The 55,312-nt window shown below is 68.5% G+C and carries 55 protein-coding genes and 1 pseudogene (1 of these 56 cut by a window edge); 19 read left to right on the top strand and 37 right to left on the bottom strand.

Annotation, left to right across the window (positions count from 1 at the left end; translation table 11 throughout):
• The first annotated feature begins 576 nt into the window (after positions 1-576).
• Positions 577-807 (top strand): hypothetical protein, encoded by a 231-nt coding sequence (locus JN22_RS11945; protein ID WP_143268269.1) that lies wholly within the window; start codon positions 577-579, stop codon positions 805-807.
• Positions 808-833: 26 nt separating this feature from the next.
• Complete coding sequence (locus tag JN22_RS11940; protein WP_085554127.1) at positions 834-1,169, top strand: hypothetical protein; 336 nt, start codon at positions 834-836, stop codon at positions 1,167-1,169.
• A 50-nt stretch (positions 1,170-1,219) separates the two neighbouring features.
• On the opposite strand, the gene JN22_RS11935 is transcribed toward JN22_RS11940, so the two are convergent.
• From JN22_RS11935 to JN22_RS11820, 24 genes and pseudogenes are all read right to left on the bottom strand, one after another.
• Positions 1,220-1,594 (bottom strand): response regulator, encoded by a 375-nt coding sequence (locus tag JN22_RS11935; protein WP_085554126.1) that lies wholly within the window; start codon positions 1,592-1,594, stop codon positions 1,220-1,222.
• 11 nt (positions 1,595-1,605) lie between these two features.
• Positions 1,606-2,994 carry an RAD55 family ATPase gene (locus tag JN22_RS11930; RefSeq protein ID WP_179166135.1) on the bottom strand — a complete coding sequence of 463 codons (1,389 nt, stop codon included), beginning with the start codon at positions 2,992-2,994 and terminating at the stop codon, positions 1,606-1,608.
• 193 nt (positions 2,995-3,187) lie between these two features.
• A pseudogene (locus tag JN22_RS11925) lies at positions 3,188-3,410 on the bottom strand (transposase); the annotation flags it as partial.
• A gap of 384 nt (positions 3,411-3,794) precedes the next feature.
• Entirely contained in the window at positions 3,795-5,027 is a 1,233-nt protein-coding gene (locus JN22_RS11920) for an acyl-CoA dehydrogenase family protein (protein ID WP_085554124.1), read from the bottom strand.
• 33 nt (positions 5,028-5,060) lie between these two features.
• Positions 5,061-6,053, bottom strand: coding sequence for an ABC transporter substrate-binding protein (locus tag JN22_RS11915; protein WP_085554123.1), 993 nt, complete (start codon positions 6,051-6,053; stop codon positions 5,061-5,063).
• Between the two features lie 33 nt (positions 6,054-6,086).
• On the bottom strand, positions 6,087-6,872 hold the full coding sequence (locus tag JN22_RS11910) for a class II aldolase/adducin family protein (protein WP_085554122.1): 786 nt from the start codon (positions 6,870-6,872) through the stop codon (positions 6,087-6,089).
• A 27-nt stretch (positions 6,873-6,899) separates the two neighbouring features.
• Entirely contained in the window at positions 6,900-7,859 is a 960-nt protein-coding gene (locus tag JN22_RS11905) for a D-isomer specific 2-hydroxyacid dehydrogenase family protein (RefSeq protein ID WP_143268267.1), read from the bottom strand.
• Between the two features lie 7 nt (positions 7,860-7,866).
• Positions 7,867-8,991: an LLM class flavin-dependent oxidoreductase gene (locus tag JN22_RS11900; protein WP_085554120.1), complete on the bottom strand. Its 1,125-nt coding sequence runs from the start codon at positions 8,989-8,991 to the stop codon at positions 7,867-7,869.
• A gap of 44 nt (positions 8,992-9,035) precedes the next feature.
• Positions 9,036-10,073: an ABC transporter substrate-binding protein gene (locus JN22_RS11895; protein ID WP_085554119.1), complete on the bottom strand. Its 1,038-nt coding sequence runs from the start codon at positions 10,071-10,073 to the stop codon at positions 9,036-9,038.
• 28 nt (positions 10,074-10,101) lie between these two features.
• A complete protein-coding gene (locus JN22_RS11890) occupies positions 10,102-10,953 on the bottom strand; it encodes an ABC transporter ATP-binding protein (protein ID WP_085554118.1) in 852 nt (283 codons plus the stop codon).
• A gap of 6 nt (positions 10,954-10,959) precedes the next feature.
• Positions 10,960-11,772 carry an ABC transporter permease subunit gene (locus JN22_RS11885; protein ID WP_085554117.1) on the bottom strand — a complete coding sequence of 271 codons (813 nt, stop codon included), beginning with the start codon at positions 11,770-11,772 and terminating at the stop codon, positions 10,960-10,962.
• 127 nt (positions 11,773-11,899) lie between these two features.
• The gene (locus JN22_RS11880; protein ID WP_211099634.1) at positions 11,900-12,808 is read right to left on the bottom strand and encodes a LysR substrate-binding domain-containing protein; all 909 of its coding nucleotides are present in this window, start codon (positions 12,806-12,808) and stop codon (positions 11,900-11,902) included.
• A gap of 18 nt (positions 12,809-12,826) precedes the next feature.
• Positions 12,827-13,810, bottom strand: coding sequence for an ABC transporter substrate-binding protein (locus tag JN22_RS11875; protein ID WP_085554116.1), 984 nt, complete (start codon positions 13,808-13,810; stop codon positions 12,827-12,829).
• Entirely contained in the window at positions 13,807-14,649 is an 843-nt protein-coding gene (locus JN22_RS11870) for an HAD family hydrolase (RefSeq protein WP_179166134.1), read from the bottom strand. Before JN22_RS11870 ends, JN22_RS11875 begins: the two co-directional genes overlap by 4 nt.
• A complete protein-coding gene (locus JN22_RS11865) occupies positions 14,646-15,524 on the bottom strand; it encodes a TauD/TfdA dioxygenase family protein (protein WP_085554115.1) in 879 nt (292 codons plus the stop codon). Before JN22_RS11865 ends, JN22_RS11870 begins: the two co-directional genes overlap by 4 nt.
• A 9-nt stretch (positions 15,525-15,533) precedes the next feature.
• Complete coding sequence (locus JN22_RS11860) at positions 15,534-16,568, bottom strand: ABC transporter substrate-binding protein (RefSeq protein WP_223677687.1); 1,035 nt, start codon at positions 16,566-16,568, stop codon at positions 15,534-15,536.
• Positions 16,569-16,589: 21 nt separating this feature from the next.
• Positions 16,590-18,194, bottom strand: coding sequence for a rhodanese-like domain-containing protein (locus JN22_RS11855; RefSeq protein WP_085554113.1), 1,605 nt, complete (start codon positions 18,192-18,194; stop codon positions 16,590-16,592).
• Between the two features lie 14 nt (positions 18,195-18,208).
• Entirely contained in the window at positions 18,209-18,838 is a 630-nt protein-coding gene (locus tag JN22_RS11850; protein ID WP_085554112.1) for a cysteine dioxygenase family protein, read from the bottom strand.
• Between the two features lie 12 nt (positions 18,839-18,850).
• Positions 18,851-19,645, bottom strand: a complete 795-nt coding sequence (locus JN22_RS11845; RefSeq protein ID WP_085554111.1) for an ABC transporter ATP-binding protein — start codon at positions 19,643-19,645, stop codon at positions 18,851-18,853.
• The gene (locus JN22_RS11840; RefSeq protein ID WP_085554110.1) at positions 19,639-20,691 is read right to left on the bottom strand and encodes an ABC transporter permease; all 1,053 of its coding nucleotides are present in this window, start codon (positions 20,689-20,691) and stop codon (positions 19,639-19,641) included. The genes JN22_RS11845 and JN22_RS11840 overlap by 7 nt, the downstream gene beginning before the upstream one ends.
• A gap of 39 nt (positions 20,692-20,730) precedes the next feature.
• Positions 20,731-21,357 (bottom strand): malonic semialdehyde reductase, encoded by a 627-nt coding sequence (locus tag JN22_RS11835; RefSeq protein WP_223677686.1) that lies wholly within the window; start codon positions 21,355-21,357, stop codon positions 20,731-20,733.
• A gap of 28 nt (positions 21,358-21,385) precedes the next feature.
• Positions 21,386-22,720, bottom strand: coding sequence for a phenylacetate--CoA ligase family protein (locus tag JN22_RS11830; RefSeq protein ID WP_085554108.1), 1,335 nt, complete (start codon positions 22,718-22,720; stop codon positions 21,386-21,388).
• 38 nt (positions 22,721-22,758) lie between these two features.
• Positions 22,759-22,956 carry a hypothetical protein gene (locus JN22_RS11825; protein WP_085554107.1) on the bottom strand — a complete coding sequence of 66 codons (198 nt, stop codon included), beginning with the start codon at positions 22,954-22,956 and terminating at the stop codon, positions 22,759-22,761.
• Positions 22,957-23,246: 290 nt separating this feature from the next.
• Entirely contained in the window at positions 23,247-23,426 is a 180-nt protein-coding gene (locus JN22_RS11820; protein ID WP_179166133.1) for a hypothetical protein, read from the bottom strand.
• Positions 23,427-23,813: 387 nt separating this feature from the next.
• Here JN22_RS11820 and JN22_RS11815 point away from each other — a divergent pair, with 387 nt between their 5' ends.
• From JN22_RS11815 to JN22_RS11795, 5 genes are read left to right on the top strand one after another with little or no spacing between them, the layout of a single operon-like run.
• Positions 23,814-25,304, top strand: a complete 1,491-nt coding sequence (locus JN22_RS11815; RefSeq protein ID WP_085554106.1) for a thymidine phosphorylase family protein — start codon at positions 23,814-23,816, stop codon at positions 25,302-25,304.
• 45 nt (positions 25,305-25,349) lie between these two features.
• On the top strand, positions 25,350-26,963 hold the full coding sequence (locus tag JN22_RS11810; protein ID WP_085554105.1) for an MBL fold metallo-hydrolase RNA specificity domain-containing protein: 1,614 nt from the start codon (positions 25,350-25,352) through the stop codon (positions 26,961-26,963).
• Positions 26,960-27,967 carry an HlyD family secretion protein gene (locus JN22_RS11805; RefSeq protein ID WP_085554104.1) on the top strand — a complete coding sequence of 336 codons (1,008 nt, stop codon included), beginning with the start codon at positions 26,960-26,962 and terminating at the stop codon, positions 27,965-27,967. The genes JN22_RS11810 and JN22_RS11805 overlap by 4 nt, the downstream gene beginning before the upstream one ends.
• Positions 27,964-30,726: a ribosome-associated ATPase/putative transporter RbbA gene (gene rbbA / locus JN22_RS11800; protein ID WP_085554103.1), complete on the top strand. Its 2,763-nt coding sequence runs from the start codon at positions 27,964-27,966 to the stop codon at positions 30,724-30,726. Before JN22_RS11805 ends, rbbA begins: the two co-directional genes overlap by 4 nt.
• 3 nt (positions 30,727-30,729) lie before the next feature.
• Positions 30,730-31,857: an ABC transporter permease gene (locus JN22_RS11795; RefSeq protein ID WP_085554102.1), complete on the top strand. Its 1,128-nt coding sequence runs from the start codon at positions 30,730-30,732 to the stop codon at positions 31,855-31,857.
• On the opposite strand, the gene JN22_RS11790 is transcribed toward JN22_RS11795, so the two are convergent.
• Entirely contained in the window at positions 31,858-32,130 is a 273-nt protein-coding gene (locus JN22_RS11790) for a BON domain-containing protein (protein ID WP_085554101.1), read from the bottom strand.
• Between the two features lie 129 nt (positions 32,131-32,259).
• On the opposite strand from JN22_RS11790, the gene JN22_RS11785 reads away from it, so the two are divergent.
• Both JN22_RS11785 and JN22_RS11780 read left to right on the top strand, forming a co-directional pair.
• A complete protein-coding gene (locus tag JN22_RS11785; RefSeq protein ID WP_085554100.1) occupies positions 32,260-32,571 on the top strand; it encodes a hypothetical protein in 312 nt (103 codons plus the stop codon).
• 243 nt (positions 32,572-32,814) lie between these two features.
• Positions 32,815-35,106: a heavy metal translocating P-type ATPase gene (locus JN22_RS11780; RefSeq protein ID WP_085554099.1), complete on the top strand. Its 2,292-nt coding sequence runs from the start codon at positions 32,815-32,817 to the stop codon at positions 35,104-35,106.
• 52 nt (positions 35,107-35,158) lie between these two features.
• On the opposite strand, the gene JN22_RS11775 is transcribed toward JN22_RS11780, so the two are convergent.
• The 6 genes from JN22_RS11775 to JN22_RS11750 form a co-directional block, all read right to left on the bottom strand.
• Complete coding sequence (locus JN22_RS11775; RefSeq protein ID WP_085554098.1) at positions 35,159-35,719, bottom strand: cytochrome b; 561 nt, start codon at positions 35,717-35,719, stop codon at positions 35,159-35,161.
• 250 nt (positions 35,720-35,969) lie between these two features.
• Positions 35,970-36,203 carry a hypothetical protein gene (locus tag JN22_RS11770; RefSeq protein ID WP_143268266.1) on the bottom strand — a complete coding sequence of 78 codons (234 nt, stop codon included), beginning with the start codon at positions 36,201-36,203 and terminating at the stop codon, positions 35,970-35,972.
• Between the two features lie 250 nt (positions 36,204-36,453).
• Complete coding sequence (locus JN22_RS11765; protein WP_085554096.1) at positions 36,454-37,023, bottom strand: Hsp20/alpha crystallin family protein; 570 nt, start codon at positions 37,021-37,023, stop codon at positions 36,454-36,456.
• 284 nt (positions 37,024-37,307) lie between these two features.
• Positions 37,308-37,763, bottom strand: coding sequence for a baeRF12 domain-containing protein (locus tag JN22_RS11760; protein WP_085554095.1), 456 nt, complete (start codon positions 37,761-37,763; stop codon positions 37,308-37,310).
• A gap of 85 nt (positions 37,764-37,848) precedes the next feature.
• The gene (locus tag JN22_RS11755) at positions 37,849-38,163 is read right to left on the bottom strand and encodes a c-type cytochrome (protein ID WP_085554094.1); all 315 of its coding nucleotides are present in this window, start codon (positions 38,161-38,163) and stop codon (positions 37,849-37,851) included.
• Between the two features lie 23 nt (positions 38,164-38,186).
• On the bottom strand, positions 38,187-39,029 hold the full coding sequence (locus JN22_RS11750) for a Crp/Fnr family transcriptional regulator (RefSeq protein ID WP_179166132.1): 843 nt from the start codon (positions 39,027-39,029) through the stop codon (positions 38,187-38,189).
• Positions 39,030-39,677: 648 nt separating this feature from the next.
• On the opposite strand from JN22_RS11750, the gene JN22_RS11745 reads away from it, so the two are divergent.
• The gene (locus JN22_RS11745; protein ID WP_223677685.1) at positions 39,678-39,977 is read left to right on the top strand and encodes a zinc-binding dehydrogenase; all 300 of its coding nucleotides are present in this window, start codon (positions 39,678-39,680) and stop codon (positions 39,975-39,977) included.
• Here JN22_RS11745 and JN22_RS11740 read toward each other — a convergent pair.
• The 3 genes from JN22_RS11740 to JN22_RS11730 form a co-directional block, all read right to left on the bottom strand.
• Complete coding sequence (locus tag JN22_RS11740) at positions 39,958-40,179, bottom strand: hypothetical protein (protein WP_179166101.1); 222 nt, start codon at positions 40,177-40,179, stop codon at positions 39,958-39,960. The two genes, JN22_RS11745 and JN22_RS11740, sit on opposite strands and share 20 nt — an antisense overlap.
• 45 nt (positions 40,180-40,224) lie before the next feature.
• On the bottom strand, positions 40,225-40,557 hold the full coding sequence (locus JN22_RS11735) for a DUF5335 family protein (RefSeq protein WP_085554092.1): 333 nt from the start codon (positions 40,555-40,557) through the stop codon (positions 40,225-40,227).
• 107 nt (positions 40,558-40,664) lie between these two features.
• On the bottom strand, positions 40,665-41,495 hold the full coding sequence (locus tag JN22_RS11730; RefSeq protein WP_211099633.1) for a universal stress protein: 831 nt from the start codon (positions 41,493-41,495) through the stop codon (positions 40,665-40,667).
• A 538-nt stretch (positions 41,496-42,033) separates the two neighbouring features.
• On the opposite strand from JN22_RS11730, the gene JN22_RS35215 reads away from it, so the two are divergent.
• Together JN22_RS35215 and JN22_RS11720 are read left to right on the top strand one after the other, a co-directional pair.
• Positions 42,034-43,677 carry a sensor histidine kinase gene (locus JN22_RS35215; RefSeq protein ID WP_179166131.1) on the top strand — a complete coding sequence of 548 codons (1,644 nt, stop codon included), beginning with the start codon at positions 42,034-42,036 and terminating at the stop codon, positions 43,675-43,677.
• A gap of 165 nt (positions 43,678-43,842) precedes the next feature.
• Positions 43,843-43,980, top strand: a complete 138-nt coding sequence (locus JN22_RS11720; protein WP_179166130.1) for a hypothetical protein — start codon at positions 43,843-43,845, stop codon at positions 43,978-43,980.
• Here JN22_RS11720 and JN22_RS11715 read toward each other — a convergent pair.
• The 3 genes from JN22_RS11715 to JN22_RS11705 all read right to left on the bottom strand — a co-directional run bounded on the left by JN22_RS11715 (position 43,977) and on the right by JN22_RS11705 (position 49,492).
• Positions 43,977-44,816 (bottom strand): universal stress protein, encoded by an 840-nt coding sequence (locus JN22_RS11715; protein ID WP_085554089.1) that lies wholly within the window; start codon positions 44,814-44,816, stop codon positions 43,977-43,979. The two genes, JN22_RS11720 and JN22_RS11715, sit on opposite strands and share 4 nt — an antisense overlap.
• A 256-nt stretch (positions 44,817-45,072) precedes the next feature.
• Entirely contained in the window at positions 45,073-47,802 is a 2,730-nt protein-coding gene (locus JN22_RS11710; RefSeq protein WP_085554088.1) for an HAD-IC family P-type ATPase, read from the bottom strand.
• A 796-nt stretch (positions 47,803-48,598) separates the two neighbouring features.
• Positions 48,599-49,492, bottom strand: a complete 894-nt coding sequence (locus JN22_RS11705; RefSeq protein WP_085554087.1) for a GntR family transcriptional regulator — start codon at positions 49,490-49,492, stop codon at positions 48,599-48,601.
• Positions 49,493-49,693: 201 nt separating this feature from the next.
• Here JN22_RS11705 and JN22_RS11700 point away from each other — a divergent pair, with 201 nt between their 5' ends.
• The 7 genes from JN22_RS11700 to JN22_RS11670 all read left to right on the top strand — a co-directional run.
• Complete coding sequence (locus JN22_RS11700) at positions 49,694-50,836, top strand: mannitol dehydrogenase family protein (RefSeq protein ID WP_085554086.1); 1,143 nt, start codon at positions 49,694-49,696, stop codon at positions 50,834-50,836.
• Positions 50,833-51,516 carry an amino acid ABC transporter permease gene (locus JN22_RS11695; RefSeq protein ID WP_085554085.1) on the top strand — a complete coding sequence of 228 codons (684 nt, stop codon included), beginning with the start codon at positions 50,833-50,835 and terminating at the stop codon, positions 51,514-51,516. Before JN22_RS11700 ends, JN22_RS11695 begins: the two co-directional genes overlap by 4 nt.
• Positions 51,517-51,527: 11 nt before the next feature.
• Complete coding sequence (locus tag JN22_RS11690) at positions 51,528-52,181, top strand: amino acid ABC transporter permease (protein WP_085554084.1); 654 nt, start codon at positions 51,528-51,530, stop codon at positions 52,179-52,181.
• Between the two features lie 31 nt (positions 52,182-52,212).
• Positions 52,213-52,959: an amino acid ABC transporter ATP-binding protein gene (locus JN22_RS11685; protein WP_085554083.1), complete on the top strand. Its 747-nt coding sequence runs from the start codon at positions 52,213-52,215 to the stop codon at positions 52,957-52,959.
• 65 nt (positions 52,960-53,024) lie between these two features.
• Positions 53,025-53,810: a transporter substrate-binding domain-containing protein gene (locus tag JN22_RS11680; RefSeq protein ID WP_085554082.1), complete on the top strand. Its 786-nt coding sequence runs from the start codon at positions 53,025-53,027 to the stop codon at positions 53,808-53,810.
• A gap of 58 nt (positions 53,811-53,868) precedes the next feature.
• Entirely contained in the window at positions 53,869-54,879 is a 1,011-nt protein-coding gene (locus JN22_RS11675; protein ID WP_085554081.1) for a zinc-binding alcohol dehydrogenase family protein, read from the top strand.
• 7 nt (positions 54,880-54,886) lie between these two features.
• Positions 54,887-55,312: the start of a UxaA family hydrolase gene (locus tag JN22_RS11670; RefSeq protein ID WP_085554080.1), read on the top strand. It continues 1,098 nt past the right edge of the window; 426 of the gene's 1,524 nt are visible here — the first part of the coding sequence; the start codon lies at positions 54,887-54,889; its stop codon lies beyond the right edge, outside the window.

Raw genomic sequence — 55,312 nt, 5'->3', positions numbered from 1 at the left:
GCTTGCATTCTTCATCTTCAAAACCCGCGCCGGCTGGACGATTCGGGTGGACGGATTCCTAGACCCGCCCTGCATCAGCCAAGAGTCGAACGCCGCGTCCGGTCGCGCAGGGGCAACGCTTCTTTGCGTCGCGCCGTTCGAGGTTTCTTCTGCTGCAAGGGCCGCTGGTCCCCCTCACGGTCGGCTGGCCGCGCTCACGAACAGTGGAGGGCGCCATCGTGACCAGAACGTGTGTCCTTCTGCTCAGGAATTTTGAAAAAACAGCGCTCCTGCCTCGTTTGGGGATAATTTAGGTGGCTAGAGGGTTTATTTGGACGATGTGCATCTTTTTGTTTGATTTTATCGCGCAATGCCCAATTTAAGAAGAGGTATGCTTCATGAAGGATTGGGGGCGCAGGTTTCGGAAAAGGACGGAAAGCCGCGTTCGGCATCCAGCCCGGCCACTTCGGCGCGTGCCATATTTCCGACCGGCGCGCTGGCGGCGGCTGGAACCATGTGCCCCCCGAATTCCCATCCGACCGGCGATCCGCCCCGCATCGGGCGCCCGGTTCCACTCACCAACAGCATGAAGGCCCAATGACGATGAACCTGATTGAGAAGCTCCCCGCAATGACCGACGACGATCTCGGCAGTCTCATGTCCAACGCCGAACGTCTGGTGCGGATCGGCACGCCGAAGCAGCAGCACGCCGCTCAGGCGATGCTGCCCGACATTCGGGCCGAGTTCGTCCGGCGTCTCGCTCTGAAGCCGGTCAAGCGCGCTCCACGCGGCGGCCGGAAGGCGGCGGTTCCTCTGTCAGGCGCCTGATGCACCCGCAAGGATGGAGGCCATCCATGGACAGCCCGAAATACCATGTCGGCCAGATCGTCTATTTCGCCCCTCCGGCCGTGAAGCACGGTGCGCCGGATGGACCTCACCGCATCGAACGCCTTCTGCCGCCAGACGGTGGCAGACGCCAGTATGGGCTCCGGACGGCCGCCGCCGGGCGCGAGCGCGTTGCCCACGAGGACGAGTTGAGCGGGCGGACAGTGGTCGAGGCACTGGCGCAACGCCTTTACGAGGCGGGAAATCCGACGAATGTCCCATGGGCGCGGCGCGGCCGGACCGTTCGGGACTCCTGGATCAGGGAAGCTTTCATCCACCTCTCCAAGGACACCGTCGACCGCTGATCGCCCTGGAGGCGATCGAAGCCGCCTGCAATCCGACAGTCGGCTTGGGGTCACGCGCCGCCGGCTTCGTTGGCGTCACCGGCAAGGATCTGCCGTACCGCCGCGGCCAGCGAGACCGGTCGGAAAGGCTTCTGAAGAAAGGCCGTGGAGAGTGAGCGCGCCGAGGGCGATAGAGGCAAGGCGCTCATGAGGATGACCGGAACGGCCTCCATCCCGGGGCGGTTCCGCGCCGTTGTCACCCATTCCTCTCCCCCCATGCGCGGCATCATCATGTCGCTGACGATCATGGTGATATCGGGGACGAGAAGAGCCAGCGCCTCGGCGCCGTCCGACGCCTCGATCACCTGATGGCCGTCCTCGACCAGCAGCTCGGTCAACAGCATCCGGATGACCGCTTCGTCCTCAGCCAGCAGAATCTTGGCCACGCGCGTTTCCCTCAGCCAGCCAAGACGATGCCGGTCGGTCCGATGGTGTAGGTGGTCAGTCGGGTATCGAAATCGCGGTCCGGAACCTTGACGATGGACAACATCTTGTGAATGTTCTCGTTGCGCTCGACCAGCCGCATGGTCAACAGATTGTCGATCAAGGGTGACAGCTCCGCCACACCCAGGGGTGCCGGCGCCGGGTAGTACCCATCCCCCGTCATCGCCGAGGTGTAGAGGGTGGTGACCCCCAACGCCCGCAGCTCGTTGCCCAGCGCCGTCAGGAATCGGCCCATCCGCCCGCTCTCCACCAAGTTCTGCTGGAACCCGGCGATCCCGTCCACCACCAGCCGCCGCGCCCCGCTGCGTTCCAACTCGTCCAGCAGCCAGGCGGCGACCTCGTCCACCAGGATTTCCGTCGGCGAGCACCAGTGCAGGTGCAGCACACCGGAGGCTTCCAGCGCGGCGACGTCCACGCCGATTCCCCGGGCCTTGTGGCGAAGCCGGTCAGGACTTTCATAAAAGCCGAGGAACAGGCACGGGGCCTCGGACGTGGCGGCGCCGGCGAACTGCAGGGCGGCGACGGTCTTGCCGGTCCCCGAGGGCCCGGTGAGCAGGCTGGCGGAGCCGATGGCCAGCCCGCCCTTCAGCATGCGGTCCAGTTTGGTGATGCCGGTGCTGACGAAGGTTGGGGCGGAGGAGGGCTCCGGTTTGCGTCCGGCCAGCCCTTCCAGACGTGGGTAGACCTCGACGCCGTGTTCGGAGATGCGGTAGTGGTGACGGCCGCGCACGGCGTTGCCGCCGCGGAACTTGTGCACCTCCAGCTCTCGGACGACGCGGCCCTCGGCCCGGACATCGGTCATTTCGAGCCAGCCATCGACCATGGTGTATTCCGGACTGCCCGGTTCACGCTTGGCGTTGGTGAGCAGCAGCAGCGTCAACCCCGTGACATGGGCGTGGGCTTGCAGCTCGTGCACCAAACGGCGGAAGGCGTGGCTGGAGCCGGCGGCCTCCTCGGCGGCGAACAGGCCGTCGAGCACCACCAGCTCCGCCTTGTGCCGCTCGGCCTCCGTGCGCACCAGACGCGACAGGCCGGACAGGCCGTTCTTCTCCAACTCGGGGTAACCGCTGACGTAGGTGAGGCGCCCTGCCACGATCTCCGGATCGAAGAAGGTCATCTGGCCCAGATGGGCCATCATGCGGTCATGTCCCTCGGACAGCAGCGTGATGTAGACGACGCGGCCGTCCTCGCGGATGCGGTGGCTGGCGATCTGGTTGGCCAGGACCGTTTTACCGGCGCCGGGGAAGCCTTGAAGGATATAGGCGCCACCGCGCAGCAGCCCGCCATCGAGGATCAGATCGAGGCTGGCAATGCCGGTGGGCAGGCGATCGAGCTTGCGCATGGTTCCCTGAAGCGGTTCAAGCGGTGCGTGGCGCCGGGGAAACATACAGGAAAAGGCAATGGCTTGGCTCACCGCAATTGCGGCCCGACGTGCCATTCCGAAAGACCGGAGGCTGCCGCGCGGAACTCGTCGGACATTGGCCGGTTTTCCGGGCATGGCAAAGACCCAGGACGATGCGGACGCGACAGCGTCGCTTGATCCGCTCCTGCTCGTCGGTCGGCGGGCCAGGCCGCTTGCCCTGGTCACGCTCGGCCTGCCGGATCCAGCCGCGCAGTGTCTCCGGATTGCAGCCGATCTGCGCCGCGATCGAGCCCATCGCCCCCCTGCGAGGCGTGATCCCCTTCGTGCCCGAACACCATCCGCACCGCGCGCTCGCGGACTTCAGGGGCGTATTTGGGGGATGCCTGCTTCGTCATGATGACCCCAATCCTCTCAGGAAATGGGGTCTCCGGGAATCCCGGCGCGGTTCATTCCGTCGTGGGGTGCGGCGGCTCGAAGCGGAAGTCGGGCAGGCTCTTCAGGCCGTCGCGCGACCGAGCCGCCGTCTCCTTCCCAACTCGGCAGGCCCGCCGGCCGCCATGGGGGGCCGTCACAGTGGCCTGTTGACGACATTGACGAAGCAGAGGCCGATCAGCCCCGTCGCGATGCATTGCTCGCTGCTCATCGACCGTCTTACTGAAGAGGCGAACAGTCGATGGGCTTGGTGCGGCCAGGGAGCGGCGCACCGGCGGCAGTGGGTATTTCCGCTCGGTGGCGCAGATTATCTGAGAAATCCGAGAATATTCCAAATGCAAATATTGTTATAATCCGAGACTTCGGCCTGTAAGGGCAGCGCGGCCGGCGCCGGTCAGGATCATGTCGTTCTGCGGTGCATGGACGCGGGCGCACAGCACATCGCGGTGATGGCGTTCCAGCGGGTTGTCGCGCGACAGACCGGGATTGCCGGTGATCTCCAGCGCCCGCGCCACCGCGTCGATGGCGTTGTTGGTGACGGTGTATTTCACCAGCAGACTGTCACTGGACGTCGGCGGGGTACCGCTGTCCACCGCCACCGACAGGGAGCGCAACAGCACGCGGTTGGTGAGCAGCAGCGCCTCAATCCCGCCCAACGCCTCTTGAAGACGGGGAACCGTCGCCAGCGAAACTCCGGCCAAGCCGGTTGGCTTGCGCCCGTGCAGGAAGCCGACCAGCCAGTTGCGGGCGGAGCGGGCGACGCCGTCATAGACGCCGCTGAACAGGGTGGCCATCCAGGCGGTGGCTACCGCGTCGGGAGCCGCCCAGCCGGCTGGCGGGTGAAGCGCGCCGGCATGGTCGTCGGGAACGAAGACATCGGTGAATACCACCTCGTGGCTGCCGCTGGCCCGCATTCCGATGTGGTTCCAGGTCTCGCGCACCTCGATGCCCTGTTCGGCAAGGCCAGTACCGCGCGGAACCACCCAAGTGCCGACCCGCGGTTCGGCCTCGTCGGTGCGGGCCCAGACGCCGAGCCAGGACAGCGCCGGAATGCCGGTGGAATAGATCTTGGTGCCGGAGATAAGCCAGCCGCCCGGCACCTTGCGCGCTACGGTGGCCGGCAGGCCGCCACGGTGGGGCGTTCCCAGTTCCGGTTCCACCCGCAGGATGTTGATCAGACCGCCATCGGTCGCCGCAGAACGGGCGATGGGCTCGCGCAGCGCCTCCGCCCAGGCGGGGCCGCGCCAGAGCTGGCTGTGGATGACATAATGCAGCACCAGAACCAGCGCGGTGGACGGCTCGCCGCGCGCGATCCCGTTCACCACCGCCAGCGCGTCGCGCAGCCCGCCGCCCTTGCCCCCGAACGCGGTGGGGGACACCAGCGCCAGCAGCCCGGATTCCCGCAGCCGATCGAAATTCTCGAAGGGGAAGCTGGCGGCGGCGTCATGCTCGGCGGCGCGCAGGGCGAACTCAGCGGCCAGATCGGCGATGAGCGACGGATTGGCCAGAGGGGGGGTGCCGGCCTCGTCAAGGGCGGCGCCAAACGGGGCAGCCGGGAAGGGCAGATCATCGAAGGGCATGGCGGGCGGCTCCGCGGTGAGGGAAGAAGGAGATCAGGCGAGATCGACCGTGATCCGCCCGGCGAAGCGCTGGCTGTCGGTGGAGCGCTTGATGACCGACACGCTCTTCAGTTCGTCGGTGTAGAGTGCCAGCTGCTGGCGCAGTTCGTCGCCGATGGGGGTAACGTTGTGGGCGTGGCTGCGCAGCATCGCCTCCAGTTCCTCCACCGGGAATTTCGGGGCGTAGGGGGCGTAGGCCGCGGCGGCGGCGCGCGGATCGGCATAGGCGGCGTGCTGCGCCTCGATCAGCGCGGTGGTCAGCGCTTTGGCCGCCGGGCGGTTGTCGCGCAGCAGGCTGCCGCGCACGCCGACAAGGCAGCAGGTGCGGGTGGCGAATTCGCCGCAGACATTGTTGGTGATCTCCACCATCTGCGGATTCCTGGTCTGGCTCCAAACCAGCGGGTCGCCGTCGGCGATGGCGTGGATTTCGCCCTTCTCCACCGCCAGCCCCAGCAGGTCGGCGGGGAACTGGCGCCATTCGACATCCTTGTTGGGATCGAGGCCGAATTTGGTCAGCACGACCGAGAAGAAGTTCTTCGACGGGCTCGCCATGTCGCTGACGCCGATGATCTTGCCCGGCAGATCGAGCACGGTCTTCACCCCTGCCGCCTTGGCCCCGAACAGCCGCATGCAGCCGCCATGAAGGCCGGCGGAGATCTTCACGTCGAAGCCCTGTTCCAGCGGCTTCAGCCAGCGCAGCGCCATGCCGACGCCGGCATCGGCCTTGCCGGTGGCGATGGCCTCAAGCAGCTGGTCGGTGGAGCCGGTGAAGTTGACCAGTTCCACCTCCAACCCGTGCTTCTTGAACAGGTCGAGCTGGAAGGCCAGCGGCACGGCGGAGAAACAGACCGCCCCGGCATTCCAGGACAGGCGCAGCGGTTCCGCCGCCACCGCCCGGCGGCGCAGGACGAAGGGGGCGGCGAGGGTGGCGGCACCGGCGGCGATCAGGCCGCGGCGGGACAGGGAAAGGGCCGGTTTCGCAATCATCGGTCAGGGGCTTTCGCGAAGGATGGGGCGGGGTCAGTCGAGCAGATCGGGTTCGGCCGCGACGATCCACTCCCAAAGCGGGTGAAAATTGTAGGCGCCGCCCTGGTGGGTGCCGACCTGGGAACGGGTGAGCAGGGCCGTCTCATGATCGATGGGCTGGGGCCGGCCGGCGGCCTCCGCCAGCAATTGAGTGTGGGCGGCGTTATCGGCACTGAGGAACCACCAGGCCGCGGCCTCCACGCTCGGGCCAACGGTCAGCAGCCCGTGGTTCTTGAGGATCGCCAGCTTTTTGTCGCCCAGCGCCTCCACCAGCCGCTTGCCCTCGCCTTCGGTCAGGACGACGCCGGAATAGGGATCGAAGATCACCTGATCCTCGTAGAAGGCGGCGGCATCCTGGCTCAGCGGGGCGAGCGGCAGGCCAAGCGCCGACCACGCCTTGCCATAGGTCGAATGGGTATGGGCGGCGGCTATCACGTCGGGCCGCGCCCGGTGGATGGCGGAATGGATGGTGAAGCCGGCCTGATTGATGGCGCGGTCGCCCTGAAGGATGTCGCCGTCGCCATCGACCAGATGCAGGTCCGACACCCGGATGGTGCGGAAATGCTGGCCCAACGGGTTGATCCAGAAGCGGTCGGGATGTTCCGGATCGCGGGCGGTGACATGGCCGGCCAGCCCCTGGTCGAAACCATAGCGGCCGAACAGGCGGAAGGTGGCCGCCAGCCGCTGCTTGCGGTGCTGCCGCTCCTCCTCGACGCTGCTGTGGCTGACCGGATCGACCGGCGGCCAGAATTTGCGCGGTCTCGGCTGGATGTGGGTCATCGGAAAAAGGCTCCGTCGGGAAAGGGGTCAATAGCCGGCGCTGGCATTCACCACGTCGCGCAGCGGTCCGCCGCGCGTGTAGGCGTCGAGATTGGCGAGGATGCGGTCGCCGAGCCGCCGGTCGAAATCGGGGTCGGACCATGAGACATGCGGTGTCAGGCGGATGTCGGGGTGGCTGTAGAAGGGATGGCCGGCGGGCAGCGGCTCGGGATCGGTGACGTCCAGCGTGGCGCCGGCGATCCGCCCGCTATCGATGGCGGTGAGCAGCGCCTGCTGATCGATCAGCGCGCCACGCGCGACATTGACCAGATGCAGCCCCGGCTTGGCCTGGGCCAACAGCCCGGCGCCGACCAGCCCGCGGGTGACGGCGGTCAACGGCAGGGCCAGAACCAGATGGTCGCTGGCCGCCGCCAAATCCTCCAGCCGGCCGAACGGCTCGACGCCCGGCTCCGGCACCACCCACCCCGAACGGCGCACCGCCCCGACGGTCAGACCGAAAGCGCTCGCCCGCTCGGCGACGGCCCGGCCGATGGCGCCGAAACCGGCCAGCCCCAACCGCTTGCCGGACAGGCCGCCCAGCGTCTCGTGCCGCCAATCCTCCGGCCCGCGCAGGCGGATGGCGCCCCACCGCTTCTCGAAGGACAGGATGGCGGTCAGCACGTAATCGGCGATGGCGACCGCCGACACGCCTCGGGCGCAGGTGACGATGTGCCGTCCTTCCAGCAACCAGGGAGGATAGAAATCCATGCCGGTGGAGGCCGACTGGATCCAGCGCAGGCCTTCACCCCAGCCCGGGGGCAGCTTGGCGGGGGCCGCGTCCCACCCGATCAGCGGCCGGGTCAGCAGCACCTCGACTCCGGCCGGCAGATCCCAGGGGGCGCGTCCCACCCCATGCGCAAGCACCGTTGGCCGGCAGGGGTGCGCGGCGATGCGCGCCCCCACCACGGGGCCAAGCTGGTTGAGGATCACCGGGGAGCGGGTCGCCACCTTGCTCTCACTCCGCCGCGACGGCCTGGGCGCGCTGGCGCTCGGCCACCAGCTGGCGGACGCGCGGCAGCAGTTCCCGGCCATAGGCGATGGCGTCGGGCAACGGGTCGAAGCCGCGGATCAGGAAGGTGGTGACGCCGAGATCATGGTAATCCAGCAGGGCGTCCGCCACCTGATCCGGCGTCCCGACCAGCGAGGTGGAGTTGCCTTTCGCCCCGGTCAGGCCGGCGATGGCGGTCCACAGGCGCTTGTCGTGGCGGTGGCCTTTATCTGCAATGGCCAGAAGGCGGCGGGCACCCTCGTTGTTCGGCGGCTCGCCGCGGCTGAAGCCGGTCTTGTCGAGCAACGCCTTGGCCTTTTCATAGATGGCGTCGGCCTTGGCCCAGGCGGCCTCCTCGGTGTCGGCCAGAATCGGGCGCAGCGACAGGCTGAAGGCCGGCTGCGGACGGCCCGCCTTGGCGACGGCGGCGCGCACGCGGGCCAGCAGCTCGCGCACCTGATCGTGGGTCTCGCCCCACACCGCATAGGTGTCGGCGTGGCGCCCCGCCACCTCGACGGCGGCGGCCGACGCGCCGGCGATCCACACCGGGATGCCCGACGGGTTGTAGGGCTTCACATGGGAGAATGCCTTTTCGACGCGGTAATATTTGCCCTCGTAATCGAAGGGGATGTCGCTGGTCCATTCGGCGCGGACGATGTCGAGGAATTCCGACGTGCGGGCGTAGCGGTCGTCCTTGTCCTCCACGACATTTCCATCGCGGGCCAGCTCGCTGCGCTCGGCGCCGGTGATGACGTTGATGGCGACACGGCCGCGGCTCAGCTGATCGAGCGTGGCGAACTGGCGGGCCAGGATGGTCGGAGCCTGAAAGCCGGGGCGGTGGGCGATCAGCACGCCCAGCCGGTCGGTGACGTTGGTGATGTGCTGGCTGACCTGCAAGCTGTCGGGGGCGTCGGCGTGGAAGGCCTGAAGCACGGCGTCGAAGCCGCCCAGTTCATGCGCCTTGGCCGTCGTCTCGATATAGTCGCGGTCGACCACCGGCCCTTGGCGTGGGATGATCTCCGACGAATTGTGGTTGCCGACGAAACCGATGAAGCGGAGCGGGTGGGCGGCGGAGCTGTGGGCGGCGGTCATGGCGGCGGTTCCCTTTTTGCGTGACGAGGGCGTTGGGAGAGGATTCAGCTGAGCGGACGCGATAGGATGTCGGTGAAGCGGCGGTCGAAGGCCGGAGCGATATCGATGCGCTTCGGCAGCACGCCCAATTGGTGGAAGATGTCGGCGACATTCTGGGCGGAGGCGATGTCGGCGTCGGTGATCGGCGCCAGATCGCGCTGGCGCGAGTTCTTGCGCAGAATGTCCAGGTCGATTTCGGCCGGTACGCCGATGGCGGCGGAATGAACTTGCGCCCAGCGCTCCAGATTGGCGGCGCGCCAGGCAAAGGCGCGGCGCAGCCGCAGGAGATAATCGCCGATGGCGACGGATTTCCCCGGATCGGCTAGCGTGTCGGGCGAGGCGAGATACAGGTAATTGCCCGACAGATAGCCGTTGGAGGTGAGCAGAACCCTGGCGCCTTTTTTGATGGCGAAGGGCACCGAATAACCGTAGATCGCCCAGGCATCGAGGGCGCCCTGTTCGAAGGCGGCCTGTCCCTCCGACGGAGTCAGGCTGATCGCCTGGATGTCGGTGAAGCGCAGGCCCGCTTCGCCCAGCATTTTGGCGAGGTAATAGTGCGTGGTGGTGGCGCGGACATAGCCGACGCGCTTGCCCTTCAGGTCGGCGACCGATTGGATCGGGCTGCCCGCCGGCACCAGCACCACCTGCCAGTTCACATCGTCCTTGATGACGGCGACGATTGACAGGCGGACGCCGGCGGCGATGCCGAAGGCCGGCGGAATCTCGCTGCTCGACCCGACATCGATGGAGCCGGCATTGATCGCCTCGACGATCAGGTTGCCCGACGCGAATTCGGCGAACTGGGATTGGTAGCTGGACCGGGTGTTTCCGGATGCGTCCAGCACCAGCCCGTCCGCCGCCTTGTAGTCGGCGATGCGCAGAACGGTTGGGGAGGTCCGGCCGGATGCGGCCCGTGCAAGGGTGGGCAACGACAGGGTGGGCAGGCCACCGAGCGCCAGGGAACCGCAGGCCCCTGCGGCACCACGCAACAGGCGGCGGCGACCGATGGGGGGGGAGGGAAGGCGAAGGAGGTCGGTCGTCATGGCGGGCGGGATCCGTCGGCGGTGAGGGTCACAGGCTGGGTGCGGCGGCCGCACCGGCGGGCAGGGCGAAACCTCCCGGTGCCGGATTTGCGCTGGCCGCCCTGGTCTCGGCGGGTTGCGGTTCCCTTGCGGCCAGATGATCCTCATCGACGCCCAGTTCGGCCAGCAGGCGGGAGCGCAGCGCGATGAAGCCGGGATCGCCGTGGCGGCGCGGCCGAGTCAGCGGGATCGGGATGTCGGCGGCGATCCTGCCGTTTGCCATCATCACGGCGCGGTCGGCCAGCAGCAGCGCCTCGTCCACATCATGGGTGACCAGCAGGACGGCGGGGGCATGGGCGTGCCACAGCGTCTCGACCAGCCCTTGCATGCGCAACCGGGTCAGCGCGTCCAGCGCGGCAAAGGGCTCGTCGAGCAGAAGCAGGCGCGGTTCGCGGACCAAAGCGCGGGCCAGCGCCGCCCGCTGAGCCTCGCCACCCGACAGGGTCAGCGGCCAGGCGTGGGCGCGGTGGGACAGCCCGACCTCCGCCAACGCTGCGAGGCCGCGCGCCTCGGCGTCGGGGTGGCGCAGGCCGAGCGTGACGTTGCGCAGCACCCGCATCCAGGGCACCAGACGCGGCTCCTGGAACACCACCGCGCGCTCGTCCGGCAACTGCACGGCGCCTTCCGGTGCCGGGTCCAGCCGCGCCAGCGTGCGCAGCAGCGTGGACTTGCCACAGCCGGAGCGGCCGAGCAGGGCGGTGAAGGAGCCCGGCTGGAGGTCGAACGACAGGCCGTCCAGTACGTTGACGGTGCCGAAATTGCGGACGAGGTCGCGGACGCTGACGATAGGCTTGGTGTCGGACTGGGAAGGCGTGGAAATCCGGGGCAGGGCGTGGCTCATGGAGCATCACTCCTTGATGAAGGCCGGGCGCCAGACCAGCGCCGAGCGTTCGATGACGCGGACGATCAGGTCGGCGAGCAGGCCGAGGATGGCGTAGACGATCAGGGCGACGATGATCACGTCGGTGCGCAGGAATTCCCGCGCCGTCATCGCCAGATAGCCGATGCCGCTGGAGGCGTTGATCTGCTCCCCCACCACCAGGCTGAGCCACGCCACCCCGAGCGCATAGCGCAGCCCGGTCAGGAAGGCGGGCAGGGCACCGGGCAGGATGACCTGGGCGATCAGCTCCCACCGGGTCAAACCAAGGGTGGAGACGGCTTCCACAACCTTGGCATCGACGGTGCGGATGCCGGCGAACAGGTTGAGGTAGATCGGAAAGGCGGTGCCGAGCGCCACCAGGGTGATCTTCGGCGTCTCGCCGATGCCGAACCACAGGATGAACAGCGGCACCAGCGCCAGATGGGGCAGGGTGCGCAGCATTTGCAGCAGGGCGTCCAGCGCATCCTCTCCCCGCCGCGACAGGCCGGCGATCAGGGCGCAGACGGTGCCGGCCGACACGCCAATGGCAAGCCCGGCACTGACCCGACCGAGCGAGACCAGCAGATGCACCGTCAGCTCGCCACTGACCGTCAGCTCCCAGAAGGCGCTCAGGATTTGGCTGGGCGAGGGGACGGAGCGGGTGGAGATCCAGCCCAGTCCAACGCTGGCCTGCCACAGGACGAGAAGAGCCAGCGGCACGGCACAGCGGCGCAGGCCCGCCGTAAGGGGCAGGGAGCGGGACCGGCGCCCCGTTCCCCTGGTCGCGGTGACTGCCGTCATGGTTCCTCCCGAGGCCGTTCGATTGCGGTGGCTGCGGGAGAAAGAATATCTCTATTAATAAAATAGGAATAACAAAAAACACAAAATGAATTGTTGAGAAAAATTTAAACAACAAGTAATTTGTGTATTATTTGATTCCAGCGTCGCGCAGGACCGCGGCCAGCGAATCCGCCAGAATGCCGTGCAGGCGGTCAACGGCTGGGTTTGCGGCCGACGGGGCGCGATGCAGTTCCAGGGGAACCGATCCCAGTTCCGGTAGGCCATAACGCGGCTCAAGGATTGCCAGCGAGTCCGGCAGGCCAAGAGGCGTGCGGACGGTCACGCCCAGCCCGGCCTCCACCGCCGCCCACAGGCCCGACAGGCTGGGGCTGGTGAAGGTGATGCGCCAGGGGCGCCTGTCGTCGTCCAGCCGCTCGATGCCATGCTGGCGGAACATGCAGGGCGCGTCGAGCAGGGCCAGCGGCACGGGCGTTTCCGGGTCGGCGCGGAAACCGCCAAGCGCTACCCAGGCCACCGGCAGATGGGCCAGCGTCGCGGCGGCGCCGGTCGCCGAGCCGCCTGGAGTGCCGCCGATCTCGCCGAAGGCCAGGGCGAGGTCAAGGGCACCCTGCGCCACCCGCTCGCGCAGTTCGCGTCCGCGGCCGACCTGTGCCTCGACATGGATGCGCGGATGGGCGCGGTGGAAGGAGCCGAGCACGGCGGGCAGCCAGCGCTCCGCCAGATCCTGGGGAAAGCCGACCCGCACCGTGCCGTCCATTGCCCGGCCACGGGCGGCGGACAGCGCCTCGTCATTCAGCGCGACGATGCGGCGGGCATAGCCCAGCAGCAGGTCGCCGGCATCGGTCAGCGCCACCGTGCGCCCGGCCTTGCGGAACAGCGGCTGGCCGACCTGCTCCTCCAGCTTCTTCATTTGCAGGCTGATCGCCGACTGGGTCCGGCCGAGCCGTTCGGCGGCGCGGGCGAAGCCGCCATGCTCCATGGCGATCACCAGCGCCCGCAGCACATCCATGTCGAGGTTGGTGGGAAGCAGCGCCACCGGATCGCTCCTTTGCCGTCAGGCCGGCAGTGCGCCGTTGAAGCTGGGATCGAAGATCGCCGCCGCATCCAGTCGCTTCGGGATGATGCCGAACTCCCGCCAGAGATCGGACGTGGCCTGCTGCTCGGCGATGACGGCGCCGTCGAGGGCGACCGGCCGCGCCCGTTCGACGCCGAAGGTGTGACGGGCGATGGCGGGATCGACACCGACCGTCTTGGCCCAAATGTCGGCATAGGCGTTGCTGTTCTCCAGCGCCCAAAGCCGGGCGGCGGCGAAGCGGCGGATCAGATCGACCAAAGCCTCGCGCTTGGTGGCGATGGCGTCCAGCGTGGCGGATTGGTAGGACAGGCCGCTCATCAGCCCGGTGCCGGTGACGACCGCGCGGGCGCCGTCCACCAGCAGCGCCTGCGATACATAGATGCCCCAGCTCGACCAGGCGTCGACGGAGCCGGCGGCCAGGGCCGACTTGGCGTCCGACGGCAACAAGAAGGCGATCTTCACGTCATCCGGCTTCAGCCCGTTCGCCTTCAGCGACGCCAGCACGAGGTAATGGCCGATGGAGCCGCGCCCGGTGCCGATGGTCTTGCCCTTCAGGTCGGCGACGCTGCGGATGGGCGAGGCGCCCGGCACCAGGATGGTCGTGCTCTGCGGGTTGGATCGTACGGCACCAATGATCTTGGCTGCGGTGCCGGCGGCCAGCGCGAAGGTGGTCGGTGCGTCACCGGCATAGCCAACCTCGATGGCTCCGGCGTTCAGCGCCTCCAGCAATGGGGCGGCGGACGGAAACTGGCTCCATTCGATGCGGTAGGGCAAATCGGAGAGAAGTCCGGCGGCCTCGATCACCGACTGCACGCCGCCCTTCTGGTCGCCGACCTTCAGCACGGTGCCGGCCGGAATCGCCGCCCGCGCCTGTTCCGGGGGCAGGAGGCTGGCGGCTGCCGCGCCGAGACCGAGGCCGAGGGCATGGCGGCGCGACAGGGCGATGTGGTTGCCAAGGCTCACGTATGGTCTCCTGCGGAGCGGGGCTCCGAAAAAGGGAAGGGCTTTGTCCGCGCGGCGAGCAGCGCGTCGGCGAGTTCGACGAAGCCGTCGCCGCCAGGACCGCGCGTGATCCAGGTTGGCGGTCTGGGAAGATCGGCCAGGAAGTCGGTCACCGTGCTGACGCCCACTGAGGTCGGGAAATGGGCGAACATCGGTGCGTCGTTGATCGAATCGCCAGCATAGGCGATGGCGTCCGCTTCCGCGTCGATGTCGAGGCGGTGGATTTCGCGCATCACCCGGCGTGCCATGCCCAGCTTGTCGTAACCGCCGAACCAGCCGAGGACCCACAGCGAATTCACGGTCACCTCCGCTCCTGCCGAGCGGTAATGCTGGACCAGCGCCGCCCGCAATCCCGAATCGGCCGGGACGCGGAAGGCGAGGCTGCACAGGCGGAAGGGCTGGTCGCTGGCCAGCTCCACCGCCGGCAACTCGCCGAGGATGGCCTGCCGTAACCGCTCCAGCCGTTCGGTCGCAATCGTCCGTTCCGCGTTCCCATGCCAGAACCGGCGCTCGACGTCGCCGTCGGCGGTGCGGCGGAGGAACAGGCCGCCGTTCTCCGCGATCACGCCGTCCACCGGCCACATGCGCGCCATCTGGTCGGCCCAGCCTGCCGGCGCGGCGGTGACAGGCAGCACCGGGATGCCGGCGTCCCGCAGCCGCTCGATGGCGTCATAGGTACGGGCCGACAGGCGGCCTTGGTGGGTCAGCGTGTCGTCCATGTCGGTCAGGACGAAGCGCACGCGGGCCAGCGCCGCTGTCGGTGCCCTTGCCAGCGGGCGCAAGGTGGCAATGACGCTCATGCCGCCCCCGTCCGCCGCTGGTCCACCGGCATGGCGATCTGGGTGCGGTGCATGAGGCGGCGTTGGCCGTCGGGGAAGGGATCCCGGCGGTGCACGGTCCAACGGTTGTCCCACATCACCAGATCGCCGACCCGCCAGCGATGATGCCAGGCAAGCTCCGGCCGTACCGCCGCTTCCCAGATCTCATCGAGCAGGGCTTCGCTCTCCGCCACGGACAGGCCGGGGATGTGGGCATGGGGACGGCGGCCCAGCAGCAGCGCCCTGGCCCCGGTCGTGGGGTGGGCGATGACCAGCGGATGCACCGTGCCGGGCGAGGTGGCGACATCGGTTGGCGGGGCGAAGCCCTGGCGCAGACAGCCGCCGCTGTTGGTGGTGCTGTCATGCTTGATCGACAACCATTCCACCCGCCGCTTCAGCGCATCGGGCAGGGTGTCGTAAGCGGCGAACATGCTGAGGAAGCCGGTGTCGCCACCCTCGGCCGGTATCTCCAGCGCATAGAGGCCGCTGGCGTAGGGCGGCGTCTCCAGATAGGTCATGTCGGCGTGCCACACCGACTCCCCCGCTCCCAGCGCGCCGATTGGCCGGCCATTCTCCGTGATGTTGGAGATGACGTAGACCTCCTCATAGCCCGGCGCGTGCAGGCGGCCATTCTCCGTGATCGGCGCCTTGTCGAGCGGGCCGAAATGGCGGGAGACGCGGACGAGGTCGGCATCCGACAGCGCCTGGTCGCGGAAGACCAGCACCAGATGGCGGTCCAGCGCCTGGGCCAGTGCCGACACGGTGGCAGGGCCGAGCGGCCGGGACAGGGCGAGGCCGCGGATTTCAGCGCCGAGCGTCGGCGAGACCGGGTGGATGGTGAAGTCTGCATCGGGCATGGCGGGACCTCAGCTTCCGGCTCGGTCGTGGATGTCGGCGAAGAACAGGTCGCGCCAGTCGGCTGGCCGGTTGCGGATGGAGCCGATGCGCGCCATGAAGTCGGTGAAGGTGCCGATGCCGCGCGGGGCGAGATCGTAGGAGCTCTCCGGATGGGCGATCATCGCCGCGACCTCCTCCACACCCAGCTTGGAACCCTCGATGCGGATGTAGGCACGGGCGGCCTCCTGCGGGTCGGCCTTGATCAGCGCAACCGCTTCCTCAAGCGCCGCCAGCACCGCCTTGACCAGCTTCGGGTTGGCGTCATGGAAGGCGGTGGAGGTCCACAGCGCGCTGAAGGAGGCCGGACCGCCCAGCACGTCGTAGCTGCTCAGCACCTTGTGGATCTTCGGATCGCGCAACTGCTGGTCCTGGAAGGGCGGGCTGGTGAAATGGGCGGTGATCTCGGTCTTGCCGGAGAGCAGGGCGGCGGTGCCGTCGGGATGGGCCAGCGAGACGGTCTGAGGGTCGAGCGTCGCGTGCTGGCCGGGGCCGAAGGTCTGCTCCGCCGCGATCTGCAGCACGATGGCCTGATAGGAGGCGCGGACGGACGGGACGACGATGCGGTCTTTGTCGGTGAAGTCCTTCAGGCTCCTCACCTCGGGCCGGTTGGTGTTGAGGTAGGCCGGCTGGGCGTTCAGCGCCGCCAATCCACGCAGGTTGGCGTTCCCCTTGGTCTTGTCCCAGGCGATGATGAAGGCGGGCACCCCGGCCGCACCGAAATCGGCGTTGCCGGACAGAGTGGCCTCGGTGATCGTCGTCGGGTTGCCGAGCGGGGTGTAGCTGGCTTTCACCTCCCCAAGACCGGCGGCGCGCGCCTGCGTCTCCACCAGCCCCTTGTCCTGCATGACATAGAGCGGCAGGTAGCCGAGGCCGAGATTGCGGGCGAAGCGGACCTCCGTCGCCTCCGCCCGCACCGGTGCCGGCATCAGGCCGGCGGTTCCGGTGGCGAGAAGCAGCGCGCCGCCCAGGAGGATCCGGCGCGGGATGGGAAGAGGCTTGGTCATGACGGGTCTCACCGGGCGCATTCAGATGAGGCGGAAGTTGTGGGCACCGTCGCGCTTCAGCTGGTCGACCAGTTCAAGCTCCCAGTCGATGTAGCCCTGCATGGCGGCGGCGCTGTTGTCGGTGCCTTCGTAGGGACGCTTGTAGATGTCGTCGGGTTCCCCTCCCAGCCGGTCGAGGTCGGTGCTGAGCGGCAACCCTGCGGTGACCCAGCCCTTGGTGCCGCCCTCCAGCAGCAGCGGTCGTTGGCCGGCGGGAAAGTCGGCGACCGCATAGCGGGTCAGCGTGCCGTCGCCGCAGGTCAGCACCGGCTGGACCCCTTTGGGCAGACGGGCAGTGATCCCGGCCAGCCGGGCGCGGGTGGAGAAATACGCGCCTGGAACGTGGCCGGCGCGGTAGCGCGGGCTGCGGGTGATGTCGATGACCGACGCCTCGCCATTCTCAAGCAGGGACAGAAGGTCGCGCGGCGCGATGGTTTCGGCACCCACCTCCGGTTCCGGCGGCAGGCGGCGGCTGTCGGGGCCGCTTTCGCTGCCCAGCGCGGACACGTCGCCTTCCAGCACATGCACCTCCCAGCCGAGCTGCGACAGCCAGGACGCGGTCATGTCGGCACGCGGACCGCCGCCGCCCGCCGGATCGTCGGCCAGGACGATGCGGGCGCCGCGCACGGCCACATGCTCGTCGGTCGCCTGCACCAGCTGGCCGCCGGCCGCATGGCGAAAGCCCGGCAGATGGCCGGCCTCGAACTCCTCGGGCGTGCGCACGTCGAAGAGATGGAGCGTGCGGCGTTCCTCGCCGCGGAAGCGGTCGAGCGTCTTCGCATCGATCCTGCCGACACCGGCCCGGTCGGCCACCGCGCGCGCCGCCCGGCGGCCCTTGGCGTCACCCTCGGCCGAGGTTTCGGGAAAACGCCCCTCGCGCCCGTTGTCGAGAGCCAGCCCGGCCAGCGTCCAGCCGATGGTGCCGTTGCGCAGGGCGGCGACCCGGTTGGGGATGCCGGCATTCACCAGCGACTGCGTGCCGATGATCGACCGCGTGCGGCCGGCGCAGTTGACGACCACCAGGGTCTCGGGATTTGGAGCGATGTCATGGATGCGCTTGACCAGTTCCGCCCCCGGCACGCTGATGCCGCCGGGAATCGACATGGTGCGGTATTCTTCAAAGCGGCGGGCGTCGAGGATGACCAGATCGGCCTTGGCGTCGATCAGCGCCTTGACCTCCGTCGCCGGCAGCGACGGGGTGTGGCGGTGATGCTCCACCCATTCGCCGAAGGCCTTGCTGGGGACATTCACGTCCCGGTAGATCTCGAATCCGGCGGCGATCCAGCCGGCCAGCCCCCCCTCCAGCAAGGTCACGTCGCCATAGCCCAGCGCCAGGAGACGGCGGGCGGCGGGTTCGGCGTAACCTTCCCCGTCGTCATAGACGGTGATCGGCACATCGCGGCGCGGCAACAGGTCGTAGGCCAGCAGCTCCACCCGGCTGAGTGGGACGGAGACCGCGAACAGCGGGTGGGCCAGCGAATAGGGGCCTTCCTCCCGCGCGTCGAGCAGGGCAACCTCGTCGCGCTCGATCCAGGCGCGGCGGATGTCGGCGGGGCGGCGGGTGGCGAGCGGTGCTGCTGCGGTCATGGTGCGTGGAATCCTCAGGCGGCGTGGGGGACGGGCTGCGAGCGGTCCCACAGGTTGGGCAGGGCGCTGTTGGCGTAGCCGGAGATGAAGAGCTTGCGCTGGCCGGTCAACGGATCGAACACCGAACGGCGGACGGCGCCGATGTTGCCGCCATAGACATGGATGCTGATTGAAGGCCGGTCGGGCAGCGCGTTGGAAATGGCATGGACGTCGCCGATGCGGGGCGATACCGCCTCCACCGCCCCGGCCTCCAGGATCTCGGGCGGATGGGCGATGGGCGTGCCGCCGCCCGCTTGCAGGTGGTAGCGTTGCGAGCGTTCCGCCCCGCGCAGGATGCCGACGAGGCCCCAGACCGTATGGTCGTGGATCGGCGTCCGCTGCCCCGGCCCCCAGACGAAGCTGACGATGGAAAAGCGCTCATATGGATCGCAATGCAGCAGATACTGCCGGTAATGCACCGGATCAGGCTTGGCATAGGCGTCAGGCAGCCAGTCGTCGGTGGCGATCAGCCCGGCCAGCAGGGTGCGGCCGGCGTCCAGCACGGCGGCCTCGTCGTCGCCGTACCGCTCCACCAGCCGCGTGAAATCAGCGATGAAACCGCGCAGGCGGGGCAGGTTGGGGGTGGTTGTCTTGTCGTCGGGCATGGTCGCAGGGCCTCACCAGGTCTCGGCAAGGCCGAGCAGTTCGAGAATGCGGTGGCGCAGTTCGGTCAGAACCGGGTCGCCGCGGTGGCGGGGATAGGGGCGGTCGATGGGCAGGTCGGCCTTGATGCGGGCCGGTCGCTCGCTGAACACGATCACGCGGGTCGCCATGAACAAGGCCTCCTCGATGTCGTGCGTCACCAGGAGGCCGGTGAAGCCGGCGCGGCGCCACAGTTCGACCAGTTCGCTCTGCATCGCCAGCCGGGTCAGGCTGTCGAGCTTGCCCAGCGGTTCGTCCAGCACCAGCAGGCGCGGATCGTTGACCAGCGCACGGGCCAGGGCGGCGCGCTGGGCCATGCCGCCCGACAGCTGGTGCGGATAGGCCTTCTCGAAGCCGGTCAGCCCGACCAGCGCCAGTGCCTCGTCCACACGATGGCCTTGGCTGCGCAGCAGTCCGCGCGCCTCCAGCCCGAGGGCGACATTGTCGCGCACGGTGCGCCAGGGATAGAGCGTCGGGTCCTGGAACACCACGACGCGCGACGGGTCGGGACCGGCGATCGAGCGGCCGTCGGCCAGGAGGCGGCCATGGCTGGGCGGCTCCAGCCCGGCGATCAGGCGCAGCAAGGTGGATTTGCCGCAGCCGCTCGGCCCCAGCAGGGCGACCAGCTCGCCCGGCTCCACCCGCAGCTCGACCCCGTCCAGCACCGGCAGCGGCGCGCCATGCAGCTCGAAACTGTGGCTGACCGCCTGCACGTCGATGGTCATTCCGGCGGTCATTCCGGCGGTGTCGGTGTTCTCCAGCGCTACCATTTCAGCATTCCCTTCTGCCAGGCGAGCAGATGGTCGCGGACGCGGAACAGCAGCGTCACCAGACCGGAGCAGACCAGTGCCATCACCAGCAGGGCCGCATACATGTTGCCGTAGGCGGCCCAGCCCTGGGCCCATTGCAGGTACCAGCCGACTCCCGACTTCACGCCCAGCATCTCCGCCACCACCAGAACGGCGAAGGAGGCGCCCAGTCCCATGAACAGTCCGACGAAGACATGCGGCATCGCCGCCGGAACGGCGACCTTCAGCACCAGGAAACGCTGCGAGGCGCCCAGCGTGCGGGCGATGTCGTAATAGGCGCTGTTGACGCCGGCCACGCCGGACCAGGTGAGAATGGTCACCGGCACGCCGCTGGCCAGCGCGATCAGGAAGACGCTGGCGCTCCAGCTGGTGGGGAAGGCGAAGAAGGCGATGGGCAACCAGGCGGTGGCCGGCAGCGGGCCGATCAGCCGCAGCACCGGATGGACCCAATAGCCGACCGCGCGCGACCAGCCGATGGCGACCCCCGCCACCACCCCCAGAGCCGATCCGACGGCATAGCCGGTGACCAGCAGCCGCAACGATGCGGCGAAGCAGTCGAGCAGCCGTGGCCAATCGTCGAGATAGACCTCCAGCAGCGCCTGCGGCGGGACGAAGAAGGGGCGCGGGAGAAGGTTGAGCTTGGCGGTCAGGATCTCCCAGCCGATCACCCCCAGCGCCAGCGCGATCAGCCAGGGCACGGATGCCGACAGCCCGGCGGCGGTGGCGGCCAGCCAGCCACGCGGCGCGGGGCGGAGGATCGCGCTCAACGGCGCTGCCAGCGCCAGCAGCCCGGCGGCCACCAGCAGCAGGCTGGCAAACTCCCCCGTCCGTTCCCACTCCTGGGCGTCGGGCGCATCCGGCCACAGCGCGGTCATGCCCGATGCAGCGAACCACAGCAGGGCGGCGGCGGAAAAACGCAGCGGAAGGGCGGAGGGAAAGGAGGCGCCATTCGGCAAGGCTCCGCCGGTGGCCGCCGGCAGGGCGGCGGCCGTGTCGTTCACGCTCATGATGAGTCTCCGGTTCGGCCGGTGGTTACGGCGTTTGGATCAAAGGATCACCATTGTTGCCAACGCGTCCAGCCGCGGGGCGCGCGGGCGTGGGGGCGGACTGTCGGCATGGCCCAACGCCACCAGGATGTTGGAGCGCAGGCGGCCGTCGGGAAAGAATTCCGCATCCACCGCGGCGGCGTCGAAGCCGGACATCGGGCCGACATCCAGCCCCAGCAGGCGGGCGGCCAGGATCAGGTAGCCGGCCTGTAGGGTGCCGTTGCGCAATGCCGTGGATTCGGCCAGCGCCGGGTTGTTGACGAACAGCGGCGACGGGTCGTAATGCGGGCTCAGCAGCGGCAGATGGTCGAAGAAGCGGGTGTCGTAGGCGACGATGGCGATGGCGCCGGCCGTCAGCTTGGGCTGGTTGCCGCGGCTCAGCGCCGGACGCAGCCGCTCCTTGGCCCCCGGCGTGGTCAGAAAGACGAAGCGCGCCGGGCTGCCGTTGAAGGCGGTGGGTGCCAGACGGAGCAGATCGTGGAGCCGATGCAGCGTTTCCGCCGGGACCGGCCGGTCGGACCAGGCTTGAGGGGTTCGGGCGCTGAGGAACAGGCGGTCGGCTGCCAGGGTCAGATCGTCCGGCGACCGCTCTGTGGTGTCGGGGGTGGGAAGGGGTGTGTCCGGCATTGAAGCAGGCTCCTTCAGGGAAAAGAGATCAGGACCAGACATGCTGGCGGCGGTCGTCGATTCGTTTGGCCTTGTGGACGGCGCGGGGCAGGGTGTCGGGGGCCAGAAGCGCGACCTCCGCCCCGACGCCGGTCGCGGCCTTCAACTGGCGGCGCAACCGGGCGCGAAGCTCCTCAAGGTTGCCGTTGAAGCCCTGGCGGTGCTCGGCCTCGACCGTCAGGCGGTCCAACCGATCGACCCGCTCCAGCACCAGCCGGTATTCGCCGGTCAGGGCGGGATCCTGGCGCACCATCGCCTCCACGTCGCCGGGGAACAGGTTGACGCCCTTGATGATCAGCATGTCGTCGAGGCGGCCATGCACCCCCTTCAGCCGCAGCGATGTGCGGCCGCAGCGGCAGGGCTCCGTCGTCACCGACACCACGTCTCCAGTGCGGAAGCGGATGATCGGACGGGCGCGCTTGCGCAGCGTGGTCAGCACCAGTTCGCCGCGTCCGCCTTCCGGAACCGGTTCCTGCGTCCCCGGGGCCAGCACCTCGACCAGGATATGGTCCTCGGCCCAGTGCAGCCCATCCTTCTCCACGCACATGCCGGCGCAGGAGCCGAAGATGTCGGATAGGCCGTAATAGTCATAGACCTCCGCGCCCCACAGGGCCTCGATCCGCTCGCGTGTCTCGGGGATGGAACCGCCGGGCTCCCCGGCCACGAACAGGCGGCGGACGGCAAGATCGCGGGCAGGGGCGATGCCCTCGCGCTGGGCGGTTTCACCCAGATGCCAGGCATAGGACGGCGTGGTCCATAGGGCCGTCGCCCGGAACTGGCCCAGCACCGCCAGCAGTCGTTCCGACGGCAGCGTCCCCGCATGGATGCTGAGCGCGCCCAGCTTCTGCGCACCCAGAACGCAGGGACCACCGACGAACAGAGAGAAGTTCAGGGCATGGGCGTAGCGATCGGTCGGGCGCAGGCCGCTCGACCAGAACTGCCGCGCCTCATAGTCGATCCACTCCTCGAAATCCTTGGCGGTGAAGGGTGAGGCGGTCGGCACCCCGGTTGACCCGCTGGAGGCGGAGATATAGACGATCTCCCGTTCCGGCACGGCCACCAGATCGCCGAAGGGCGGCACCGCGATCTGGCGGTCGCGGATGGTCGCCTTGTCCAGGAAGGGAAAGCGCCGCAGATCGTCGAGCGTGCGCAGGTCCGATGGGAGCACGCCGCGCGCATCGAAGGCCGCGTGGTAATAGGGCGAGCCGTCATAGGCGTGCCGCAGATGGTCTTTCAGCAGATCGAGCTGCAATTGCCGCCAGTCGGCCCGGCTTTGCGTTTCCAGTCCGGGGTGCCAATAGGCGTCGTCGTCCTGAACCGCCACTTTCGTCTGTTCCTTCAAGAATGGGAGCGCGCGATCGATCAGGCCAAGGCCACCAGCGACGCCAGGAGGATCACCGAAACGATGCCGAGGCCGAGAGGCAGCAGGCCGCCAGCCTCGGCGGTATCGATCGGCGATTCCGCCAAGCTGTCCGGAGGCGGCAACAGTGGCAGGACCAACGCACCCGATGGGCAGAGCGACGCCATCGCCATCCGCTCGAAATCATCCAAACCCTTCATGGCAAAGCTCCTGATCAGATGGTGGGAAGCAGGCGGCGGTCGCATCTTCCGGCTGTCGGCCGTTCGCCTTCCAACGGCTTGCGCATATTTCAACAGATAGGCATCGTTTAATTATATTAATGCCTATAGAAAAATAGGAAAATGACGCGAGGTCAAGAGCCGGCTTCGGGGTGGCCAATGTTTTTCATGGATGCCTCTGCTTTCCAGCCGGTGCATGCTCTTCAGCCCGGCCTTCCATTGCGGTCCGGTATCGCGGCTTCGGCTTCAATGGGCAATTAGTCACAGATAAATCAAAACATATCACCAAATAAAAACGTGCTTTCCGTGGCGGCGGCGTGCTTCTCCCAGATCATCGACTGGAACACCGCAACGGCCTCGCGTGCCTTGACCAGCCGCGGCACGGCACCCTCGACCGCCGCGACCATCGCCGTCTCCGTTTTGGTCAGAGCATTCCGGCCGATGGTGAGCAAGCGCGCGATCGCCCGCTCCGTCGGCGTGCGGCCGAGCGTTCCGGTCGGCGCCTAGTTGGAGAGCCATCGGCGGGTCGCCCATTCACCGACGGCACGCAGGTTGTTCCGACACCCATTCTCTTCTTCAAATGTTGCCGGAGGTCCGTTGCGTTGTGTTGTCCGGCGGCCCATTGTGCATCCAGCCAGGGGAGCAGCCGAGCCCCCACAGTTTCCATTCCCATATCTTGACCCAGGTCAATGCCGCCGCAGGGGAAGAGGCCCATGCTGGAAGGGTCGGTGCACAGGGACGACGGGAGGTCCCATGGGTGGCGAGACTGTCCTGGATCAGCCGGAGGGCCGGCCTTTGCTCCGGCCGGCCGTGCGGCGACGCCGGGGCGGAAGCCGGCCATGCTGACGCTCCGGCATCTGGCGATCGACACCGTGCGGGAGAACATCGCCTTCCTGAACCGCAACTGCACCCGTTACCACGCCGAGGAATTCCTCGGGCTCGGACGGGTGGAGGTGCGCGGAGAGACGCGGTCGCTGTTGGCCGTGCTCAACATCGTCGACGATCCGGCAATCCTCGGCCCCGACGAGATCGGCCTTTCGGGGCCGGCCTTCCGCCACCTTGGCTTGCCCGAGGGCACGGAGGTCCATCTCGTCCCGCCGACTCCGCCGGAGAGCTTCGAGTTCGTGCGCGCCAAGGTTGAGGGCCGGCCGCTCGGCGAGGCGGAGGTCGCGGCGGTGATCCGCGACATCGCCGGCCATCGCTACGCCAAGATCGAGATCGCCGCCTTCCTGATCGCCTGCGCCAGCTTCATGACTTCGGCGGAGGTGCTTGGCCTGACCCGCGCCATGATCGCGGTTGGGGCACGGTTGGACTGGAAGGGCGTAACCCCCATCGCCGACAAGCATTGCATCGGCGGGGTGCCCGGCAACCGCACCTCGATGATCGTGGTGCCGATCGTCGCCGCGCATGGGCTGCCGATCCCGAAAACCTCGTCGCGCGCCATCACCTCGCCCGCCGGCACCGCCGACACCATGGAGGTGCTGGCCAACGTCGACCTGCCGATGGAGCGCATGCAGGATCTGGTGCGCGAGGCGAAGGGCTGCCTGGTCTGGGGCGGCCATGTCCGGCTGTCGCCGGCCGACGACATCCTGATCTCGGTCGAACGGCCGCTGGCCATCGACACCCGCGAACAGCTGGTCGCCTCCATCCTATCGAAGAAGGTGGCGGCGGGGGCGAGCCATCTGCTGATCGACATTCCGGTCGGCCCCACCGCGAAGATCCGGTCGGCCGGGGAGGCGGTGCGGCTGCGCAAGCTGTTCGAGCATGTCGGCGACCAGCTCGGTCTCGTTCTGGAGGTGGCGATCACCGACGGCTCCCAGCCGGTCGGCCGTGGCATCGGCCCGGTGCTGGAGGCGCGCGACGTGATGGCGGTGCTGCGCGGCGCTCCCGAAGCCCCGCCGGATCTGAGGGCGCGGGCGCTGCATCTCGCCGGCCGCATCCTCGAATTCGATCCGGCGGTGCGGGGTGGTGCGGGGGAGGGGCTGGCGCGCCGGCTGCTCGATTCCGGTGCGGCACTGGCGGCAATGGAGCGCATCATGGCGATGCAGGGCCCACCGCCCGCCGTGGCCCGCCTCGGATCGCTGGTGGCCGAAGTGCCGGCCGCCGCAGACGGAGTCGTCGGGGCCTTCGACTGCTACCGGATCGCCCGCATCGCCCGGCTGGCCGGCGCGCCGAACGACAAGGGGGCCGGTATCGACCTGCTGCGCAAGGTCGGCGACCCGGTGCGCAAGGGGGAGCCGCTGTACCGCATCCACGCCGGTACCAACGCCGATTTCACCTTCGCCCAGGCCCAGGCCGCCGAGGGGTGTGGGGTCGTCCTTGTGACCTGACGCGCCGGGCATTGGACGCCGGGCATTGGAGGAGGGAGAGGACGCATGCCGTTTGCTCTGACTTTTCACGGCGCGGCAGGAACCGTGACCGGCTCCTGCTTCCGTCTCGACACCCCCGGAGGCGCCATCCTGGTCGATTGCGGGATGTTCCAGGGAACCAAGACGATCAAGGAGCTGAACTACCGCCCCTTTCCCTTCGATCCCACGGCGATGCAGGCGGTCCTGCTGACACACGCCCACATCGACCATTCCGGGCTGCTGCCGAAGCTGACGCGTTCGGGATTCCGCGGACGGATCCACGCCACCGCCGGAACGGCGGACCTCCTGGAGTTCATGCTGCCCGACAGCGGCTACATCCAGGAGACCGAGGTCGAACGGCTGAACCACCGCAACCGCCAGCGCGGCCGCGCCGCCGTCCAGCCGATCTACACGCAGGACGACGCCATCCGGTCGCTGCGCCGGCTGCGGCGGGTCGATTACGACCATTGGGTCGCAATCCTGCCCGGCCTGCGCGCCCGCTTCTGGCGCGCCGGTCACATCCTGGGCTCCGCCTCGATCGAGGTCGAGGTGGCTGGGGAATCGGGGGAAAAGCCGGCCACCATCCTGTTCTCCGGCGATCTCGGCCCCGGCGGCAAGAGCTTCCACGCCGACGCCGAGGGGCCGGAGCGGCCCGACTGGCTGGTGCTGGAGACGACCTACGGCGACCGCGACCGCGCCGATCTGGACGAGACGGCCCGCCAGTCCCTGCTGCGCGACGAGGTGAAGGCCGCGCTGGCCGCCGGTGGGACGCTGGTCATCCCGGTCTTCGCCGTGGAGCGCACGCAGGAACTGCTCTACGACCTCGACCGGCTGTTCGACACTGGGCAATTGCCGCTGGTGGACGTGTTCCTCGATTCCCCGCTCGCCGATGCGGTGACGGGGGTGTTCCGCCGCCATCTGGGTGATCTGGAGACCGAAGGCGACCCCTTCGCCCGTACCAACTTCCACCATGCGCGCAGCGTCTCTGAGAGCCAGCGGCTGAACACCATCAATGGCGGCGCCATCATCATGGCGGCGAGCGGCATGTGCGACGCCGGCCGTGTCCGCCACCATCTGAAGAACCGGCTGTGGCGGCCGCAGGACAGCGTGCTGCTGGTCGGCTATCAGGCGCCCGGCACCCTGGGCTCCCTTCTTCAGCAGGGTGCGCCGCGTGTCCGCATCCATGGCGAGGAAATCCAGGTCCGCGCCCGCATCCGCTCGATCGATGTCTATTCCGGTCACGCCGACCGCTCGGCCCTGCTGGCCTGGGTCGCGGCGCGCCAGGGCGTCGGGCGCGGGCTCTTCCTGGTGCATGGCGAGGAGGAGGCGCGCGCCTCCATCCGGCAGGCTCTCCGGGAACGTGGCTGGGCGGATGACGCGGTCGTCCTGCCCGCCCTGGACGACACCGCCGACCTGACGGCGGCGCGGCCGCGGATCCGGAGCGCGGCGCCGGCCCGGCTCGCGCCCCCGGCCCTGGCCGGCAGCGACTGGCACAATCGCTACGCCCAGGCGTTGCTGTCGCTGAGGCGGGCACTCGACACGGCCCCCGACGACGTGGCGCGCGAGCGCATCCTCGCCAACGTCCAGGCGGCGCTTGGCGCCGGCCCGTCCAGAGGAACGCCAGGAGGGACACGGCCATGATCCTGAAACGCGCTGTCGTCGCTGCCGTGCTGCTGGTGCTGCTCGGCGTGGCGGGGCTCTACGGCTATCGGGCGACGCAGGGCAACCGGCTGCCAAGCGGCTTCGCCTCCGGAAACGGGCGGATCGAGGCGAACGAGATCGATGTCGCCACCAAATTCGCCGCCCGCGTCCTGACCATACCCGTCGAGGAGGGCGATCTGGTGGAGGCCGGGGCTGTCGTGGCCACCCTGGACACCCGCGATCTCGAAGCCCAGCTCCGCTCGGCCGAGGCGCTGCTGCGCCAGTCCCGGCAGGCCTGCGACGAGGCCGATGCGCTGGTCGCCCAGCGGGCCAGCGAGGCTGCCTTCGCCGCCAAGGAGATGGAGCGGGTGCTGGTGCTGTTCGGCAAGGGCCATGTCGCGCAGCAACGGGTCGATCAGGCGCGCAACCAGGTCGGCACCGCCGACGCGGCGCTCGCCGCCGCCCGAAGCCACGCCGCCAGCGCCGTGGAGGCCATCGCCGCCGCTGCCGCCGAGGCCGACCGACTGCGCGACCTCGTCGGCGAAGGGGTGCTGAGGGCGCCGCGCAAGGCGCGCGTGCTTTACCGCCTCGCCGAACCGGGCGAGGTGCTGGCAGCCGGCGGCAAGGCGGCGACGCTGCTCGATCTCGGCAACGTCTACATGACCTTCTTCCTTCCCACCGACATGGCGGGCAATCTGGCGCTGGGGGCGGAAGCGCGCCTCCTGCTCGACGCCCGGCCCGATCTGGCGATCCCGGCCTCGGTCACCTTCGTCGCGCCGCGCGCCCAGTTCACCCCCAAGCAGGTCGAAACCCGGACCGAGCGCGACCGCATGATGTTCCGCGTCAAGGCCCGCGTGCCCGAGGCGCTGGTCGCCCGCTACATCGACCGGGTCAAGACCGGGGTCACCGGTGTTGCCTATGTGAAGCTCGACGCCGCCGCCGCGTGGCCGGACTGGCTGGAATCGCGCCTGACCCGGCCGGAGGCGGACAGGGCCGGATCATGAGCGCCGCGGTCGAGTTGCTGGCGGTGAGCCACCGCTACGGCGGCACCCTGGCGCTGGACGGCGTCGGGCTGGAGATTGCGGCAGGGGAGACCGTCGCGGTGATCGGTCCGGACGGCGTCGGCAAATCGACGCTGCTCGGGCTGATCGCGACAGCGAAGAAGCCGCAAGCCGGCGAAATTCGCGTTCTCGGCACCGATGCGCGCGACCGGCGCGGGCGGGGGGTGCTGCAACCGCGCATCGCCTATATGCCGCAGGGATTGGGACGCAACCTCTACGCCGACCTCAGTGTCGCGGAGAATTTGCAGTTCTTCGGCCGGCTGTTCGGGCTGGACGCCGGCCGCCGCCGCACCCGCATCCGCGCGCTGCTGGCGGCGACCGGCCTCGCCCCCTTTCCCGACCGACCGGCCGGCAAGCTGTCGGGCGGGATGAAGCAGAAGCTCGGCCTGTGCTGCGCCCTGCTGCACGACCCCGACCTGCTGATCCTCGACGAGCCGACCACCGGCGTCGATCCGTTGTCGCGCCGCCAGTTCTGGGAGCTGATCGACCGCATCCGCGCCGGCCGGCCGGGCATGACGGTGCTGGTCGCCACCTCCTACATGGACGAGGCGGAGCGCTTCGACCGCGTGATGATGATGAACGCCGGGCAGCTGCTCGCCGCCGACACGCCGGCCATGCTGAAGGCGCAGCATAGCGCCGAGACGCTGGAGGACGTCTTCGTCGCCCTGCTGCCCGAGGCCGCGCGGCGCGGCCATGCCAAGCTGGTTGTGCCGCCGCGCCCGCCCGAGGCCGACGGCACCGGGCCGGCCATCGAGGCGCGTGGCCTGACTCGCCGCTTCGGCGGTTTCACCGCGGTGGAGGATGTCAGCTTTCGGATCGGCCGGGGCGAGATTTTCGGCTTCCTCGGATCCAACGGCTGCGGCAAGACGACGACCATGAAGATGCTGACCGGCCTGCTGCCGGCCAGCGCCGGAGAAGCCCGCCTGTTCGGCGCCCCGGTCGATGCCGGAGACCGCGAGGCGCGGCGGCGGGTCGGCTATATGGCGCAATCCTTCTCGCTCTACGGCGAGCTGACGGTGAACCAGAATCTCGCCCTGCACGCCCGGCTGTTCGGGTTGGACGCCGACAAGGCCCGTCTCGATCGGTTGACGGAACGGTTCGGGCTGGCGGCCTATGGCGACGCCGTGGCCGACCGGCTGCCGCTTGGCGTGCGGCAGCGGCTGTCGCTGGCGGTTGCCGTTTTGCACGGGCCGGAGCTGCTGATCCTCGACGAACCGACCTCGGGGGTCGATCCGGTGGCGCGCGACCAGTTCTGGCGCGATCTGGTCGCCCTGTCGCGCGACCAGGGGGTGACGATCTTCGTCTCCACCCATTTCATGAACGAGGCGGCGCGCTGCGACCGCGTCGCCTTCATGAACGCCGGCCGGGTCATCGCGTCGGGGCCGCCCGACACGCTGCGCCGGCAGCAGCAGGCCCAGACGCTTGACGACGCCTTCATCGGCTTCATGCGGCAGGCGGAAAGGGGGGAGGGTGCCGTCGATGCGGAGCCGCCCGCCAGGCTGGCGGTGGAGGTCGCGCCGGCGGACGTCCTTCCTTCCGGCGGGCCGGGCCTCGGCGGCGTCTCGTTCCGCCGCCTGCTGGCCTACGCGTGGCGGGAGTCTCTGGAGTTGCGGCGCGACCCGGTGCGGCTGACGGTGGCGCTGCTCGGCACGGTGCTGCTGATGCTGGTCTTCGGCTTCGGCATCACCATGGACGTCGAGAATCTGCGCTTCGCCGTCCTCGATCACGACCGTTCGCCGGAAAGCCGCGCCTATGTCGAGCAGTTCGAGGGCTCGCGCAGCTTCGTCGCCACCCCGCCCGCCGCCGATCCCGCAGCACTGGCGGCGCGGCTGCAACGCGGCGAGGCGGCGCTGACCATCGAGATCCCTGACGGCTTCGGCCGGGACCTGCGGCGCGGCGGCCTCGGCGGCGGTGACGGGCGGGCGCCGGAGCTGTCGGTTCGCATCGACGGCGCCATGCCCTTCCGGGCCGAGACCGTCCAGGGCTACGTCGCCGGCCTGCACCAGCGCTTTATCGAGGACCGGGCGCGGGAGGCCGGGGTGACGCTCCCGCCGGGGGCGGCGGTGCTGGAGACACGCTACCGTTACAACCAGGCCTTCCGCAGCGCCGACGCGATGGTTCCGGCCAACATCGGGCTGCTGCTGGTCTTCATCCCGGCGATCCTGGCGGCGCTCGGCGTGGTGCGCGAGAAGGAGCTGGGATCGATCACCAACCTCTACGTCACTCCGGTGACGCGGCTGGAGTTCCTGCTCGGCAAGCAGCTCCCCTACATTGCGCTGGCCGGCTTCAACCTGCTGCTGATGATCGCGATGGCGGTGGCGCTGTTCGGCGTTCCGGTGAAGGGCAGTCTGGCCGGGCTGCTCCTGGGCGGGCTGGTGTATGTGTGCGCGACGACGGCGCTGGGGCTGCTGATCTCGGCCTTCACGACGACGCAGACCGCGGCGGTGTTCGGCACCGCCATCGCCACGATGATGCCGGCCACCCAGTTTTCCGGCCTGATGCAGCCGGTTTCGACGCTGGAGGGGCCGGCCCACGCCATCGGCACGCTGTTCCCCACCACCTATTTCCTCAAGCTGTCGGTCGGCGCCTTCACCAAGGGGCTGGGCTTCACGGAACTGCTGCCCTTCATCGCCGCGACCGCCGCCTTCATCCCGGCGCTGCTGGCGCTGGGCGTCCTGTTCCTTCCCAAGCAGGAGCGCTGAGCCATGGAGCGATTCCTGCGCAACAGCCTGACCCTGGCCCGCAAGGAATGGATCAGCCTCCTGCGCGACGGCTTCATGTTGGGCTTCGTGATCTACTCCTTCACGCTGTCGGTCTACAGCCAGGCGACCGGCATCTCGCACGAGCTGCGCAACGCCGCCATCGCCGTCGTGGACGAGGACCGTTCAGCCCTGTCGCAGCGGCTGCTGTCCAGCTTCCACGGGCCGGAGTTCCAGACCCCCGTCCTTCTCCGCCACGGGGAGGTCGATCCCGCCATGGCGGCGGCGCGCTACACCTTCGTGCTCGACATCCCTCCGGACTTCCAGGCCGACGTTCTGGCCGGCCGCAGCCCGGCCCTGCAATTGCTGATCGACGCCACCGCCATGATGCAGGCCGGGATCGGCGCCGGCACCATCCAGGGCATCCTGGACGACGAGATCGGCCGCTTCGTCCGGCGCGAGGCCCCGGCGGCGGCGGCGCCGATCTCCCTCCAGGTCCGTGTCGCCTTCAATGAGGCGCTCGACACCCGCTGGTTCACCGGCACCATGTCGGTGGTGAGCAACGTGACGATGCTGGCCGTGCTTCTGGCTGGCGCCGCCCTGATCCGTGAGCGCGAGCACGGCACGCTGGAGCATCTTCTGGTCATGCCGGTCCGCCCGGCGGAGATCATGGCCGCCAAGGTGCTGGCGAACGGGACGGTGATCCTGGCGCTGACCGTGGTCGCGCTCCAGGGTGTGCTGCGCGGCGTGCTGGGGGTTCCGCTCGCCGGGTCGGTGCCGCTGTTCCTGGCGGGGACTGCGCTCTACCTGTTCTTCGCGACGGCGCTCGGCATCTTCCTCGGCACGGTGGCGCGCTCGATGCCACAATTGGGGCTGCTGTTCATCCTGATCGTGCTGCCCATGAACATGCTGTCCGGCGGCTTCACCCCGCTGGAAAGCGAGCCCGGATGGTTGCAGACGGCGATGCAGCTGTCGCCCTCCACCCATTACGTCGCCTTCGCCCAGGCCATCCTGTTCCGTGGCGCGGGCATCGCGACGGTCTGGCCGCGCTTTGCTGCCACGGCCGGCATCGGTGCCCTCTTCTTCGTCTGGAGCCTTGCCCGCTTCCGCCGCCACCTCGCCACGTTCCACTGATCAATGTCCGCTGATCGCAAGCCGGTCGTCGACGGCCTTCACACCTGGCGCCGACCAGGCGGCACGTTCGGCGATCTGCCGCTCGTGCCATGCGCGGCCCCTGCCGTTCAGGGTGACCTGACCGTCCCTCACCATCACCGTGATGGCGTCGGCGTCGATCTGCGCGCCTTCCTCCACCGCGTCCGGTCGCGGTTTGACGCAGGTCAAGAACGCATCCGCCGAACCCGGCCGAAGCACCTGGATGCCGCCGGTTGCGGTCTCGTCTTTTCCCATCCGCTGCGACCAGATATCCGCGCCGGCGGGGGTGAGGCCTGCCGGACCTTGATCGAGGTTAAGTCAGGGCTGCGCCGTGTGCGGCAGACTGCTGCCGGATCGGAAGGGCACTCGTTCGGGGACACCAGCATGAACATCACCATCGACGACTGCGTCGGCATGTGCGGCCTGACCAAGGACGAGGTGGACGCCATTGCCGAGCATGAGCGTCTTCCGGAGATCGTTGCCGCGGAACTCGGCTGTTATCTGGTCCGAGACAGCGCCGGCCGCACCCGGATCCGGCGCATGATCGAGGACGACATCGCTGCGGCCACGGCGAAGGGGCGCCATGGGCACGCGGCCGTGCTCAAACTCGCGCTGTGCCATTTCCTGAGCGAACACGAGGCCGACGAGCGTCCGGCCTTCGGGTCCGGGGAACCGGAATCGACCAGCGGCGGCTGAGGCCGGTTCGGGGCGGGTGGTCACCGGCCGAAATCACCGGCCGAAAGCTCGATCCGGCCCGAAAAGCGTTCCCGAACGCAGCCTGACTGAGGACATCAACCATGGCGACCCAGTGGCATCCGCCGACAGCCGTTGATCGTGGCCATCGTGGCGTTCTCATCAAGGGACCGGCGCTTTTTCGCTTGAGCGGGTGCTGGGCGGCATGATGCGAGCGCTGCCGGGTTCGACGCCAGGGAGTGTGCCATGGCTGGTGCCTTGACCAGAAGCCTCGCGCTCCTCGCGATGGCGGCGGGCGGACTTATTTTGGGAGCCCTCGGTTGGTGGAAGGGGGAAAATGCCCTGACCCTATGGGCATGGTCGGCGGGAACCATCCCGGTCCTCCTCGCCCTGACGATCCATATTCTCCAGTCGATGCTCCGGCGGGAAGCGGGGCTCGACATCCTTGCCGTTCTGGCCATGGCGGGCGCCTTGGTGCTGGGCGAACACCTCGCCAGCATCGTCATCGCCCTGATGGTGGCCAGTGGTCAGGCCCTGGAGGCGTATGCCGGCAACCGCGCCCAGAGGGAAATGACGGCGCTGCTCGGGCGAGCCCCCCGCACCGCCTGCCGGTATGTCGGCGAGCGGATCGAGACGGTGACGCTCGACGGGATCAAGCCAGGCGACCGCCTTCTGATCCGCACAGGGGATGTGCTTCCGGTGGATGGCACCGTGGCTGCCGGACCGGTCGTGCTCGATGAGTCGGCCCTCACCGGCGAGCCGCTTCCGATCCGGCATGCTGCGGGAGAAACGGTGCGGAGTGGCACGACCAACGCCGGAGACCCTTTCGATCTGATCGCGGTGACGACGGCGGACGAAAGCACCTATGCGGGAGTCGTGCGTCTTGTCGAAGCCGCCCGGGCCTCCAAGGCGCCTTCCGCGCGTCTGGCCGATCGCTACGCCCTTCTGTTTGTTTCGTTGACGCTCGCTGTCGCAGGGCTGGTCTGGCTGCTGACCGGCGAGGCGTATCGGGCGCTGGCCATGATCGTCGTGGCGACGCCATGCCCGCTGATTTTGGCTGTGCCCGTGGCGATCGCGTCCGGGATGTCGCGCTGCGCGCGACGTGGAGTGCTCGTCAAGGGAGCCGGCGCGCTGGAGGCTCTGGCCACCGTCCGGACTCTCCTGTTCGATAAGACCGGTACCCTGACCGGCGGTCGTGCGCGCGTCATAGCCGTCGAGACTGGCGACGGTTATGCCTCGTCCGACGTCCTGAGACTGGCGGCATCCCTGGACCAGGCGTCTCAGCACGTCCTGGCGGAGGCCATCATCGCCGCGGCGCGCGCCCGTGGCTTGCCGCTTGCCTCGCCGTCGGAGGTGGTCGAACATCCCGGTTTCGGAATTGCGGGCTTGGTGGATGGCCACCGTGTCGTGCTCGGCAGCTTCGATTATGTGTCGCGGCATGGGTCCCAGCCCCCATGGTCCACCCGACTTCTCCGCCGGATGGGGCACGAGGGGGTGGCCGGGGTGTTCGTCGGGTTGGGCGGTGCGATGGCGGGCGCGATCCTTCTCGCCGACGAGATCCGCCCGGAAGCCCCGCGGTCCCTGCGTCTGCTGCGCAAGGCCGGGGTACGGCGCACGGTCATGGTGACCGGTGACCGCCGCGACGTGGCCGAGGCCATCGGGGCAGCCTTGGGTCTGGATGGCGTGGTCGCCGAATGCACCCCATCCGACAAGGTGAAGGCGGTCGCGCGGGAGCACAGCCGGGGTCCGACCATGATGGTGGGCGATGGCGTGAACGATGCGCCCGCGCTTGCGGCGGCCGACATCGGCGTGTCCATGGGTGCGCGGGGAGCGGCCGCGTCGTCGGAAACGGCCGATGTCGTCCTTCTCGTCGACCGGCTCGACCGGCTGGCCGAAGCGATGCGGATCGCCCGCCGGTCGCGGCGCATCGCGCTTCAGAGCGTGCTCGCGGGGATGGGGATGTCGTTCGCCGCCATGGGCGCCGCGGCGTTCGGTTTCCTGCCTCCGCTGGCCGGCGCCATGCTTCAGGAGGCCATCGACGTCGTCGTGATCCTGAACGCCTTGCGCGCGCTCGGCCCTATCCGTCTGCATGGTGCAAGGGCCACGCTGTCCGAAACGGAGGCGCAGCGCCTGAAGGCCGAGCACGACAAGCTCGTGCCGCTTCTCGATCGGATACGCTTTGCCGGAGACCAGCTTGCGGGCGGCTCCCCGCCGCCTTCGGAGGAACTGGTCAGGTTGGGCGCTCTGCTGCGGGATCGGCTGCTGCGGCATGAGCAGGAGGACGACGCCACCTTGTACCCGCAGGTGGCCAAGCTGCTCGGAGGCGAGGACCCGATGGCGGCGATGAGCCGCGAACATCGGGAGATCGGACAGCTTGTCCGTGTGTACAGCCGAATGGTGGCGGATCTGGGAAGCGGCCCTCCCGACGATTTGGTTCTGCGCGATGTCCAGCGCGTTCTCTACAGCCTCGACGCCATCCTGCGCCTCCATTTTGCCCAGGAGGAGGAAATCTACCAGGCCCTGACGGACGCCGCCTGAACGGGCCGCAGCGCAAGGGAGATGGCCTGGGGGAGATGGTTGCCCGCCGCAATCACTTTCCTGGCAGCATCCGCCGCATCACGTCGTCACGCAGGAGGAAACGATGGTAGAGCGCGGCAACAACATGCAACCCCGCCGCGGCCAACAGGAGGTAACTGAGCGCCACATGGACATCCCCGGACGATCGCCCCAGCGGTGAGCCGTCCGCCACCAGCGAAGGCAGCGGGACCGCCGAGAACAAGGTTACCGTCCAACCCCGGGCGGAGGCGTTCATCCAACCCAGCACCGGGACGATCACCAGCAGCGCATACAGCAGCCAATGGACGAGCGCCGAGATCAGGTTCTGCCATCCCGGCAGGCCCGCGGGCGGTGGCGGAGCCGGATGGGTCAGTCGCCACAGCAACCGGCAGAGCAGCACGAACAGGATCAGCGCCCCCACCGAAAGGTGCAGGTTGATCAAGGTTTCCGGCTGGGTGCCCCGGTGTATTTCGGGCATCGTCCAGCCAAGAGCGTATTGGGCGATGAGCAACGCCACCATCAGCCAATGCAGGAACACCGCCACCGCCGTGTAGCCGAAGAATTCCTGGCCTGCGCCGGACCCGCCCTGTCGCATCGGTTCCTCCCTGTCGCGGCCTCGCCGGGCCGGCCTGCTGAACAGCCTGCGCTGCTGGCGCGTCGGTGCCGAAGTCAACACCGGCGATCCGCTTATGGCGACCGCGGAAGCCTGCGTCCGCCGACCTCCCAACCCGCGAACCGGCGTTGGAGTCTGCTCCGGATCGGCGCACCCCGCAAGCTTTGAAGGGCTCCGGCCGATCCCGACGGCCCCGTACCGCGAGTTCGCCCCTTGCTCGATTGCACACCAGCTATGGCCGGGCGGCGGAGCGGTCGGCGATCTGTCTCAGGCTGCCGTCCGCGCGTCTGGCGAAGACCTGCACATGATGGCCGAGATCGCACACGCGTTCGGCATCCTTGAGGGCGGCTTTCAGGGCGTCGCGCCGGGAGCCGAAGTTCCCGCCGCAATCTCCGCCCTGCATGCGCACGGTCCACGCCTCACGCTGCCGTTCGACGATATAGTTCAGGTGCAGATAGCAATCCATGATGTCACCCATACGCTGAAGAGGCCGGTTGATCAGCCGGCTTCGGCAAGTTGCGTCCCCGGCAACGCGGCCTCCCCCGCTGCCGGCTCCGTATGTCGGTTGGTTCGCGCACATCGCGGGGCGGCGTGTGCACCACCTTCTCAAGTTCGCCGTGCGGCAGACCGTGGGGTCGGACAGCGCGCTCCGCCGCGAAGCCTGCCGGTGAGGAAAGGCGAGCGCCGGGGGGCCGGCGTTCGCCTTTCCAGCTGTCTCATGCCTGCTTGATGTCGATCTGCCGCCTGGCCGGTTGGCTCGACGCGGTTTTGGGCAAAGTGAGCGTGAGGACGCCGTTCTTCATGCTGGCCGCGATGCGGTCGCGGTCCACGTCGGCCGGCAGGCGGAACGTCCGCGCGCACAGGCCGTAGCGCCGTTCCGAGAAGGTGCGGCTCGCGCCCTTCTCCTCCTTTTCCTCCCGCTTCTCCGCCTTGACGGAGAGGAAGTCGTTCTGGACCGTGAGGTCGATCGACTGCGCGTCCATTCCGGGGAGTTCCATGGTCACCCGGTACTCGCTCTCGCGGTCATCGACCTCGGCCGGCGGGGCGAAGGCCATGCCCTCCAGCCCGGTGCGCAGCAGCGGTTCCAGATCGAACGGCGCCCGCCGGCTCCAGGGCAGGTGGAGCATGGACGAGGCTTCGTCGAACAGCCGGTCGAACTCGTCGCGCAGGGCGAGGATCGGGTTCCGGTTGTGGACGGCGATCTGCTGCGCCGCTGTGCCCGTCGAGGCGACCTCCTGCCGGGGCTTCTCCTCTTGAGGCTTTGCCGTCACGTTTGCGTCTGCCATGTCGTCCTCCTGGGTTCGGGTGACTCGTGTGCCGCCTCCTGTATCGGCCCGATGCCGGGGGCGCCGGTTAACCTGGATCAAGCGGGTCGGCGGTTGGGGCTGGCAAGGAGGGGGTAGACCTCCCTCAAGTGTCCACGGGCCAGGCCGCTGCGCAGGTCATGCAGGGGCTGCGGCACCGGGAGAGACTGCGCCCTCATGAGCACGCTCCGCGAAACGGGAGCCGGGCCTCGGCTCTTCCGCGGTTCGGCGCTGGTGCCGGCCGGTTGGGGAGGGACGGACCGGCGTCATCCGCGCAACAGAGGCCTCAGGCGTGCGGGAAGCGTCTGGGCCGATGTGCCGAGCAGATCCTTGGCCTCCTGCCGGGTCAAGCGCAGACGGGCCTGAGGGCTCAATGCCCGCCTCAGGGTCCGCAAGGTCGCGGAGGGGGCGACGAGGATCAGGGAATCGAACATTCCCTGCATGGCGGCCTGATTGACGAGCGCGGCAACGCGCTGCTCGAAGGCCGTCGCGGCAATGTCCTGGGCGGAGGTTCCCCGCTCCGTCATGGGTTGTCCCGTTGCCGCGTACGCGGGCGTGCCGGGCGCGGGGTGGTCCGGCTTTTCGGACTCCGGCATCCGCAGGTCGATCGCGGCCTCGCGGGTGAGTTCCTCGTAGCCATGATCCGGCCCGGGCCGCCGGCGCAGGAGGACGGCGCCGGTTTGGTTGGCCAGAACGATCCAGGTGCTGTCGCCTCGGTGCATCGGCGGGTCTCCTCGACGGGGATTCGACCAGCCGCGACGGGGGCGTGCCTTAACCTGGGTTATCCGCCGCCTTGTGCCGCATCGCTCACCGCGCCAGGCTTTCCAGATAGGCGACGACCGCGTCGATCTCGCTGCGCGTGAGGCCCATGTTGGGCATCGGCGGGTGAGGATCGGCCAGCCAGCCGCGGATGCGGTCCGGGCCGCGGCTGCGGTCTTTGGCGATGCTGTCCAGGGTGGGCGCCGTGTCCGTTCCGCTGCCCTGCGGTCCGGACACATGGCAGGACGAACACCAGCGCTCGACGATCCGCCGCCCTGCGGCCGGGTCGGCCGTGGCGGCGGCCTCGACGCCAGGCGAAGCCAGCAGGAGCGCCACGGCGATGACGCCGATCCTTCCGTTCATCGCTATTCCCTCCCAATGCGGGTTCAGGCTGGCCGGGCGGCGAAACCGGCCGCCTTCGACAGACCGGCCAAGGGAAGGGTGGAATCCAGTTGGGCGACCTCGGCAAGCCGTTCGGTGTCGAGGAGAACCAACTGCCCCTTGTGGAAATCCAGAAGCCCGGCCTGGCGCAACCGCTTCAGGGTGCGGCACACATGCACGGAGGTCAACCCGGTGGCGCCGGCGATGTGGATCTGGTTGATGGGAAGGTGGATGGCCGCCGGGTCGCTGCCCCGCCGGGCGATGATGCGGTGGTGAAGGTCGAGAAGCAGGTTGGCGATCCGGCCCTGCGCCGGTTGCTGCCCCAGCGCGCTGACATGATTCCAGGCGGCGAGCGCCTCGCGGGTGACCGTGGCGGCGAAGTTCATGGCCAATTGTGGTGATCCGAGGCAGGTCCTGAAGAAGACCGAATGGGTAATGCTGCACAGCGCGAGATCGGTGACCGCCTCCGCCCCATAGGCCATGCCGTCCGCCTCGTTCCCCTCGAAGCCGAGGAGGTCGCCGGGCAGCACGAAGCGGATGATCTGCCGGCGGCCGTCCTCGAAATGCTTGTGGGTCAACGCCCAGCCGCTCCGGACGATCAGCACGGATCCGAACGGCTCCCCCTGATGGAACAGCGTGCTTCCGGCCCGGCGGGCCTGGATGTGCGGACCATGGGGAAACAGGCGGTCGAAATCCGTGTCGTCGATGCGGCGGCAGACGCTGTACTCGCGAGCGGGGCAGAGCGCGCATTGGCTTTGTTTTCCGGCGGCGCAGGGGGAGCGGCTCAGGAGATCGCAGGGCTGGAGTGTGTCGGCGTCGCCAACCGCGGGGCTTGTGTCGTGGCTCATGGCTGAGACCTCTCGGTCTGCCGTCCGCCGATCAACCGGTGGATGGCTTCGGCTGCTGGACGTCGGCGGGCCGCGGTTCCAGCGATCGCTTCCCATGATCGCCCCACGATCCGGCCGCGTCGCTGCTTCGCAACATCTAGACACGCCCGGCGGCCCCGTCCAGCTCTCTGACGTGGTAGGTTTTTTCGGGATCGGGGAAGATCATTGATGTTCTTCAAGTATTTTCCTTTGCCATCCGATGCTAGCCACAAATCGACCGAAGGGCGGCTGGGCATCGTTTCTGCGCTCGTGAAATTTTTCCACGAACCTTCCGCTGTTTCGTTTCCGGGTCTGTTTCAAGTCAGCGCCCGCGCAGCGGGGGCGGGACGACAAGGCCGGAGATCAGCCTTTCGTCGTGTCCCGTGGCCGAGGCCCCGCGCGCGGGGGCCGATGGTCCGACCGGGCTTAACCCAGGTCAATGCACAGCCGGTCGGAACGGCCACCTTCGTCCCATCGGCGTGTGTCGGGTTCTCGGCCGTGCGGAGCGGGCCGTGAGGAACGCGTCTCCGCCGATCCGGGCTCCCCGACCGCCGGATTCGGGACATCACGCGAGGTGTGCCATGGTCATGATGAAGGCGGCCGTGTTTCCGCATCGGCGACACGGTGGCGGTGTTCGCGCAAGGGCCGATCGGCCTCTGCGCCACCGCCGGGGCGAGGCTGAAGGGGGCGGCGACGATCATCGGGGTCGATACCGTGCCCGAGCGTTTGGCCATGGCCCGCCGCATGGGCGCCGACCACGCCGTCGCGGCGACCCTGTGCCCGGGCGGCAAGGAGCGGATGCGCCGCCTGCTCGCCGTCGTCGCCTCGGGCCGCGTCGATCTGAAGCCGCTGGTCACGCACCGCTTCACGCTCGACGCGATCGAGCAGGCCTGCGAGAGCTGTTCGCCCATCAGCGCGACGGCGTGCTGAAGGTCGCCATCACGCCTCGCTGACCGGGTGCCTTGCCACCGGGCCGGGGCGGTTGCCCGCGGTTGCCGAAGCCGCCGTCGGCGACGGCATTCCGGTGGAAGCGGACGGGCAGGCCATCGGTTGTTTCGATGAAGCCGGAACCCTTTGTCGGCGAAGGGTTGGGCGACGCGGCCGTGCGGCGGTGCCGGTTCGGACCGGCCATGCCCTTTCCCGCGCCTTCTACCAGGGGCATGGCAGGGCTTCGGGGCTACCGATGGGGAACCGCGTGGGTGCCGATCCGCAGGATGGTCTTGCGGCCGTCGCCATCGATCGTCTCGATGGTGACGACACCGTCCGGCGCACGGGCGACATGAAGCTCCTGCGGTTTCTCGATGCGATGATCCAGGACTTCGAGCAGGACATCCAACTGCCGCTCTCTCGGATCGTAGCTTATTCCCAGCAGGACGACGCCATCGGCCACGCGTTGGGCTCCGAGGTCCGGCGCGATCACCTCGATCGAGCTTGGCCGGCCGCGAAACAGGGGCGCGTTGGCATCGAAATAGCGGGGCCAGTTCTGTTCGGCGATGCGCGTGGTGACCATGGCTCACCCCTCGGGAGGTCGGTGCGTCTGCGGCTCGGGCAGAATGCGCGCGTGTCCGGTGGCGGCGATTGACGCAGGTTAAGCCGGAGCCGGGCGCGGGTGGCCGGTCAGTGGGTCAGCAGCAGCGCCTTGTTCGGATGACGGAGCATGAAACGGGTCACGCCACCGAACACGGTCTCGCGCAACCGGCTGTAGCCATAGGCCCCCATGACGATCAGGTCGGCGCCGAGTTCGTCGGCGCGGCGGATCAACCCATCCCCCAAATCGTCCAACCCGGTGCGCACGGCGGCGAACTCGGCGTCCACGCCGTGCCAGCGCAGATACCGCAGCAATCCCGCGCAGTCATGCGGGTCCACCGATCGTGGTTCGGTGGACAGCACGAAGACGCTGTCGGCACGATGGAGGAACGGCAGGCTGGCGGCGACGGCGCGAGTCGCTTCGACGCTGCCGTTCCAGGCAATGGACACCGACCGTCCGAGCGGCGCGGAGTGTTCGGGCGGAACCAGCAGCACGGGTCGGCCGGTGCCGAACAGCGCCGCCTCGACAGCCGCCTGCTGTCCGGGAAGGGTGCTGTGGGCGAAAACGATCAGGTCGGCCTTGCGCCCCTCGTGGGGAAGCAGGGCATCCGCCGTGCCGCGGATCGTCCGCCATGCCGCAGACGGTCCGTCCCGTTCGGGCTGTTCGGAAACGGCCAGTCCGCTCAAGGAGGTCGTGGCCCGCTCGAACAGGCCGTGGGCCCGCTCGCGGATCGCGGCGTTCTGGGCGCGCACGGTGCGCGTCATGTCCAGGATCACCGGCTCGGGCAGGCCCTGGGCGAGGAGCGGCAAGGTGTCCTCCGGACGCGGATCGATGTAGAGGGCGTCGACGTGCCCGTTGAATTCCCGCGCGACGGCGAGCGCTGCGTGCAGGGCGTGACCGTCCGTGTCGCTGCCGGTCATCGGTGCCAGTATCACATGGTACGACATTCTGCCTCCTTTCACCGCCCCATCGCGGTTCGCGACGGACGCTCGCGGACAGGAGAGCCGCCAGCGTTCCGTTGGAGTGAAGAAAGCAGACACGGGTCACGTCTGGATTGATCGAGATTAAGACATAAGCAAAATTGCCATACTCACAAAAATTCCTTAAATGTATGTTCGCAAGTCGCGGCCATGGAAAGAGTGTTTCGCAAAATCAGCAATATGCCATCGCAAGTGTTTAATAAAATGTGGGCGCGGATTCCTCGTGCTTTGACTCTCGCGGGAGTCTTGCGGCAAGAGTGGAATCAGCATATTCTGTTTGTCATATGATATTGAAGTAAATGCATTTTATATTCTACGATAATTTACTGCATGTGCGCTTGGTGCCCGTGGCGTAGCGTGACGATGGCGCAGCCTTGTCTTTGGATAATCGGTGTCACGGAGGAATCCGATGGATGTGGCGACAGTCCCGGGTGCTCGACCGGCGTCCCCCGTTGCGGCAAGGCGCAACATCGCCTCCGTGCTCCTCGGCATGATGGGGCCGCCGCTGGCGGCCATGGCCCTGGTCACCGTCGGCCTGATCGCCTGGAATTTTTCCCACCAGCGCGGGTTTGCCGAGGCGGAGATGGTGAGAACCGCCAGGGCTCTGTCGGTCGCGCTCGACCGCCAGTTGCTCGTCACCACCAGCGCCCTGGAGAGCCTCGCGGTCGCTCTGGCCGACGACCGGGACCCCGAGCATGCCTACCGCATGGTGCAGGACATCAAGGCCCGCCATCCCTATTGGTCGCATGTGACGCTCCGCACGGCTGCGGGCGATGTGCTGTTCACCACCGCCGTCCCGTTCGGAACGCCCATGCAGGGCGACAACTCCATGGATGTGCTGGTGGAGAAGGCCGTGGCCACCGGCCGGCCGCAGATCTCGAACCTCCTGTATGGGCCGATCGCCCAGCCCCCCGTTGTGGCGGTGCTCGTACCCGTTTCGCGGAAGGATGGTTCCGCCGATGTGCTGGTTGCGGTGGTGGCCACAGCCAAATGGCAGGAGCTTTTGCGCGAGGAGGGGGTCGCCGAGGGCTGGGTGGCCGGGATCATCGACCGCAACGGTATCGTCGTCGCGCGGACGCGCGGTGCCGAGCGCTTTGTCGGCAAGCCGGCGCCGGGCTGGGTTCTCGACGCGATCGGCAAATCGCCGGACGGCTGGGCCGAAGGCCCGGCTCTGGAGGGCGAAGCCCTGTCGCTCGCCTTCTCCCGGTCGGCGGTGTCGGGATGGAGCCTCGCCTTCGCCGCTCCGGCCAGCCTGTTCGAGCAGCCGATGCGCCGGTCGCTGTGGCTGGCGGCGGCCGTCAGCGGCGCCACGATCCTGGCGGCCCTGGTCTTCGTGCTCGCCTACGCCCGCCGGCTGTCGCGGTCGATGGCCGGGCTGGTGCGGACGGTGGACGTCCTGCGACGGCCGGGGGGCGCTCTGCCGCCGACTCCGGTCTCCGCCTCGGCGGAGTTGGCGTCGGTGTACGAGTCCATGCGGGACGCCAGCCTGTACCTGCTCCGGGTGGAACAGGAACGCACGACGGCGATGCGCGAACTCCAGCACCGGGTGAAGAACGACCTTCAGGCCATCATGGGCCTGATCGCCATGGAGCGCTTCCAGAGCCCTTGCGCCGGAAGCTGCGCCATGCTCGATGAGCTGGAAGGGCGGATCGAGGCGTTGCGCCTCGTCCACAGCCGGCTCTACGACGCCCGGCGGGTCGGAACGGTCGAACTGGGCGGGTACCTGCGGGAGCTTTGCGGCAACGCCGTCGCCCTGTATGGCCGCAGCCATCACGGAGGCATCACGCTGGCGGTGCACGCCGACGACATCGAGGTCGGCCATGACGTCGCCGTTCCGCTCGGCCTGATCGTCAACGAGTTCGTCACCAACAGCGCCAAGCACGCCTTTCCGCAACGGCCGGGGCGGATCATGCTCGATCTGGCGCTGATGGAAACGGGGCATGTGCGCTTGCTCTTGGCCGACGACGGGATCGGCCTGCCGGTCGAGCGCGCGCGGTCGTCCGGTCTCCAACTGATCGGGCTGCTGGCGCAGCAGGTTGGCGCGGAACCGGAATGGGCGGTCGGCGCGGGCACCAGCCTGCAACTCTCCTTCCTGGTCGCGGCGGTGGCCGAGGCCGCCTGAAGACCCGTTGCCGTCATCCAGCCGTGTTTCGATGTCGTGGTCTGCCGCCAGCCTGGCCGGCTGAAGGGTGGCCTCGATCAAGGTCGACGCCGGACCCCCGACCGGGGGCGTCGGTTTCCGCTCGATGAACGCCGCCGGTACGGGTTCCGGAACAGGATCCGGTCCATGGCGCTGATCGGGGGGCTGGGGACGCCGATCCCGTCGGCCGGGTTGCCCAGGGCATGGCACGACCTCGCAAGGCCGGCGGTCGGCCTGTCGAACCGGGTCCTGCGCCAACGCAAGCTCGTTGGAGGGACGGCCTAATGGGACATAAGGACCGGCACCGTCATGCGCTTGAGCATGGCGCGGGTCATGCCGCCGAGCACCAGTTCGCGCAGCCGGGAATGGCCGTAGGCGCCCATGACCAGCAGATCGGTCCCGGAGTCGGCCATTTGGTTGAGCGTCAGGTCGGCCGGATCGAGCTCATCGCTCCGAAGGGACAGGGTGTCCACGGATGCGTTGTGGCGGGCCAGATGGCGGGCGATGTCGGCGCCGGGATCCTCGCCATGCCTCCCTGCCGCCTCCGGGTTGACGGTGAGAACCTGCACCGACCGCGCCATTTCGATGAGGGGCATGGCATCCGCCACCGCGCGGGCGGCCTCCCGGCGCGCGTCCCAGGCCACCAGGACACGCTCGCCGATCGTCGGGAAGGTCCCGTAATGGGGGATCAGGAGGACGGGGCGGCCGGACGACAGCAGAAGCAGTTCGGCGTCATGGTCGTCGATGTCGGAAGCTTCGTCGCCTCCGGGCTGGCCGAGGACGAGAAGATCGGCGTACCGTGCGTGCAGCGCCAGCCGGTCGGCGATCATCGCCGGAGGGCAATCCATGAGGCGCTGCCCGGTCGCGCAGCCCTGCCGCGCGAGCACCGCATCAAGCGCCGCCGCCGCGCGCTCCGCCGTTTCGGTCGCGCCTCTTTCGAGCGCCGCCATGACGGACGCGGGAGGCGGTATCTCGGCGCTGAAGCGGAACTGCGGCTGGACCCGGATCACGAGCCCGGTCAGATGCGCGTCCAACCGTTCCGCCAGCCGCGCGGCGGCTTCGATCCTGCGGACACCGGCCGGGGAATGATCGAAATGGACCAGGATTTCCTTGTAGGACATGACGGGTCTCCCGCTTCGTGGCTTCTCTCGCGGGAAGGATGAGCCGTTTGCCGGCGCCGGCCTTTACCTGGGTCAAGATGGCCGCGGTGAATCGGCATTCTCCGTGGGATGCCACCGGTCCGCATGATCCGCGTAAAGGCGCCGAGCCTCCCGTCCGGTCAGCGGACGGATCGGGTCCGTGCCTCATCATTCCATGCGGGGGGCGTGGGCTGCCGCTCATCTGCCCGCTGATAGGCCGCCATTCTTTGTCCCGGCTTCAATCCCTCCTCCGGAACAACGCGCGCCGGACGAATTTCTCCAGTTCGAGGACGGCGAACAGGGCGGCGCCGGTGGCAAGGATCGCCACGCCGTCGTCGATGCCGACCGTGCCGATGCCGAAGAAGCGCTGCATGATGGGGGCATGGGTGAAAATAAGCTGGAGCGTCACGACCGCGCCGACGGCCGCCAGGACATGGGGCGTGCCCCGCAGACCGATGGCCGTGAAGGAGGGGACGCGCAGGTAACGGACGCTGAAGAGATAGAACACCTCCATGCAGACCAGCGTGTTGACCGCGACGGCGCGGGCCTCGGCCAAGCTGGCGCCGCGGTCCAGGGTCCAGTGGAAGGTTCCGAAGATGCCGAGCAGGAACAGAAGCGAGACGAGAACCGTCCGCCAGACCAGGAAGCCGGACAGGATCGGTTCACCGGGCGGACGGGGCGGCCGGGTCATCGCGCCGGCCTCCGGAGGCTCGAAAGCCAGCGCCATCGACAGGCCGATGGAACTCACCATGTTCACCCACAGGATCTGCACTGGCGTGATGGGCAGGGTGGTGTCGAGCAGGATCGCCGCCACGATGCCGAGGGACTCGCCGCCGTTGATCGGCAGCAGGAAGAGGATCGCCTTCATCAGGTTGTCGTAGACGGTCCGACCCTCCTGGATCGCCGCGACGATCGAGGCGAAGTTGTCGTCGGCCAGAACCATCAGGGCGGCCTCCTTGGCGGCCTCGGTGCCCTTCCGTCCCATGGCGATGCCGACGTCGGCCTGCTTGAGCGCCGGGGCGTCGTTCACGCCGTCCCCCGTCATTGCGACGACCGAGCCGTCCGCCTGGAACGCCCGCACCAGGCGCAGCTTGTGCTCGGGGCTGGTGCGGGCGAACACGTCGACGTTCGGCGCGGTCCGGCGAAGCGCCTCGTCGGACAGGCGGTCGATGTCCGATCCGGTCAGGACGTCCTGCGGGTTGGCAAGCCCGAGGTCGCGGGCGATGGCCCGCGCCGTGTCCGCATGGTCGCCGGTGATCATCTTGACGCGGATCCCGGCCGACCGGCAGCGCGCGACCGCTGCGACGGCCTCGTCGCGCGGCGGATCCGCGATCCCGAGCAGGCCCAGCAGCGACAGACCACCCTCGACGTCGTCGAAGCGCAGGAGCAGCCGCCCAGCCGGCATCGGCTTCCAGGCAATGGCCAGGACGCGCCACCCCCGTGAAGCCATCCCGACGACACGCGACCGCCACAACGCGGCATCTGGGGCCGTTCCGTCACCCAGCTCCGCCCGACCGTCGCGGGGCTGGCGCTCGCACATGGCCAGAACCTGTTCGGGCGCTCCCTTGACGCAGACGAAGGCGGTTCCGTCATGGCCGTGATGCAGCGTCGCCATGAATCGGTGCTCGGGTTCGAAGGGGATGATGTCGGTGCGTGGGAACAGCCTCCGGAGTTCGTCCGGATCGATCCCCGCCTTGCAGCCGAGCACGACGAGGGCGCCCTCCATCGGATCGCCCTCGATCCGCCAGCCCCCGCCGTCCCGCCGAAGGCACGCGTCGTTGCACAGCACCGCCGCCCGAGCGATTCCGTCCAGGTCCGGCACCTCGCCAGGATCGGCAAGGGGCCGGCCGTCCTGCCGGAAGCCGCCGCGCGGGCTGTAGCCGGCACCGTCGACCTCGTACAGGCCGGAGGCCGTGGCGAGCGCCTTGACCGTCATCTCGTTGCGCGTGAGGGTGCCGGTCTTGTCCGAGCAGACGATCGACACGGAACCGAGCGCCTCCACGGCCGGCAGGCGGCGGATGATGGCCTGGCGCTTCGCCATCCGGGTGACGCCGACCGCCAGCGACACGGTCAGGATGGTCGGCAACCCTTCCGGGATGGCCGCCACGGCGAGGCTGACCACGGCCATCAGCGTGCCGGCCGCCTCATGGCCGCGGACCAGGACGCCGAGAGCGAAGACCAGGACCGCGCCGGCCAGCACGCTTCCGGTCACCCAGCGCGCGAGCGTGCCGACCTTCTCCAGGAGCGGTGTCGTGAGCGTCCGCACGGAAGCGAGCAGGCTGGTGATCCGCCCGATCTGCGTGCCCGCGCCGGTGGCGACCACCACGCCCAGGCCCTGGCCCGCGACGACCAGCGTCCCGGAGAAGGCCATCGACGCTTGATCGCCCAGCGGGCTGTCAAGGGCGACCGACTCCACGCTCTTGGCCGCCGCCACCGACTCGCCGGTCAGCGCCGCCTCATCGATCCGCAACCCGCGGGCGCGCAGCAGGCGCAGGTCGGCGGGCACCCGGTCGCCGGGTTCGATCAGCACGGCGTCGCCGGGCACCAGACCGGCCGCCGGGACGGCGCGCCTCCGGCCGTCGCGGAGGACGGTCGCTTGGGGGGCGAGCATGCCGCGGATCGCGTCGAGCGCGCGTTCGGCCCGGCCCTCCTGGAGAAAGCCGATGCCGGCGTTCAGGACGCAGACGAGCAGGACGACCACGGCGTCGGTCCAATGCCCCAAGGCGGCGGTGACGGCCGACGCCGCCAGCAGGATGCGGATCAGCAGACTGCCGAACTGGGACAGGAACCGGCGCAGCGGGCCGCGAACCGAGGCGGCGGGCATGGCGTTGGCGCCGCAGGTGCGCAGACGGTCGGCCGCCTCCCGCTCCGAGAGTCCGTCGGCTCCGGTGCGGAGTTCGGAACAGACGGCGGACGGGTCGATGCCGTGCCAGCACCGCGCCGGGACGGTGGACGGATCCCGCGGCATGATCGTCTCCGTTTGCTTCGGTCACGGCGAACACGAAGACCCGACTCCGGTTGCCATGTGCCGCGGCATGCTTCGGTCCTTGTTCGATGGATGGAACGGATTCAATGGGCCATCGGGACCGGCAGCGGGCTCTCCGTCATGATCGTCCGCGAGTCAGCCAGCCGCCCTGAACCTTGGCCTGAGCGCTGTCCTTGGGGACGAACGCCCGAACTCCAGTTCGTCGAGAATGAGCTTGCGCAGACTGAGGTCGGTCATGACGGTCTCCGTGACAATCCTGGAAGCGCCTGTCGCGATGATACCGGCCGCAGTGTCCGCCGCCGCCGACGGCCGGCCCTTAACGCAGGTTAAAGGCTGGTGATTCCGCCGTGTCACCCATCCCCTTGACGGTGGCAGAAGAGAGGAGTGCCTGCCGGGAGGAACCGCCGCACCGCGGTCTCGATCTGACGATATTCAGGCCGCCGACCGTCGCCTCCCGGTACCAGTTGATCCGGTCGCCCCTCAGGAAATCGTCGCGCGCGAATGCCGCGGCGCCGCTTCGCCGAACCAGCCGCGATCGATGTTCAGGAACCGCTTGATCCCTCCCTTGATGAGCGCTGAGGCGGGATGGCCGCCCGGCAGTCACGCGATCGTGGACAGCGATCCGGACGGTCTGGCGTCGTTGTGACGAGGCGTCCCTGAATTTCGAGTGGCCAGACGCCGAGAAGGGAGGCCAGGAGGGTCAGGAGTCCGATCTGGCGTCCGCACGGAACGGGACACCATAACCCGGCGTCCATCGTTCCGCCTGGAAGTCCAATTCCTACCTTCGCACCTCCATGGAGCGGAGCAGGCTCGCGCGAGCGGTGTCCAGATGGGCGCGGCAGGCGGTCATCATCCGCTCCGGGTCGCGGCTTTTCAGGCCCCGGATGTAGGCGAGATGTTCCTGGATGGCGACCGCGTTGCGTTCCTTCTCGTCGCGCTTGTTCCACGGGTAGTGGTAGTGGAAGACCATGGAGATCACGTCGAAGAACATCTCCATGAAGCGGTTGGGCGCCGCCTCGTTGATCAGGCTGTGGAAGCGCTGGTCCAGCTCCGAGAACTCCATGAAGCGCTGGTCGATGTCCTTCAGCAAGGCGACATGCTGCTCCTCGATGCGGTCCAGCTCCTGCCACAGCGGTGATTTCGCATCGAGTTCGATGAAGCGCCGGGCCGAACGGAGTTCGAACATCTCGCGCACCTCCGTCAACTCCTCCGCGAACTCCTCGGTGAAGCCGCGGAAAACCCAGCGGCTGTTGGGGCGCCGCTCCAGCAGACCGAAATAGCTGAATTGGTTGAGGTGCTCGCGGATCGCCGAGTTTGAGGTGCCGAACTGGCGGGCGAGGTCGAGGCCGCTGATGTGCTGGCCCGGCTTGCAGTCGCCCTGCTGGATCCAGGCCATGAACTTCTTTTCGACGGTGGTGGCGACCGATTCCGTCTCGGTGTCGGGGTAGTAGTCGGCGGGGGCCGGGTGGCGCAGGATCCGCTTCGCACGCTTGTCGATGCCGATCAGCCCGGCGGCGGTCAGCCCGTCGAGGACGGCGCGCACCGTGGTCCGACTGACGTCGAGCGCAGCCGCCAGTTCGTTCTCCGACCCCAGATCCCCGCCCAAGGTGCGCGCGGCGACCAGGTCCAGGCACTGGTTGTAGCTGCGCTTGTAGAGGGTGTTGGTCTTCATGCCGTGGCGTCCGCCCTGTTTTTTCTCATTGGTTTTTTCCCATAAAAAACAGATTGACCCTCTCTCTTCTCCTATGTTTGTTATCCGTAACGAACAGGTGACGTCAACAATCAAGATGGCGGACGAACGGCGGTGCGGACGGTTCCAGCGGGAGCCGGAGCACCGGCCACCGCTCCGCCGTCGAGGGGAGATCTCCGGACGATGACCGGCCGCATCCTACAATTCGGCACCAGCCGCTTCCTTCAGGCCCATGTGGATCTGTTCGTCCACGAGGCGCGGGAGGCCGGCCAGCCGGTCGGGCCGATCGCGGTGGTCCAGGCGTCGGGCTCGGCGGAGCGGGCAGGGCGCGTCGCCGCCTTCGGCCGTCCCGGCGGTTTTCCCGTCATCATCCGCGGCATCGAGAGGGGCGCTCCGGTGGAACGCCGGATCCAGGTGACCAGCGTCGACCGCGGCCTCGCCGCCGCCCGCGACTGGGAGGAACTGTCGGCGCTGTTCGCCGGGGAGACGGACGTTGTGGTCTCCAACATGGGCGACACCGGCTACGAGGTCGCCGCCGCCGACCGTCATCCGGCGCTGCTGTCCGGCACCGCCGTCCCGCACTCCTTTCCCGGCAAGCTGCTGGCCCTGCTGCACCGGCGCTGGCGCGACGGCGGGCGGCCGCTGACGATCCTTCCTTGCGAACTGGTCAGCCGCAACGGCGAGGTGCTCGCCGCCATCCTGGCCGGGCTGGCGCGGGATGCGGGCGCGCCGGCCGGCTTCCTCGGCTGGCTGGCGGGGTCGGTGATCATCGGCAACACGCTGGTCGACCGCATCGTCTCGCAGCCGCTGGAGCCGATCGGCGCGGTGGCCGAGCCCTATGCGCTGTGGGCGATCGAGCGCCGGCCCGGCCTTCCGGCCCCCTGCGGGCACCCGGCCATCGTGATGACCGACGATCTGGAGCCCTTCGAGCGGCTGAAGCTGCACATCCTCAACCTCGGCCACAGCGTGCTGGCCGACCTGTGGATGGCGGAGCGGCGCGACCCGGACGAGACGGTGCGCGCCATCCTGGCCGACGGCCGCGTCCGCGACCGGCTGGAAAGCCTCTACCGCACCGAGGTGGTGCCGGGCTTCGCCGCGCGCGGCATGGCGGGGGAGGCGGAAGCCTACGTCGCCACCACGCTCGACCGCTTCCTCAACCCCTTCCTCGACCACCGCATCGCCGACATCGCCCAGAACCACCCGGCCAAGGTCGAGAAGCGCATCGGCGCCTTCCTCGCCTGGGTGTATGGCGCCGGTTCCGCCCGCCACGCGACCCCGCTGCTCGATGCCGTGCTGGCCCGGCCTGCCGAGGGAATCCGCTCATGACCTACGAATTCGATTTCTCGGTCCTCCTGCCTTTCTGGCGCGAATTCGCCACCGGGGTGTGGCTGACCCTGCAACTGTCGGCGCTGGCCACGGTGCTCGGCTTCGTGCTCGGCACGCTGTGCGCCATCGGCCGGGCCGACGGCTCGCCCGCCGTCAAATGGGCGGTCGCCACCTACGTCGAAGTGATCCGCAACACGCCGCTGCTGGTGCAGATCTTCCTGGTTTATTTCGGCATCGCCACGCTGGGCATCCACGTCTCGGCCAACATGGCGGCGGTCATCGCCCTGGTCGTCAACGTCGGCGCCTACACCTGCGAGATCGTCCGCGCCGGCCTGGAATCGGTGCACAAGGCGCAGTTGGAGGCGGCCGACTGCCTCGGCCTCAGCCGGGTGCAGACCTATTGGCACGTCGTGCTGCGGCCGGCGGTGGAGCGCGTCTATCCGGCGCTGACCAGCCAGTATGTGCTGCTGATGCTGGCCTCCTCCATCACCTCGCAGATCTCGGCGGAGGAGCTGACGGCGGTCGCCAACCGCATCCAGTCCGACACCTTCCGCAGCTTCGAGACCTACATCGTCGTCGGCGTCCTCTACCTGCTGCTGTCCTTCGTCGTGCGCGCCGCCTTCTGGGGCTTCGGCATGGTCGTCTTCGTCCGCCGGCGCAAGCTCGGCACGGCGCTCTGAGGGGAAAGGTCATGCCCGGTTTCAGCTTCACCCATCTCGAATTCCTGGCCTGGGCGGCGCTCTGGACGGTCGGGCTGTCGGTCATCGCCTTCGTCGGCGGCGGGCTGCTCGGCTTCGTCGTGGCGCTGGCCCGCGTCTCCGCCAGCCGGTCCCTGCGGATCGCCGCGATCGTCTACATCCAGCTCGTCCAGGGCACGCCCCTGCTGATCCTGCTGTTCCTGATCTATTTCGGCGTCGCCATCGCCGGCTTCGACGCGGTTCCGGCGATCATCGCCGCCGGGGCGGGGCTGACCGTCTATTCCTCAGGCTTCCTCGCCGAAATCTGGCGGGGCTGCATCCAGTCGGTGCCCAAGACCCAGTGGGAGGCGGCCGAATGCCTGGCGCTGACGCGCTGGCAGCGGATGACGCGGGTCGTCCTGCCGCAGGCCCTGCGCCTCGCCACCGCGCCGACCGTCGGCTTCCTGGTGCAGATCGTCAAGAACACCTCGCTGGCCTCGGTCGTCGGCTTCATCGAGCTGTCGCAGGCCGGCAAGCTGATCAACAACTCGATCTTCGAACCCTTCACGATCTTCATCGTCGTCGCCGTCTTCTACTTCGCCCTCTGTTTCCCGCTCTCGACCTGGAGCCGCAGCCTGGAAAGGAAGCTCAATGTCAGCCGTCGCTAAGCCCGCGCGTCTCCGGGAGGACGAACAGCCCATGCATGCCCCTGTTTCCGCCAAGGCTGTCGTCAGCCTGTCGAACGTCCACAAGAGCTTCGGCGCGCTGAAGGTGCTGGACGGCGTGTCCTTCGACGTCGGCCCCGGCGAGGTCACCGCCATCATCGGCCAGTCGGGGTCGGGAAAATCGACGGCGCTGCGCTGCATCAACGCGCTGGAGACGATCCAGCAGGGCAGCATCCATGTCTGCGGCCACGCCGTCCACGACCCGGCGCTGGACCGCCGCGCGCTGCGCCGCGACGTCGGCATCGTCTTCCAGAGCTACAACCTGTTCCCCCACCTGACGGTGGAGCAGAACATCATGCTGGCGCCGACCTGCGTGAAGTCGATGTCCAAGGCCGAGGCCCGCGAGCTGGCCCGCGAGGTGCTGGCGCGCGTCGGGCTGGAGGCGAAGGCCGAGCAGTATCCCGAGCAGCTCTCCGGCGGGCAGCAGCAGCGCGTCGCCATCGCCCGCTCGCTGGCGATGAAGCCGAAGCTGATGTTGTTCGACGAGGTGACCTCGGCGCTCGACCCGCAGCTCACCGGCGAGGTGCTGAAGGTGATGGAGAGCCTGGCGGCCGGCGGCATGACGATGATCCTGGTCACCCACGAGATGGCGTTTGCCCGCCGCGTCGCCTCGACGGTCATCTACATGCACCAGGGCAAGGTGTGGGAGAGCGGTCCGGGCTCGATGCTCGACCGCCCGCAAACCGAGGAACTGCGCGGCTTCGTCGGCAGCGGGCTGTGAGTTTCTCCCTCTCCCGGGGCGGGAGAGGGCAATTCGAATCGCAACAAATCCAAACGGAGGAAACCATGAACCGCAGACACCTGATCGCCGCGGCCGGCGTCGCCATGCTCGCCAGCCTGACGGCCCCGGCCTTCGCCGACAGCCTCGACACCATCAAGGCCAACAAGAAGATCCGCGTCGCCATCGACCTCGGCTCGCCGCCCTTCGGCATGAACGACAGCGCCATGCAGCCGACCGGCTCCGACGTCGAAACCGCCAAGGCGCTGGCCGCCGATCTCGGCTACGCGCTGGAGATCGTCCAGGTCACCAGCCCGAACCGCGTGCCCTTCCTGCTGACCGGCAAGGCCGACATGGTCATGGCCTCCTTCAGCATCAACGAGGAGCGCAAGAAGGTCATCGACTTTTCCGATCCCTACGGCGTCATCCAGGTCGTCGTCGCCGCGCCGAAGAACGTCGCGATCACCGACCTGAAGGACGTGGTCGGCAAGCGCCTCGGCACGACGCGTGGCTCGACCAACGACAAGGAGGCCACCGCCCAGGCCCAGGGCGCCGAGATGGTGCGCTACGACGACGACGCGACGCTGATCACCGCGCTGATCTCCGGTCAGGTCAACATCATGGCCTCCTCGCCGCAGGTGATGGCGGCGGTCAACGCGCGCCGGCCGAACGACCCCTACGAGGTCAAGCTGGTGCTGAAGACCAACCCCTACGCCGCCGGCTTCCGCAAGGGCGACGACGCGCTGCGCAAGGTGGTCAACGACTGGATCCAGGCCAACCTCGCCAACGGCAAGCTCAGCAAGATCTACGAGACCTACAACGGCGTGCCCCTGCCGGCCGAGATGCCGAAGTGACGCGAACCGGGCCGGCCACGGCGCCGGCCCGCCCCCATCCGACAGGAGTTTCAGGACAATGAAGGCGTTGATCTGCGAGGAACCCGGCCGCTTGGCGGTCATCAGCCGGCCCGACCCGGTGCCGGGCGCCGGGGAGGTCCTGGTCCGCATCCGCCGCGTCGGCGTCTGCGGCACGGACTTCCATATCTTCCAGGGCAAGCACCCCTTCCTGGCCTATCCCCGCGTGATGGGGCACGAGCTGTCGGGAACGGTGGAGCGGGCGCCGGACGGCAGCCGTCTGAAGGCCGGCGAGAACGTCTACATCGTGCCCTACCTGTCCTGCGGCACCTGCGTGTCCTGCCGGCGCGGCGTGACCAACGCCTGCCAGAACATCCAGGTCGTCGGCGTCCACCGCGACGGCGGCATGGCCGAGTATCTCTGCGTGCCCGAACAGAACGTCATCCCGGTCGGCGGCGCCTCGCTCGACGAGGCGGCGATGATCGAGTTCCTGGCGATCGGCGCCCACGGCGTCAAGCGCGGCGGCGTGACCGCCGAGGACCGCGTCCTCGTCGTCGGCTCTGGCCCGATCGGCATCGCGGCGATCATCGCCGCCAAGGCGCGCGGCGCGAACGTCACCGTCATGGACATGCGCGAGGACCGGCTGGCCTTCACCCGCGACCGGCTGGGCGCCAACCATCTGCTGCGCGCCGACGCCGAGGCGGAGGCGGAGGCCAGGCGGCTGACCGGCGGCGACTTCTACGACGTGGTGATCGACGCCACCGGCAATTCGACGGCGATGCACCGTGGTTTCGGCTTCGTCGCGCACGCCGGCCGCTACGTGCTGGTCAGCGTCGTGCCGGGCGAGATCACCTTCTCCGACCCCGAGTTCCACAAGCGCGAGACGACGCTGCTCGCCAGCCGCAACGCCCAGCCCGACGATTTCGCCGAGGTCGTCCGCTTCATGGAGGCCGGCAAGGTGCCGTCGCTGGCGCTGAACACCCATCGGGGCGCGCTGGCCGACGGGCCTGAGCTGTTCAAGGAATGGCTGCGCCCGGAAACCGGCGTCATCAAGGCCATCCTGGAGGTCTGACGGCATCATGACCGCTCTCCCCATCCTCCGCCTGCACGCGGCCGACAACGTCGCCACCGCCGTCGAAAGCCTCGCCCAAGGGCGGGAACTGCCCGGAGGGCTGACCGCCGGGGCGGCGATCCCGCGCGGGCACAAGATCGCTACCGCCGCCATCCCGTCGGGCGCGGCGATCCGCAAGTTCGGGCAGGTGATCGGCTTCGCCAAGGGCGACATCGCGGCGGGGGACTGGGTGCACGAGCACAACGTGGCGCTCCAGGAGTTCGAGCGCGACTACGCCTTCGCCGCCGAGGCGCGGCCGGACGAGCCCCTGCGGCCCGGCGAGGGGCCGGCGACCTTCCAGGGCTTCCGCCGCGCCGACGGACGGGTCGGGACGCGCAACTACATCGGCATCCTCAGTTCGGTGAACTGCTCGACCACCGTGGTCGACTTCATC

The organism is Azospirillum agricola (genome assembly GCF_020005195.1).
In the GTDB taxonomy this organism is placed as follows: Bacteria; Pseudomonadota; Alphaproteobacteria; order Azospirillales; family Azospirillaceae; genus Azospirillum; species Azospirillum agricola.
Note: the sequence above shows the minus strand (reverse complement) of the source record. Positions and strands in the feature narration are given on the sequence as shown.

What these genes read in the sequence shown, in the direction of transcription:
- JN22_RS11945 (WP_143268269.1), top strand. Translation starts at nt 577, where the DNA reads ATGACGATGAACCTGATTGAGAAGCTCCCCGCAATGACCGACGACGAT.
- JN22_RS11940 (WP_085554127.1), top strand. Translation starts at nt 834, where the DNA reads ATGGACAGCCCGAAATACCATGTCGGCCAGATCGTCTATTTCGCCCCT.
- JN22_RS11930 (WP_179166135.1), bottom strand. Translation starts at nt 2,994, where the DNA reads ATGCGCAAGCTCGATCGCCTGCCCACCGGCATTGCCAGCCTCGATCTG.
- JN22_RS11920 (WP_085554124.1), bottom strand. Translation starts at nt 5,027, where the DNA reads ATGCCCTTCGATGATCTGCCCTTCCCGGCTGCCCCGTTTGGCGCCGCC.
- JN22_RS11915 (WP_085554123.1), bottom strand. Translation starts at nt 6,053, where the DNA reads ATGATTGCGAAACCGGCCCTTTCCCTGTCCCGCCGCGGCCTGATCGCC.
- JN22_RS11910 (WP_085554122.1), bottom strand. Translation starts at nt 6,872, where the DNA reads ATGACCCACATCCAGCCGAGACCGCGCAAATTCTGGCCGCCGGTCGAT.
- JN22_RS11900 (WP_085554120.1), bottom strand. Translation starts at nt 8,991, where the DNA reads ATGACCGCCGCCCACAGCTCCGCCGCCCACCCGCTCCGCTTCATCGGT.
- JN22_RS11895 (WP_085554119.1), bottom strand. Translation starts at nt 10,073, where the DNA reads ATGACGACCGACCTCCTTCGCCTTCCCTCCCCCCCCATCGGTCGCCGC.
- JN22_RS11890 (WP_085554118.1), bottom strand. Translation starts at nt 10,953, where the DNA reads ATGAGCCACGCCCTGCCCCGGATTTCCACGCCTTCCCAGTCCGACACC.
- JN22_RS11885 (WP_085554117.1), bottom strand. Translation starts at nt 11,772, where the DNA reads ATGACGGCAGTCACCGCGACCAGGGGAACGGGGCGCCGGTCCCGCTCC.
- JN22_RS11870 (WP_179166134.1), bottom strand. Translation starts at nt 14,649, where the DNA reads ATGAGCGTCATTGCCACCTTGCGCCCGCTGGCAAGGGCACCGACAGCG.
- JN22_RS11865 (WP_085554115.1), bottom strand. Translation starts at nt 15,524, where the DNA reads ATGCCCGATGCAGACTTCACCATCCACCCGGTCTCGCCGACGCTCGGC.
- JN22_RS11860 (WP_223677687.1), bottom strand. Translation starts at nt 16,568, where the DNA reads ATGACCAAGCCTCTTCCCATCCCGCGCCGGATCCTCCTGGGCGGCGCG.
- JN22_RS11855 (WP_085554113.1), bottom strand. Translation starts at nt 18,194, where the DNA reads ATGACCGCAGCAGCACCGCTCGCCACCCGCCGCCCCGCCGACATCCGC.
- JN22_RS11850 (WP_085554112.1), bottom strand. Translation starts at nt 18,838, where the DNA reads ATGCCCGACGACAAGACAACCACCCCCAACCTGCCCCGCCTGCGCGGT.
- JN22_RS11845 (WP_085554111.1), bottom strand. Translation starts at nt 19,645, where the DNA reads ATGGTAGCGCTGGAGAACACCGACACCGCCGGAATGACCGCCGGAATG.
- JN22_RS11840 (WP_085554110.1), bottom strand. Translation starts at nt 20,691, where the DNA reads ATGAGCGTGAACGACACGGCCGCCGCCCTGCCGGCGGCCACCGGCGGA.
- JN22_RS11835 (WP_223677686.1), bottom strand. Translation starts at nt 21,357, where the DNA reads ATGCCGGACACACCCCTTCCCACCCCCGACACCACAGAGCGGTCGCCG.
- JN22_RS11825 (WP_085554107.1), bottom strand. Translation starts at nt 22,956, where the DNA reads ATGAAGGGTTTGGATGATTTCGAGCGGATGGCGATGGCGTCGCTCTGC.
- JN22_RS11815 (WP_085554106.1), top strand. Translation starts at nt 23,814, where the DNA reads ATGCTGACGCTCCGGCATCTGGCGATCGACACCGTGCGGGAGAACATC.
- JN22_RS11810 (WP_085554105.1), top strand. Translation starts at nt 25,350, where the DNA reads ATGCCGTTTGCTCTGACTTTTCACGGCGCGGCAGGAACCGTGACCGGC.
- JN22_RS11805 (WP_085554104.1), top strand. Translation starts at nt 26,960, where the DNA reads ATGATCCTGAAACGCGCTGTCGTCGCTGCCGTGCTGCTGGTGCTGCTC.
- rbbA (WP_085554103.1), top strand. Translation starts at nt 27,964, where the DNA reads ATGAGCGCCGCGGTCGAGTTGCTGGCGGTGAGCCACCGCTACGGCGGC.
- JN22_RS11795 (WP_085554102.1), top strand. Translation starts at nt 30,730, where the DNA reads ATGGAGCGATTCCTGCGCAACAGCCTGACCCTGGCCCGCAAGGAATGG.
- JN22_RS11790 (WP_085554101.1), bottom strand. Translation starts at nt 32,130, where the DNA reads ATGGGAAAAGACGAGACCGCAACCGGCGGCATCCAGGTGCTTCGGCCG.
- JN22_RS11785 (WP_085554100.1), top strand. Translation starts at nt 32,260, where the DNA reads ATGAACATCACCATCGACGACTGCGTCGGCATGTGCGGCCTGACCAAG.
- JN22_RS11780 (WP_085554099.1), top strand. Translation starts at nt 32,815, where the DNA reads ATGGCTGGTGCCTTGACCAGAAGCCTCGCGCTCCTCGCGATGGCGGCG.
- JN22_RS11775 (WP_085554098.1), bottom strand. Translation starts at nt 35,719, where the DNA reads ATGCGACAGGGCGGGTCCGGCGCAGGCCAGGAATTCTTCGGCTACACG.
- JN22_RS11770 (WP_143268266.1), bottom strand. Translation starts at nt 36,203, where the DNA reads ATGGATTGCTATCTGCACCTGAACTATATCGTCGAACGGCAGCGTGAG.
- JN22_RS11765 (WP_085554096.1), bottom strand. Translation starts at nt 37,023, where the DNA reads ATGGCAGACGCAAACGTGACGGCAAAGCCTCAAGAGGAGAAGCCCCGG.
- JN22_RS11760 (WP_085554095.1), bottom strand. Translation starts at nt 37,763, where the DNA reads ATGCACCGAGGCGACAGCACCTGGATCGTTCTGGCCAACCAAACCGGC.
- JN22_RS11755 (WP_085554094.1), bottom strand. Translation starts at nt 38,163, where the DNA reads ATGAACGGAAGGATCGGCGTCATCGCCGTGGCGCTCCTGCTGGCTTCG.
- JN22_RS11750 (WP_179166132.1), bottom strand. Translation starts at nt 39,029, where the DNA reads ATGAGCCACGACACAAGCCCCGCGGTTGGCGACGCCGACACACTCCAG.
- JN22_RS11740 (WP_179166101.1), bottom strand. Translation starts at nt 40,179, where the DNA reads ATGGCCGGTCCGAACCGGCACCGCCGCACGGCCGCGTCGCCCAACCCT.
- JN22_RS11735 (WP_085554092.1), bottom strand. Translation starts at nt 40,557, where the DNA reads ATGGTCACCACGCGCATCGCCGAACAGAACTGGCCCCGCTATTTCGAT.
- JN22_RS11730 (WP_211099633.1), bottom strand. Translation starts at nt 41,495, where the DNA reads ATGACCGGCAGCGACACGGACGGTCACGCCCTGCACGCAGCGCTCGCC.
- JN22_RS11720 (WP_179166130.1), top strand. Translation starts at nt 43,843, where the DNA reads ATGGCGCTGATCGGGGGGCTGGGGACGCCGATCCCGTCGGCCGGGTTG.
- JN22_RS11715 (WP_085554089.1), bottom strand. Translation starts at nt 44,816, where the DNA reads ATGTCCTACAAGGAAATCCTGGTCCATTTCGATCATTCCCCGGCCGGT.
- JN22_RS11710 (WP_085554088.1), bottom strand. Translation starts at nt 47,802, where the DNA reads ATGCCGCGGGATCCGTCCACCGTCCCGGCGCGGTGCTGGCACGGCATC.
- JN22_RS11705 (WP_085554087.1), bottom strand. Translation starts at nt 49,492, where the DNA reads ATGAAGACCAACACCCTCTACAAGCGCAGCTACAACCAGTGCCTGGAC.
- JN22_RS11700 (WP_085554086.1), top strand. Translation starts at nt 49,694, where the DNA reads ATGACCGGCCGCATCCTACAATTCGGCACCAGCCGCTTCCTTCAGGCC.
- JN22_RS11695 (WP_085554085.1), top strand. Translation starts at nt 50,833, where the DNA reads ATGACCTACGAATTCGATTTCTCGGTCCTCCTGCCTTTCTGGCGCGAA.
- JN22_RS11690 (WP_085554084.1), top strand. Translation starts at nt 51,528, where the DNA reads ATGCCCGGTTTCAGCTTCACCCATCTCGAATTCCTGGCCTGGGCGGCG.
- JN22_RS11685 (WP_085554083.1), top strand. Translation starts at nt 52,213, where the DNA reads ATGCATGCCCCTGTTTCCGCCAAGGCTGTCGTCAGCCTGTCGAACGTC.
- JN22_RS11680 (WP_085554082.1), top strand. Translation starts at nt 53,025, where the DNA reads ATGAACCGCAGACACCTGATCGCCGCGGCCGGCGTCGCCATGCTCGCC.
- JN22_RS11675 (WP_085554081.1), top strand. Translation starts at nt 53,869, where the DNA reads ATGAAGGCGTTGATCTGCGAGGAACCCGGCCGCTTGGCGGTCATCAGC.